Source organism: Micromonospora sp. NPDC048040, from assembly GCF_055587185.1.
Window position 1 is genome coordinate 1 of record NZ_JBVJGT010000035.1, and the last position, 56,205, is coordinate 56,205.

At 73.4% G+C, this 56,205-nt stretch carries 50 protein-coding genes (1 of these 50 only partly in view); 20 read left to right on the plus strand and 30 right to left on the minus strand.

Going from position 1 to position 56,205, the window contains the following annotated elements; translation table 11 throughout:
* Positions 1 to 466 (minus strand): RNA-guided endonuclease InsQ/TnpB family protein (locus ACZ6O2_RS25640; protein WP_466024604.1); only part of this gene is annotated, 466 nt, incomplete at its 3' end.
* 25 nt (positions 467 to 491) lie between these two features.
* Here ACZ6O2_RS25640 and tnpA point away from each other — a divergent pair.
* The 3 genes from tnpA (at position 492) to ACZ6O2_RS25655 (ending at position 4,513) form a co-directional block, all read left to right on the plus strand.
* Positions 492 to 908 carry an IS200/IS605 family transposase gene (tnpA, locus tag ACZ6O2_RS25645; protein WP_466024605.1) on the plus strand — a complete coding sequence of 139 codons (417 nt, stop codon included), beginning with the start codon at positions 492 to 494 and terminating at the stop codon, positions 906 to 908.
* Positions 909 to 1,097: 189 nt separating this feature from the next.
* On the plus strand, positions 1,098 to 2,786 hold the full coding sequence (locus ACZ6O2_RS25650; RefSeq protein ID WP_466024640.1) for an ABC transporter ATP-binding protein: 1,689 nt from the start codon (positions 1,098 to 1,100) through the stop codon (positions 2,784 to 2,786).
* A complete protein-coding gene (locus ACZ6O2_RS25655) occupies positions 2,783 to 4,513 on the plus strand; it encodes an ABC transporter ATP-binding protein (RefSeq protein ID WP_466024606.1) in 1,731 nt (576 codons plus the stop codon). Before ACZ6O2_RS25650 ends, ACZ6O2_RS25655 begins: the two co-directional genes overlap by 4 nt.
* A gap of 63 nt (positions 4,514 to 4,576) precedes the next feature.
* Here ACZ6O2_RS25655 and ACZ6O2_RS25660 read toward each other — a convergent pair whose 3' ends face one another.
* From ACZ6O2_RS25660 to ACZ6O2_RS25680, 5 genes are read right to left on the minus strand one after another with little or no spacing between them, the layout of a single operon-like run.
* Positions 4,577 to 5,506, minus strand: coding sequence for a carbohydrate ABC transporter permease (locus ACZ6O2_RS25660; protein ID WP_466024607.1), 930 nt, complete (start codon positions 5,504 to 5,506; stop codon positions 4,577 to 4,579).
* Complete coding sequence (locus ACZ6O2_RS25665; RefSeq protein WP_357699230.1) at positions 5,506 to 6,414, minus strand: carbohydrate ABC transporter permease; 909 nt, start codon at positions 6,412 to 6,414, stop codon at positions 5,506 to 5,508. The genes ACZ6O2_RS25660 and ACZ6O2_RS25665 overlap by 1 nt, the downstream gene beginning before the upstream one ends.
* Positions 6,415 to 6,434: 20 nt before the next feature.
* Complete coding sequence (ngcE, locus tag ACZ6O2_RS25670; RefSeq protein WP_466024608.1) at positions 6,435 to 7,871, minus strand: N-acetylglucosamine/diacetylchitobiose ABC transporter substrate-binding protein; 1,437 nt, start codon at positions 7,869 to 7,871, stop codon at positions 6,435 to 6,437.
* Between the two features lie 26 nt (positions 7,872 to 7,897).
* Positions 7,898 to 8,647: a sugar isomerase domain-containing protein gene (locus tag ACZ6O2_RS25675; RefSeq protein ID WP_466024609.1), complete on the minus strand. Its 750-nt coding sequence runs from the start codon at positions 8,645 to 8,647 to the stop codon at positions 7,898 to 7,900.
* Positions 8,644 to 9,606 carry a MurR/RpiR family transcriptional regulator gene (locus ACZ6O2_RS25680; RefSeq protein ID WP_350711336.1) on the minus strand — a complete coding sequence of 321 codons (963 nt, stop codon included), beginning with the start codon at positions 9,604 to 9,606 and terminating at the stop codon, positions 8,644 to 8,646. Before ACZ6O2_RS25680 ends, ACZ6O2_RS25675 begins: the two co-directional genes overlap by 4 nt.
* A gap of 191 nt (positions 9,607 to 9,797) precedes the next feature.
* Here ACZ6O2_RS25680 and ACZ6O2_RS25685 point away from each other — a divergent pair, with 191 nt between their 5' ends.
* Positions 9,798 to 10,787, plus strand: a complete 990-nt coding sequence (locus tag ACZ6O2_RS25685; protein ID WP_466024610.1) for an N-acetylglucosamine kinase — start codon at positions 9,798 to 9,800, stop codon at positions 10,785 to 10,787.
* Between the two features lie 429 nt (positions 10,788 to 11,216).
* Here the strand turns inward: ACZ6O2_RS25685 and ACZ6O2_RS25690 are convergent, their stop codons facing one another.
* From ACZ6O2_RS25690 to ngcE (ACZ6O2_RS25700), 3 genes are all read right to left on the minus strand, one after another.
* On the minus strand, positions 11,217 to 12,125 hold the full coding sequence (locus ACZ6O2_RS25690) for a carbohydrate ABC transporter permease (RefSeq protein WP_350711360.1): 909 nt from the start codon (positions 12,123 to 12,125) through the stop codon (positions 11,217 to 11,219).
* Entirely contained in the window at positions 12,122 to 13,030 is a 909-nt protein-coding gene (locus tag ACZ6O2_RS25695) for a carbohydrate ABC transporter permease (RefSeq protein ID WP_350711362.1), read from the minus strand. Before ACZ6O2_RS25695 ends, ACZ6O2_RS25690 begins: the two co-directional genes overlap by 4 nt.
* Positions 13,031 to 13,094: 64 nt before the next feature.
* Positions 13,095 to 14,510, minus strand: coding sequence for an N-acetylglucosamine/diacetylchitobiose ABC transporter substrate-binding protein (ngcE, locus tag ACZ6O2_RS25700; protein WP_466024611.1), 1,416 nt, complete (start codon positions 14,508 to 14,510; stop codon positions 13,095 to 13,097).
* A gap of 195 nt (positions 14,511 to 14,705) precedes the next feature.
* On the opposite strand from ngcE (ACZ6O2_RS25700), the gene ACZ6O2_RS25705 reads away from it, so the two are divergent.
* A complete protein-coding gene (locus ACZ6O2_RS25705; protein ID WP_466024612.1) occupies positions 14,706 to 16,169 on the plus strand; it encodes an acyltransferase family protein in 1,464 nt (487 codons plus the stop codon).
* Here the strand turns inward: ACZ6O2_RS25705 and ACZ6O2_RS25710 are convergent.
* Both ACZ6O2_RS25710 and ACZ6O2_RS25715 read right to left on the minus strand, forming a co-directional pair.
* Positions 16,141 to 17,631: a CoA-acylating methylmalonate-semialdehyde dehydrogenase gene (locus ACZ6O2_RS25710; RefSeq protein ID WP_466024641.1), complete on the minus strand. Its 1,491-nt coding sequence runs from the start codon at positions 17,629 to 17,631 to the stop codon at positions 16,141 to 16,143. The two genes, ACZ6O2_RS25705 and ACZ6O2_RS25710, sit on opposite strands and share 29 nt — an antisense overlap.
* Positions 17,632 to 17,678: 47 nt before the next feature.
* Positions 17,679 to 18,986 carry an aspartate aminotransferase family protein gene (locus ACZ6O2_RS25715; protein WP_466024613.1) on the minus strand — a complete coding sequence of 436 codons (1,308 nt, stop codon included), beginning with the start codon at positions 18,984 to 18,986 and terminating at the stop codon, positions 17,679 to 17,681.
* 269 nt (positions 18,987 to 19,255) lie between these two features.
* On the opposite strand from ACZ6O2_RS25715, the gene ACZ6O2_RS25720 reads away from it, so the two are divergent.
* Positions 19,256 to 20,233 (plus strand): hypothetical protein, encoded by a 978-nt coding sequence (locus ACZ6O2_RS25720; RefSeq protein WP_466024614.1) that lies wholly within the window; start codon positions 19,256 to 19,258, stop codon positions 20,231 to 20,233.
* Between the two features lie 109 nt (positions 20,234 to 20,342).
* Here ACZ6O2_RS25720 and murD read toward each other — a convergent pair whose 3' ends face one another.
* Positions 20,343 to 21,692 carry a UDP-N-acetylmuramoyl-L-alanine--D-glutamate ligase gene (gene murD / locus ACZ6O2_RS25725; protein ID WP_350711372.1) on the minus strand — a complete coding sequence of 450 codons (1,350 nt, stop codon included), beginning with the start codon at positions 21,690 to 21,692 and terminating at the stop codon, positions 20,343 to 20,345.
* A 90-nt stretch (positions 21,693 to 21,782) separates the two neighbouring features.
* Here murD and ACZ6O2_RS25730 point away from each other — a divergent pair, with 90 nt between their 5' ends.
* Positions 21,783 to 23,132 (plus strand): MurL-like N-terminal domain-containing, encoded by a 1,350-nt coding sequence (locus ACZ6O2_RS25730; protein ID WP_466024615.1) that lies wholly within the window; start codon positions 21,783 to 21,785, stop codon positions 23,130 to 23,132.
* 121 nt (positions 23,133 to 23,253) lie between these two features.
* On the opposite strand, the gene ACZ6O2_RS25735 is transcribed toward ACZ6O2_RS25730, so the two are convergent.
* The 3 genes from ACZ6O2_RS25735 to ACZ6O2_RS25745 all read right to left on the minus strand — a co-directional run bounded on the left by ACZ6O2_RS25735 (position 23,254) and on the right by ACZ6O2_RS25745 (position 26,607).
* Complete coding sequence (locus tag ACZ6O2_RS25735; protein WP_466024616.1) at positions 23,254 to 25,101, minus strand: PucR family transcriptional regulator; 1,848 nt, start codon at positions 25,099 to 25,101, stop codon at positions 23,254 to 23,256.
* 75 nt (positions 25,102 to 25,176) lie between these two features.
* Positions 25,177 to 25,986 carry a TrmH family RNA methyltransferase gene (locus ACZ6O2_RS25740; protein ID WP_466024617.1) on the minus strand — a complete coding sequence of 270 codons (810 nt, stop codon included), beginning with the start codon at positions 25,984 to 25,986 and terminating at the stop codon, positions 25,177 to 25,179.
* 57 nt (positions 25,987 to 26,043) lie between these two features.
* Positions 26,044 to 26,607, minus strand: coding sequence for a dihydrofolate reductase family protein (locus ACZ6O2_RS25745; protein ID WP_466024618.1), 564 nt, complete (start codon positions 26,605 to 26,607; stop codon positions 26,044 to 26,046).
* A gap of 149 nt (positions 26,608 to 26,756) precedes the next feature.
* Between ACZ6O2_RS25745 and ACZ6O2_RS25750 the strand changes: the two genes are divergently transcribed.
* From ACZ6O2_RS25750 to ACZ6O2_RS25760, 3 genes are all read left to right on the plus strand, one after another.
* Positions 26,757 to 27,377, plus strand: coding sequence for a dTMP kinase (locus ACZ6O2_RS25750; protein WP_466024642.1), 621 nt, complete (start codon positions 26,757 to 26,759; stop codon positions 27,375 to 27,377).
* 307 nt (positions 27,378 to 27,684) lie between these two features.
* Positions 27,685 to 28,260 carry an IS607 family transposase gene (locus ACZ6O2_RS25755; protein ID WP_466024619.1) on the plus strand — a complete coding sequence of 192 codons (576 nt, stop codon included), beginning with the start codon at positions 27,685 to 27,687 and terminating at the stop codon, positions 28,258 to 28,260.
* Positions 28,253 to 29,866, plus strand: coding sequence for an IS200/IS605 family accessory protein TnpB-related protein (locus ACZ6O2_RS25760; RefSeq protein ID WP_466024620.1), 1,614 nt, complete (start codon positions 28,253 to 28,255; stop codon positions 29,864 to 29,866). The genes ACZ6O2_RS25755 and ACZ6O2_RS25760 overlap by 8 nt, the downstream gene beginning before the upstream one ends.
* Positions 29,867 to 29,872: 6 nt before the next feature.
* Here ACZ6O2_RS25760 and ACZ6O2_RS25765 read toward each other — a convergent pair whose 3' ends face one another.
* The 4 genes from ACZ6O2_RS25765 to ACZ6O2_RS25780 all read right to left on the minus strand — a co-directional run bounded on the left by ACZ6O2_RS25765 (position 29,873) and on the right by ACZ6O2_RS25780 (position 34,799).
* Complete coding sequence (locus tag ACZ6O2_RS25765) at positions 29,873 to 32,086, minus strand: transglycosylase domain-containing protein (RefSeq protein ID WP_466024621.1); 2,214 nt, start codon at positions 32,084 to 32,086, stop codon at positions 29,873 to 29,875.
* A gap of 176 nt (positions 32,087 to 32,262) precedes the next feature.
* Positions 32,263 to 33,066: a hypothetical protein gene (locus tag ACZ6O2_RS25770; protein ID WP_466024622.1), complete on the minus strand. Its 804-nt coding sequence runs from the start codon at positions 33,064 to 33,066 to the stop codon at positions 32,263 to 32,265.
* A gap of 148 nt (positions 33,067 to 33,214) precedes the next feature.
* A complete protein-coding gene (locus tag ACZ6O2_RS25775; RefSeq protein ID WP_350711388.1) occupies positions 33,215 to 34,321 on the minus strand; it encodes an SPFH domain-containing protein in 1,107 nt (368 codons plus the stop codon).
* Between the two features lie 4 nt (positions 34,322 to 34,325).
* Positions 34,326 to 34,799, minus strand: a complete 474-nt coding sequence (locus tag ACZ6O2_RS25780; RefSeq protein ID WP_350711390.1) for an NfeD family protein — start codon at positions 34,797 to 34,799, stop codon at positions 34,326 to 34,328.
* A gap of 106 nt (positions 34,800 to 34,905) precedes the next feature.
* Here ACZ6O2_RS25780 and ACZ6O2_RS25785 point away from each other — a divergent pair, with 106 nt between their 5' ends.
* A complete protein-coding gene (locus ACZ6O2_RS25785) occupies positions 34,906 to 36,222 on the plus strand; it encodes a serine hydrolase domain-containing protein (RefSeq protein WP_466024623.1) in 1,317 nt (438 codons plus the stop codon).
* Positions 36,223 to 36,246: 24 nt separating this feature from the next.
* On the opposite strand, the gene ACZ6O2_RS25790 is transcribed toward ACZ6O2_RS25785, so the two are convergent.
* Complete coding sequence (locus tag ACZ6O2_RS25790) at positions 36,247 to 37,059, minus strand: DUF3097 domain-containing protein (RefSeq protein WP_466024624.1); 813 nt, start codon at positions 37,057 to 37,059, stop codon at positions 36,247 to 36,249.
* A 199-nt stretch (positions 37,060 to 37,258) separates the two neighbouring features.
* Here ACZ6O2_RS25790 and ACZ6O2_RS25795 point away from each other — a divergent pair, with 199 nt between their 5' ends.
* A complete protein-coding gene (locus ACZ6O2_RS25795; RefSeq protein ID WP_357459003.1) occupies positions 37,259 to 38,053 on the plus strand; it encodes a hypothetical protein in 795 nt (264 codons plus the stop codon).
* Between the two features lie 60 nt (positions 38,054 to 38,113).
* Here ACZ6O2_RS25795 and ACZ6O2_RS25800 read toward each other — a convergent pair whose 3' ends face one another.
* From ACZ6O2_RS25800 to ACZ6O2_RS25815, 4 genes are all read right to left on the minus strand, one after another.
* Positions 38,114 to 38,893: an HAD-IIA family hydrolase gene (locus ACZ6O2_RS25800; protein WP_350711397.1), complete on the minus strand. Its 780-nt coding sequence runs from the start codon at positions 38,891 to 38,893 to the stop codon at positions 38,114 to 38,116.
* Between the two features lie 118 nt (positions 38,894 to 39,011).
* Complete coding sequence (locus tag ACZ6O2_RS25805; RefSeq protein ID WP_466024625.1) at positions 39,012 to 40,070, minus strand: ferrochelatase; 1,059 nt, start codon at positions 40,068 to 40,070, stop codon at positions 39,012 to 39,014.
* A gap of 108 nt (positions 40,071 to 40,178) precedes the next feature.
* Positions 40,179 to 40,946, minus strand: a complete 768-nt coding sequence (fabI, locus tag ACZ6O2_RS25810; protein WP_350711400.1) for an enoyl-ACP reductase FabI — start codon at positions 40,944 to 40,946, stop codon at positions 40,179 to 40,181.
* 35 nt (positions 40,947 to 40,981) lie between these two features.
* Positions 40,982 to 41,686, minus strand: a complete 705-nt coding sequence (locus ACZ6O2_RS25815; RefSeq protein ID WP_350711402.1) for a beta-ketoacyl-ACP reductase — start codon at positions 41,684 to 41,686, stop codon at positions 40,982 to 40,984.
* A gap of 576 nt (positions 41,687 to 42,262) precedes the next feature.
* Between ACZ6O2_RS25815 and ACZ6O2_RS25820 the strand changes: the two genes are divergently transcribed.
* Positions 42,263 to 42,415 carry a hypothetical protein gene (locus ACZ6O2_RS25820; RefSeq protein ID WP_350711404.1) on the plus strand — a complete coding sequence of 51 codons (153 nt, stop codon included), beginning with the start codon at positions 42,263 to 42,265 and terminating at the stop codon, positions 42,413 to 42,415.
* Positions 42,416 to 42,532: 117 nt separating this feature from the next.
* Here the strand turns inward: ACZ6O2_RS25820 and ACZ6O2_RS25825 are convergent, their stop codons facing one another.
* From ACZ6O2_RS25825 to ACZ6O2_RS25835, 3 genes are read right to left on the minus strand one after another with little or no spacing between them, the layout of a single operon-like run.
* Positions 42,533 to 43,483 carry a VWA domain-containing protein gene (locus ACZ6O2_RS25825; protein WP_466024626.1) on the minus strand — a complete coding sequence of 317 codons (951 nt, stop codon included), beginning with the start codon at positions 43,481 to 43,483 and terminating at the stop codon, positions 42,533 to 42,535.
* Positions 43,480 to 44,484, minus strand: coding sequence for a DUF58 domain-containing protein (locus ACZ6O2_RS25830; protein ID WP_350711407.1), 1,005 nt, complete (start codon positions 44,482 to 44,484; stop codon positions 43,480 to 43,482). The genes ACZ6O2_RS25825 and ACZ6O2_RS25830 overlap by 4 nt, the downstream gene beginning before the upstream one ends.
* Positions 44,463 to 45,569, minus strand: a complete 1,107-nt coding sequence (locus ACZ6O2_RS25835) for an AAA family ATPase (protein ID WP_466024627.1) — start codon at positions 45,567 to 45,569, stop codon at positions 44,463 to 44,465. The genes ACZ6O2_RS25830 and ACZ6O2_RS25835 overlap by 22 nt, the downstream gene beginning before the upstream one ends.
* A gap of 279 nt (positions 45,570 to 45,848) precedes the next feature.
* On the opposite strand from ACZ6O2_RS25835, the gene ACZ6O2_RS25840 reads away from it, so the two are divergent.
* The 3 genes from ACZ6O2_RS25840 to ACZ6O2_RS25850 all read left to right on the plus strand — a co-directional run bounded on the left by ACZ6O2_RS25840 (position 45,849) and on the right by ACZ6O2_RS25850 (position 48,251).
* Positions 45,849 to 46,079: a hypothetical protein gene (locus ACZ6O2_RS25840; protein WP_350711409.1), complete on the plus strand. Its 231-nt coding sequence runs from the start codon at positions 45,849 to 45,851 to the stop codon at positions 46,077 to 46,079.
* Positions 46,080 to 46,101: 22 nt separating this feature from the next.
* Positions 46,102 to 46,641: a PH domain-containing protein gene (locus tag ACZ6O2_RS25845; RefSeq protein ID WP_466024628.1), complete on the plus strand. Its 540-nt coding sequence runs from the start codon at positions 46,102 to 46,104 to the stop codon at positions 46,639 to 46,641.
* Between the two features lie 71 nt (positions 46,642 to 46,712).
* Positions 46,713 to 48,251 carry a PH domain-containing protein gene (locus ACZ6O2_RS25850; RefSeq protein ID WP_466024643.1) on the plus strand — a complete coding sequence of 513 codons (1,539 nt, stop codon included), beginning with the start codon at positions 46,713 to 46,715 and terminating at the stop codon, positions 48,249 to 48,251.
* Between the two features lie 127 nt (positions 48,252 to 48,378).
* On the opposite strand, the gene ACZ6O2_RS25855 is transcribed toward ACZ6O2_RS25850, so the two are convergent.
* Complete coding sequence (locus ACZ6O2_RS25855) at positions 48,379 to 49,410, minus strand: phosphatase PAP2 family protein (protein WP_350711415.1); 1,032 nt, start codon at positions 49,408 to 49,410, stop codon at positions 48,379 to 48,381.
* Positions 49,411 to 49,650: 240 nt separating this feature from the next.
* Here ACZ6O2_RS25855 and ACZ6O2_RS25860 point away from each other — a divergent pair, with 240 nt between their 5' ends.
* Both ACZ6O2_RS25860 and ACZ6O2_RS25865 read left to right on the plus strand, forming a co-directional pair.
* A complete protein-coding gene (locus tag ACZ6O2_RS25860) occupies positions 49,651 to 50,055 on the plus strand; it encodes a thioesterase family protein (protein WP_393268030.1) in 405 nt (134 codons plus the stop codon).
* Entirely contained in the window at positions 50,052 to 50,882 is an 831-nt protein-coding gene (locus ACZ6O2_RS25865; RefSeq protein WP_466024629.1) for an MBL fold metallo-hydrolase, read from the plus strand. The genes ACZ6O2_RS25860 and ACZ6O2_RS25865 overlap by 4 nt, the downstream gene beginning before the upstream one ends.
* Positions 50,883 to 51,009: 127 nt before the next feature.
* Here the strand turns inward: ACZ6O2_RS25865 and ACZ6O2_RS25870 are convergent, their stop codons facing one another.
* Positions 51,010 to 51,945, minus strand: coding sequence for a PfkB family carbohydrate kinase (locus ACZ6O2_RS25870; RefSeq protein ID WP_466024630.1), 936 nt, complete (start codon positions 51,943 to 51,945; stop codon positions 51,010 to 51,012).
* Positions 51,946 to 52,008: 63 nt separating this feature from the next.
* Between ACZ6O2_RS25870 and ACZ6O2_RS25875 the strand changes: the two genes are divergently transcribed.
* Complete coding sequence (locus ACZ6O2_RS25875) at positions 52,009 to 52,383, plus strand: nuclear transport factor 2 family protein (protein WP_466024631.1); 375 nt, start codon at positions 52,009 to 52,011, stop codon at positions 52,381 to 52,383.
* A gap of 170 nt (positions 52,384 to 52,553) precedes the next feature.
* Here the strand turns inward: ACZ6O2_RS25875 and asnB are convergent, their stop codons facing one another.
* Positions 52,554 to 54,515, minus strand: coding sequence for an asparagine synthase (glutamine-hydrolyzing) (gene asnB / locus ACZ6O2_RS25880; protein ID WP_350711425.1), 1,962 nt, complete (start codon positions 54,513 to 54,515; stop codon positions 52,554 to 52,556).
* Between the two features lie 234 nt (positions 54,516 to 54,749).
* Here asnB and ACZ6O2_RS25885 point away from each other — a divergent pair, with 234 nt between their 5' ends.
* Positions 54,750 to 56,205, plus strand: partial view of an aminopeptidase P family protein gene (locus ACZ6O2_RS25885; protein ID WP_466024632.1) — the 5' portion only. 26 nt of this gene lie beyond the right edge of the window; only the first 1,456 of its 1,482 coding nucleotides appear in the window; it begins with the start codon at positions 54,750 to 54,752; the stop codon falls past the right edge of the window.

Below are 56,205 nucleotides of genomic sequence, written 5' to 3' on the forward strand. Positions count from 1 at the left end.
GGTCCGACGGCAGTGTCCGGGACCAGCGGACCGCGAGGTCGCCGATCTTCGGCAGTCGCAGCCGGCCGTTGTCGAGGACCTTGAACCGGCTGTTCCTGGTGAACCGGATGCTCTGCCGGTTGTCCTTGCGGGACCGGAACCTGGGCGGGGCGACCTTGCGGCCCTTGCGCTTGCCCGTGACCGAGGCGAAGAAGTTGCGGTACGCGGTGTTCAGGTCCGCCAGGGCTTGTTGCAGCACGACCGCCGACACCTCGCCCAGCCAGGCGCGGGCCGCGGTCTTCTTCGCCTCCGTGATGACCCGTTTGGACAACTCGCCGTCGCAGACGTACGACAGTCCGGCCTCGCGGGCTTCCTGCCGTGCGCGCAGCCCGTCGTTGAACACCACCCGCGCACACCCGAACGCCCGAGCCAGCTCAATCTGCTGGCCCGGCGTCGGATAGACGCGGAACTGGTAACGGAGCTGCACGAAAAGCACCGTACCATATTGGTTTATGGCAGAACCTGAAGGCATCCGCACTGGTAGACACTGTATTTTTGCGATGCATGTTCACTTGGTCTTCGTGACGAAATTCCGGCACAAGGTGTTCGGCGACCGGCACCTGTCCCGGATGGAACAGATCATGCGAGACGTGTGCCGCGACTTCGAGGCCGAGCTGGTCGAGTTCAACGGCGAGAACAACCACGTGCATCTGCTGGTCAACTACCCGCCCAAAGTGGCCGTGGCCCGGCTGGTCAACAGCCTCAAAGGCGTATCGTCGCGCCGCCTGCGGCAGGAGTTCCCCGACCTCGTACGCCACTACTACCGGGCCAACAAACTCTGGTCCGGCTCGTACTTCGCGGGCTCCGTCGCAGGGGCACCGCTGAGTGCCGTGAAGCAGTACATCGAGCAGCAGAACCGTCCGGCATAAGGCACTGCTCGGGCCTGACGGCCCTCCCAGCGCGGGCCTTCACCCCCGCCCTGAAGGGCGGAGCACTGGCCCGCATTCCGGTAGCGTGGGCGGGTGCCACCGCAGATCCCCCATCCCGACCCCGGGATTCCGGACACGAGGGGGCCGTTGCGGTACCTGTGGTGGCTGACCCGCTGCCAGCCGTGGCGGGTGCTGCGCGGCGCCCTGCTCGGCACGGCCTGGATGACCGGGCTGTCGGTCCGGCCCTACCTGATCTCCCGGGCCGTGGACGACGGGCTGCGTCCCGGCGACACCCGGGCCCTGACCCTGTGGGTGGCGGCGATCGTCGTCGCCGGCGTGGCGCTGGCCTACCTGGGCATCATGCGGCACCGCACGATGACCTTCATCCGGGAGGACGCGAAGGCCAGGTCGGCCGCCGTGGTGCTGCGCCACCTGTCCCGGGTCGGCGCGGTGCTGCCCCGCCGCAGCGCGGCGGGCGAGGTGGCCACGGTCGGCGGCGCCGACGTCGACCGGGCGGCGCAGGTGCTGACGATCACGGGACCCGGCGTCGGTGCGGTGGTCGCGTACGTGGTCGTCGCCGTCGTGCTCTGGTCGATCTCACCCCTGCTCGCGCTCTGCGTGCTGGTGGGCGTGCCGGCGGTCGGCCTGGTCGTCGCGCCCCTGCTGCGCCGCCTGGACCGGGTGGAGTCGACCTACCGGCAGCAGCAGGGCGAGCTGACCGCCCGCTCCGGCGACATCGTGGCCGGGCTGCGGGTGCTCGCCGGGGTGGGCGGCCGGGGCCTGTTCGCCCGCCGGTACGCCGCCCGGTCCCGGGACCTGCTCGCCGAGGGCTACCGGGTGGGGGCGGTGAACAGCTGGATCGACGCGGCCACGGTCGCCGTCCCCGGGCTGTTCCTCGCCGCGGTGGTGTGGCTGGCGGCCCGGATGGCGGTGACCGGCGAGATCAGCGTCGGGGAACTGGTCGCCGTCTACGGCTACGTCGCCACGCTCATCGTGCCGGTCTGGTTCCTGCTCGAGGGCAGCCACCTGCTGATCCGGGGCCGGGTCGCCGCCCGTCGGATCATCGCCCTGCTCGCCGTGACGCCGGACGGTGTCGGCGGCCCGCGCCCCCTGCCGTCCTCTCCGGGCGCGGCACCGGTTCCCGACGCCCGGCGGCCGGCGCGGGCCGCCGCCCCGGACGGCCCCGCCGACCTGCACGACCCGGCGAGCGGGTTGACCGTGCCCGCCGGCCGGTTCACCGCGGTCGCCGCCACCGACCCGGCCGACGCCGTCACGCTGGCCGACCGGCTCGGCCGGTACGTCGTCGGCGACGTGACCTGGGGCGGGGCACCGCTGACCGGTGTCGGACTCGACGAGGTGCGGGCCCGTATCCTGCTCGCCGACCACGACGCGTACCTGTTCGCCGGGACGCTGCGGGAGACGCTGCGCGGGGCCCGCCCGCACGCCGACGACGAGCGGATCGGCGCCGCCCTGCACGCCGCGTCGGCCGAGGACGTGGTCGACGCGCTGCCGCGCGGGCTCGACACCCCGCTGGACACCCGGGCCCGTTCCCTCTCCGGCGGGCAGCGGCAACGGGTGCGGCTGGCCCGGGCCCTGCTCGCCGACCCGGAGGTGCTGATCCTCGTCGAGCCGACCTCGGCGGTGGACGCGCACACCGAGGCCCGCATCGCCGCGCGGCTGCGGGAGGCCCGGGCCGGCCGTACCACCGTCGTGTTCACCACCTCGCCGCTGCTGCTCGCGCGGGCCGACCGGGTCGCACACCTGGACGCGGGGCGGGTCGTCGGCGCTGGCGGACACGCCGACCTGCTGGAGGCGGACCCGGGCTACCGGCGGCTGGTGGCGCGCGACGACGCCGACGCCGAGCCGGTGCCGCGGTGAACGGGCTGCCGGTCGCCGACCGGGCCGCCGTACGCCGGGCGACGCGGGAGCTGATCAGCCGGGACCGGCGCGCCGTCGCAGCCGTGCTGGCGCTGCACGTCGCGGCCACGGTCGCGGGGCTCGCCCCGCCGTGGCTGCTCGGCGCCGTCGTCGACCGGGTCTCCGGCGGGACGGGCGTCGGCACCGTCGACCGGCTCGCCCTGGCGATCGTGGCCTGCGTGCTGGTGCAGACGCTGCTGTCGCGCTTCGCGCAGTACGCCGGCCACCGCTTCGGCGAGCGGGCCGTGGCCCGGCTGCGCGAGGAGTTCGTCGACCGGACGCTGAACCTCCCCGTCGCCGTCGTCGAACGGGCCGGGGCCGGGGAGCTGGCCACCCGCAGCTCCGTCGACGTGGCCACCGTCGGCATCACGGTCCGGGACGTGGTGCCCACCATCGTCATCGCCTCGGTGCAGCTGACGCTGCTGTTCGGGGCGGTCTTCCTGCTGCACCCGGTGCTCGGGGTGGCCGCGCTGGCCGGGCTGCCGACGATCGTGGCGGTGACCCGCTGGTACCTGCGGCGGGCCAGCCCCGCCTACCTTGCCGAGGGGGCGGCCGCCGCCGAGCTGACCGAGACGCTGACCAGCACCGCCGAGGGCGCCCGTACGGTCGAGGCGTTCCGCCTCGCCGACGAGCGGGTCGGGCACGGCGACGCGCGCATCGCCCGGGTGTGGTCGGCCCGGCGGGCCACCCTCGCGCTGCGCTCCGTCTTCTTCCCCACGATCGAGGCCAGCTACCCGCTGCCCGTCGCGGCGGTGCTGCTGGCCGGTGGCTTCCTGCTCACCCGGGGCGAGGTGTCGCTCGGCGCGGTGGTCGCCGCGGCGCTCTACCTGCAACAGGCGATCGACCCGCTGGACCGGATCCTGCAGTGGACGGAGCAGGCGCAGCGCGGCTTCGCCTCGTTCGCCCGGGTGCTCGGCGTCGGCGAGGTGCCACCGGAGCCGCCCGGCCGGGCCGCCGCGCCGGCCGACGAACGGCTGGTCGTGCGCGGCGCCCGGTTCGGGTACGCGGACGGGCCCGACGTGCTGCACGGCATCGACCTGGCGGTGCGCCCCGGCGAGCGGCTGGCGATCGTCGGGCCTTCGGGGGCCGGAAAGTCCACCCTGGCCCGGCTGCTCGCCGGCATCGACCCGCCCCGGGAAGGGCACGTCACCGTCGGCGGCTGCCCTGTCACCGACCTGGACCCGGCCGAGCGGCGGCGACGCATCGCACTGGTCACCCAGGAGCACCACGTCTTCATCGGTACGCTGCGCGACAATCTCGCCTTCGCCGCCCCAGAGGCCACCGACGAGCGGATGCGCGCGGTGCTGGCCACCGTCGGCGCCGACTGGTACACCCGGCTGCCCGACGGCCTCGACACCCGCCTCGGCGACGGCGCGCACCCGCTCGGCGCGGCCGAGGCCCAGCAGCTCGCGCTGGCCCGGCTGGTGCTCGCCGACCCGCACACGCTGATCCTCGACGAGGCCACCGCCGCCCTCGACCCGACCACCGCACGCCGCACCGAGCAGGCCCTGGCCGCCCTGCTCACCGGGCGGACCGTGATCGCCATCGCACACCGGCTCAACACCGCGCACGACGCCGACCGGGTGGCGGTGCTGGAGGGCGGCCGGATCACCGAGCTCGGCAGCCACGACGAGCTGATCCGCGCCGACGGCCCGTACGCCGCCCTCTGGCGCTCCTGGCATCCCTGACGTCGGCCCCGTCGGGGCCGGGCGGTCGACGTCGGCGGGCACCGCGTCGACCGCCGGGTCAGGTCACTTCACGGCGCCGGAGGTGAGGCCGGACTGGATCTGCCGCTGGAAGATCGCGTAGACGACGATCATGGGGAGGATGGCGATGGTCAGGGCCGCGAAGAGCCCGGACCAGTCCGCCTCGTAACCGGCGTTGACCGAGATGTCCGCGATGCCCTGGGTGAGCACCCACTTGTCCTTGGCGTTGGAGAGCAGCACGAGCGGCAACTGGTACTGCGCCCACTGGCCGATGATGTTGAAGATCCCCACGCTGATCAGGCCCGGCTTGGCCATCGGCAGCATCACCTGGAAGAACAGCCGGGTGTGCGAGCAGCCGTCGATCATCCCCGCCTCGGCGACCGACGCCGGCAGCGTCTTGAAGAACGCGGCCAGGAAGAAGACCGTGAACGGCAGCGAGTAGGCGATGTAGACCAGCACCAGCCCGGTGTGGGTGTCCAGCAGCCCCAGGTTCTTCACCACGAAGAAGAGCGGCACCAGGGCCAGGAAGACCGGGAAGGCCAGCCCCGAGACGAACAGGTAGTAGATCGCCCGGTTGCCCCAGAACTTGTAGCGCGCCAGCACGTACGCAGCCATCGAACCGAACAGCATGGTGCCGAAGGTGCTGCACGTCACCACGATCACGCTGTTGAGGAAGTAGCGGCCGACGTTCGCCTTGTTCCACGCCCGGGCGTAGTTCTCGAACCGCAGCTCCGCCGGGAGCGTCCACGGGCTGCTGAAGATCTCCGTGGTGCTCTTGAACGAGGCGAGGAAGGTCCAGAGGATCGGCACGATCACGATCACCGCCCAGACCGCGAGCGCCACGTGCCCGAGGCCGGCGAACAGCCGGACCTCCGAGCGTCGGCCCCCGCGCCCGCGCCCACCCGCGGCGCCCGGCTTGACGGTCTTCGGCGGAAGCGCCGCCGGTGTCGGCGGAAGCGTCGTCTGCGGGTTCATCAGTACTCCACGCTTTCCCGCTTGGTCAGCCGCAGCGTCAACGCCGCGAACGTGATGGTGAGGAAGAACAGCGCCACGCCCATGGCCGAGGCGTAGCCGTACTTCGAGTAGACGAAGGCGTTGCGGTAGATCTCCATTGCCAGCACCGTGGTCGCGCCGTCCGGGCCACCACCGTCCACCGAGAGCACGGAGACGATGGCGAACGCGTCGAAGGCGGCGATGCCCAGGTAGACCCAGGCCACCTGGAGGGTGTCCCAGAGCAGCGGCAGGGTGACCCGGAAGAAGAGCGTCACCCGGCTCGCCCCGTCGATCTCGGCGGCCTCGTAGATCTCGCCGGGGATGGAGGCCATGCCCGCCGAGAAGAGCACCACGTAGAAGCCGACCGCCTGCCAGACCAGCACCGCGAGGATCGACCAGAGGGCCAGGTTCGGCCGGACCAGGAAGAGCACCGGGTCGAAGCCGAGCTTCATCAGCACGCCGTTGATCAGGCCGGACTCGTTGGGCCGGTAGACCGTCTGGAACAGCACCGCGATGATGGCCACCGCCAGGACCTGGGGGAAGAAGAACACCACCCGGTAGAACTTCGACCCCCAGACCCCCTGGCGCTGCCCGCCGCTGCTCTTGCCGCCCACGTTGAGCAGGAACGAGAAGAACAGCGCGATGGCGATGGTGATCAGCGGCAGGGCAAGCAGCAGTACGCCGTGGTGCTGGACCGCCTTCCAGAAGTTGTCGTCGTCGAACAACCTCCGGAAGTTGTCGAAGCCCACCCACTGCGGGGCGGAGAGCCCCCGCCAGTTGGTCATCGAGATCTGGAACGCCTGCGCGTACGGCGCGATGACGAAGACCACGTACAGCGTGACCGGGACGAAGAGGAACCCGATCACGAACGGATACTTGCCGTGCCGCATGACCCCTACGCTCCGTTCGATCAGCGCTTGAACTTGGTGACGGAGCTGTCCTTCTTGATCGCGTCGGCGCGCTTCTGGATCCGCTCCACGAAGGCGTCCGCCTTGATCCGGCCGAACATCAGCTCGTTGGTGGCCGTCCGCGCCTCCGTGTCGAGCTCCTTGTACCAACCGTCGAAGTACAGGTTGAACACGTCCTGGCCGGCGGCCTTGAGCGCGGCCTGCGAGCTGGCCACACCCGGCGGGAAGGCGTAGCCCGCCGAGCCGGCGGTCACCACCGTCGGGGCCTTGACCACCTCGGTGAAGCCCTTCGCGCCGGCCACCGAGAGCATCTGGCGCATGTACTCCAGGCCGCCCTTGGGGTTCTTGCTCCTGGCCGAGACGAAGTAGCCCTCACCGGCGGTCGCCCGCAGCGCCGTCGCCGGCAGCTTGTCCGAGGCGGACAGGCTCGGCACCGGCATCAGCTGGTACTCGAAGCCGTTCGGGGTGTCCTTCTTCTGCTCGCCCTCCAGCCAGTCGCCGCTGGGGTAGAAAGCCAGCTTGTACTGGTTCTGCCGCAGCTGCACGTCGGTGTGCTTGAGCCCCTCGAAGCTCTTGTCGACGTACTTGGCGCCGATCTCGGCCCACGCCTCGGCGGCCTGCTTGACCGCGTCCTGCTGCCAGGCGCCGTCCTCCAGGTTGTCGATGTTCTTCAGCACGTCCGTGCCGCCGATCTTCGCCGCGTGGGTGAGGATCACGTTCCACTGGTAGTAGGCCGCGTTCGCGCCGGCGTAGCCGTACGGCGTGATGCCCTTGGCCTTGATCTGGTCGAGCAGCGCGGTGAACTCGCCCCAGTTCTTCGCCGGCGCCCAGCCGTTGTCCTTGAACAGCTTGCCGGAGTACCAGATGCCGAAGACGGTGGAGACGTAGTACAGGACGTACGGCTTGCCGTTGAACGACCCGGCCTCGACGGTGCCCGGCACCACGGTGTCGCGGACCTTCTTGTTGGGGTCGTCGACCGACGGGGCGTCCCACAGCTCGGTGAGGTCCTGGAGCTGGCCGTCGGCGACCAGGGCGCCGAAGTCCATCAGCTTCTCGCCGGAGTTGTTCACGAACTCCGGCGGGTTGCCCGAGGCGAACCGCGGCTGGAGCACCGTGGACACGGCCTGGGTCGACTGGTGCTTGACCTCGGCCTTCGGGAACGCCTTCTTGTAGAGCGGCTGGTGCACGTCGGTGGCGTACTTCTCGCCGTAGCCGCCGTTGAAGATGACCACCTCGATCGGGGCGTCCTCGGGGACGCCGAGCGGGTTGGTGGCGCTCTTGGTGCCGCCGGCGACCTGCTCGTTCTTCTCGTCGCCACCGCTGGTCGCGCAGGCGCTCAGCAGGCCGGCCGCCGGGGTGGCGAGCAGGCCCACCGCGGCGGCCCGGCGCAGCACGGTCCGGCGGCTCAGGTCGGCCGGGTTGTCGGGGGTAATCGACATCGTCGTCTCTCCTTGTGGTGTTCGGGTCAGGCGGTCCGCCGGAGACGCCCGGCGTACCGCGACTCGAGGGCGTGGTTGTGCTCGTCCCCGCCGGGGACGTTGGCGGAGAGGTAGATAGGGGGTACCTCACCGGCCTGGTGGAACCGTCGTACGACCTCGGCGGTCAGCAGCTGCGCCAGCAGCGCCGCGGTGACCGAGGAGACCGCACAGACCGCGCCGCCGCCCTCGAGCGGCAGCAGTGCGTCGCCGTACGGCGCGCCGTTGTCCAGAACGACGTCGGCGAGATCGGCGAGCCGCCGGCCCGACGGGTGCCGTGGGGCGACCCGGGCGGTGTGCTCGATCGAGGTGACCGCGATCAGCGGGTGGCCGCGGTCGGTGACCAGCGCCGCCAGCTCGACCACGGAGCCGTTGATGCCGGACTGGGACGCCACCACGAACACGTCCTGCGGCTGCGGGGCCGCCAGTGCGTAGAGCTGGTGGGCGATGGCGGGGTCGCGCTCCAGTTTCGGATCGGCGAGCAGGTCGCGCGGGGCGTCGCCGTGCAGCACGAGGTCGTGGATGGCGAGCCGGTTGGTGGGCACGAGTCCACCCGCCCGGGCGACCAGTTCCCCGGCGAACGCCTCGGAGTGGCCGGCGCCGAACGCCTGGAGCACCCCGCCGGCGCGCAGGCTGGTGGTGATCAGGTCGGCGGCGGCGCCGATCCCGTCGGCGCTGGTGTCGACCAGCCGGTCGAGCACCGGACGGACCGCCTCGGCGTACCCCTGGGCGCTGATCATGCGGTGGCCCCCTTGGCGGCCTTGTGCCCGTCGACGGCCTGGGCGGTGCGCCGGAAGGCCGCGTGGGCGCGGTCGTGGGTGCGCTGGGCGACGGCGATGTAGAGCAGGTCGAGCACGACCAACTGCGGGTGCCGGGCCGACAGCGCGTCGGGGCGGAACGTGGTGGCCTGGCTGGCGGTGAGCAGCACGATGTCGGCCAGCTCGGCCAGCGGCGAGCGCGGGAAGCCGGTCAGCGCCACGGTGGTCGCGCCCCGGCTGCCTGCCTCGGCGAGCATCTCGATGGTCTCCCGGGTCTGGCCGGTGTGCGAGATGCCGAGTGCCACGTCGCCCTGGCGCAGCAGGGCCGCGCTGGCGAGGCCCTCGTGCACGTCGTTCCAGGCCCAGGCCGCCACGCCGATGCGGTGCAGGCTGAACTGCATCTCCTCGCCGACGAGGGCGCTGCCGCTGGCGCCGAAGATGTTCACCCGGGACGCCCCGGCGATGGCGACGGCGGCGCGTTCGACCTCGGCGAGGTCGAGCAGCGCGGCGGTGTCGTGCATGGCGCGGGTGTCGGCGGCCATGATCTGATCGAGCACCCGGGAGAGCGGGTCACTCGGCTGGATCTCGCGTCCGATGTCGACGGTCCAGCCCGCCGAGCGGGCCCGCCCGGTCTCGGCGGCGATGCCCAGCCGCAGGTCGGCGTAGCCGTCGAAACCCATCGCCCGGCAGAACCGGGTGATCGTGGCCGGGGAGGTGCCGCTGCGCTCGGCCAGCTCGACGATGGTCGCCCGGGCGGCCGCCTCCGGGTCGCTGAGCACGTGCTCGGCGACCCGGCGCAGCGCCCCGGTCAGCTCGCCCGCGCCGGCCCGGACGCGCGCCAGCACACCGTCGGAGGGGACCCCGAGCGCGGCCCGCCGGTCGACCGCGTCGGCGTCGACCACCGCGGTCCCCGCGGAGATGTCCACCTCGTGATCAACCATGGGACGCCTTTCCGAAAAGATTGTTTACCGTTAGTGGTAAAAGTTCTTACTGAAGGCCCCTCCGTGTCAAGGCCGTGGGCGAAGTTTTCAAACTGTTACCTGGCGCACAGCCCGCCACAGGCCCCGGCTCTTGCCCTCCGCCGCCAGGCCGACCAGCATGAACGCGGCGTTGATCAAGGAGGTGGGTGCCGATGTCCGACACCGTCGTGGTCGGTCTCGACGTCGGAGGTACGTCCACCCGGGCGGCCGCCCTGAGCCTGGACGGGCGCCGGCTCGGCACCGGCCGGGCCGGCGGTGGCAACCCCACCAGCCACGGCGCCGAGCGGGCCGCCGGCGAACTCCTGGCCGCCCTGCGGGAGGCGCTCGCCGACGTCGACCCCACCCGGGTCCGGGCCGGCACCATCGGCCTGGCCGGGGCCGGCCGGCTGCTCGCCGACCCCGCCGGCCGGGACGCCTTCGACCGGGCCTGGCGCGACGCCGGCCTGCGCTGCCCGTACGACGTGCACGGCGACGCGCTGGTCGCGTACGCCTCGGGCACCGCGAGCCCCGAGGGCAGCGTGGTCATCGCCGGCACCGGCGCGATCGCCGCACAGGTCCGCGAACTGCGGCTGGACCGGGTCGCCGACGGTCACGGCTGGCTGCTCGGCGACGCCGGCTCCGGCTTCTGGCTGGGCCGGGAGGCGGTCCGCCGACTGCTGTCCGACCTGGACCGGGGCCAGGCCCCGGGGCGGCTGGCGACGGCGGTGCTCACCGAGCTGCTCGGCTCCGCCGAGGTGGCGCCCCGGCCCCGGGACACCGGCGACGCGCTGGTCCAGGCGGTGACCCGACGGCCCCCGGTGGAGCTGGCCCGGCTCGCGCCCCTGGTGGTCGACGCCGCCGTCGACGGCGAGCCGGTCGCCCGCGGGCTGATCGACGAGGCCGCCGCCCACCTGGCGGAGAGCACCGCCCGGATCCGCCCGGCCGGCGACGCCTCCCCGATCGTGCTCGGCGGCGGGCTGCTGACCGGCGACACCCCGCTGGCCGCCGCGGTCCGGGCCGAGGTCGCCCGGCGGTGGCCGGACGCGGTGCTGTGCTCGGCGGGCGACGGCGCGGCCGCGGCCGCATGGCTCGCCGCCCGCGACCTGCCCGAGGTGACCGATCCCGGGGCCCTGCACGCCCGCCTGGTGCCACCGACCTCCTGACCGAACGCCGCCGACCCGACCCCGCCGCCGTCCGCGCCGGCGGCGATCGGCGGCCGGGTCGGCGGCGATCGGCGGCCGGGTCGGCGGCGATCGGCGGCCGGGTCGGCGGCGATCGGCGGCCGGGTCGCGAGGCGAGGTGACGTGAGGTGGGCAGCGGCGAGAGGGCGTGCGGCTTCCCCGGGCGATGCCCACCCTGCCGCCGGTCGCTGTCGAGCTGCCCCGGCTGTGAGACCACCCGTCGTCCGATGCCCACCGGTCGGGGGCGTCGGGGCCGCGGGCGGCCCGCACCGCACTGCGTGGTCCCACAGATGGGGCAACTCGACAGCGAGCGCGCCCCGACCGTCGCCCTCCCGCCCGTCGGTCAGGGGCGGTCGGGCGACGGAGCGAGCCGCGCCAGCCGCCCGACCAGACGATCAGTAACGGACGCGGCTACTTGAGCTGGCCGGCGGTCAGGCCCGACTGGATCTGCCTCTGGAAGAGGATGTACACGACCAGCACCGGCAGCGTGGCGATGGTCAGGCCCGCGAAGAGACCGCTGTAGTCACCCTGGTAGCCCTGGCTGACCGCCAGTGCGGCGAGCCCCTGCGCAAGCACCCACTTGGAGTCGTCGCCCTGCATCAGCACCTGGGGCAGGATGAACTGGTTCCAGTGGCTGAGGAAGTTGAAGATCGCGATGCTGATCAGACCCGGTCGCGCCATCGGCAGCATCACCCGGAAGAAGAGCCGGAAGTGACCGCACCCGTCGATGAGCGCCGCCTCCGCGACCGCCGTCGGCAGGGTCCGGAAGAAGGCGGTGAGGAAGAAGACGGTGAACGGCAACGAGTAGGCGGCGTACACCAGCATCAGCCCGGTCCAGGTGCCGAAGAGACCGGCGTTGCGCACCACGAAGAACAGCGGCACGAGGGCCAGGAAGACGGGGAACATCATCCCGCCGACGAACAGGTAGTAGAGGAACTGCCGGCCCCAGAACTCGTAACGGGCGAAGACGTATGCCGCGGTGGCGCCCATCAGCATGGTCAGGGTGAGCGATCCGGTCACCACGATCGCGCTGTTCAGGAAGTACTGGCCGATGTGGGCCTCGGTCCAGGCCCGCGCCCAGTTCTCGAACCGCAGCGCGCCGGGCAGCCCCCACGGGTCGGAGAGGATCTCCCCGTCGCTCTTGAACGAGCTGAGGAACATCCAGAGCAGCGGCAGCGCGGTCACCGCGCCCCAGAGCAGCAGGAACCAGTGCGAGAAGATGTTGGCGACGCCGAGATCGCGGCGGAGCTTGCGGTCCTGCGGCGCCGGCCGGTCCGCCACGGCCGTGCCGTCGGAGGCGGTCCTGTCGAGGGTTGTCACGAGTACTCGATCCGATCACGCCGGGCGGCCCGCAGCGCCAGCACCGCCACCGAGAGGGTCAGGAACAACAGCACCACGCCGATCGCCGAGGCATAACCGAACTTGCTCTCGCTACCGAACGCGGTTTCGTACATCCGCAGGCCGATGACGTCGGAGGAGAAGTTGGGGCCGCCGTTGGTCATCTGCTGGATCAGGATGAACCCGTCCAGGGCCGCGATCGCGAGGTAGATCCAGGCGACCTGCACGGTGTCCCAGAGCAGCGGAATGGTGATCTTGCGCAGGGTGGTCCACCGCGACGCCCCGTCGAGCATCACCGCCTCGTAGATGTCGCGCGGAATCGCCGACATCGCCGCGCCGAAGAGCACCACGTAGAAGCCGACGTTGCTCCAGATCATCACCGCCATCGCGCACCAGAAGGCGAACCGGGGATCACCCAGCCAGGCCGGCGTGGGTAGGCCGACGGCACCGAGGGCACCGTTGAGCAGGCCGCTGTTGGGGTGGTAGACCTCTTTCCACAGCAGGGCGATGATGACCACGGAGAGCACCTGCGGAAAGAAGTAGACCATCCGGTACACGGACGTGCCGCGTACGCCGGTCACCCCCGCCCGGCCCTTGCGACCGCCCATGCTGAGCATCGTGGCGAAGAAGAGGCCGAGCACGATGGTCACCACCGGCACCACCAAGAGCAGCCACGCGTTGTTCTTGAGGGCACTCCACACCCGATCGTCGTCCAGCAGCCTCTCGAAGTTGGCCAGGCCGACGGAGTTGGCCTCGGGCGAGTAGCCGAGCCAGTCGGTGGTCGAGATCTGGAAGGCCTGCAGGTACGGCGAGAGCACGAAGATGCCATAGAGCAGCAGCGGCGGCACCAGGAACGTGACGATCAGCGGGTACTTGCCATGTTTCACGAGAAAGGACCTACTCCCACAGCCGTGGGCCGGTGGGGACGGACCCGCCCCCACCGGCCGGATGTCACGCGGCCCGCTTGTACTTCTTGATCGAGCTGTCCTGGGCGATCGAGTCGGCGCCCTTCTGGCACAGGTCGAGGAACTCGGCCGGGCCGATCCGACCGCTGAAGAACTCGCCGCACGCGGCGTCGACGAGCTCACGCTCCAGCTTGCGGTAGAAGTTGTTGTAGACCCAGTTGAAGCCGTTGCTGCCGGAGGCCTCCAGCGCCTTGCTCACGGTGCTGAGGCCGAACGGCAGCTCGATGCCTTCGGTCGACCCGGCCACCACGGTCAGGCTGGAGACCTTCCTGGTGAAGTCCTGGGCGCCCTTCTTCGACAGCATGACCCGGAAGTACTCCAGGCCGCCGGCGAGGTTCTTCGCCTTGGCCGGAACCATGAACGGCTCGCCGGCGGTGCCGCGGATCGCCTCGAACGGCAGCTTGTCGCCGCTGCCCAGGCTGGGCGTCGGCTGGATCGTCATGTTGAAGCCCTCGGGGGTGACCTTCTTCTGCTCGCTCTCCAGCCAGGAGCCGCAGGAGATGAAGGCGGCCTTGCCCTGGCACCACGCCGTCTGCGACTGCACGTGGTCGAGGCCCGGCGAGCCGGCAAGGATGTAACCGTCCTTGACGATCTGGTGCCACGCGTCCGCCGCGGCCTTCATCGCGTCGGACTTCCACGCGTTGGGCTCCAGGTTGTCGATCGCCGTGGCGACGGACGACCCGCCGAACTTGATGGCCGTGGCGATCACCGGCCAGCTCATGTAACGGGGGTGCTTGCCCGCGTACGTCCACGGCGCGATGCCGGCCGCCTTGATCTTCTTGCACAGCGCGATGTGCTCGTCCCAGGTCTTGGCGTACTCCCAGCCCCGGTCGGCGAAGAGCTTGGTGGAGTGCCAGATGCCGTACGCGGTGTAGGTGTAGTTCATCACCATGAACTTGCCGTCGTACGAGCCGACCTCGACGGCGCCCGGCAGCAGCGTGTCCTTGACCGTCTTGCCGGGGACGTCGAGGCTCGGGGCGGCGAGCAGCTCGCCCAGGTCGGCGATGGCGTTCTGGGAGACCAGGCCGTTGAAGTCGATCTGGTCCTTGCCGGAGTTGTTGACCACGTCGGGCGGGGTGCCGTCGACGAAGCGCGGCTGGAGCGTCTTGCCGATCTCCTGCGTCGCCGAGTGGTTGATCTTCGCCTTCGGGTACTTCTCGGTGTACATGGCCTCGTGGGCCTTCGCGTACTCCTCGCCGAAGCCGCCGTTGAAGATCACCACCTCGAGGGGCGCGTCCTCCTTGACCCCGAGCGGGTTCTGCTCGCTCTTGGTGCCCTTGTAGGTGCCGGCGTCGCCCTTGTCGTCGCCACCGCCGGTGGCGCAGCCGGCGAGCAGGCCGGCGGCAGGGGTGGCCAGCAGGCCGGCGGCGGCGCTGCGCCGCAGGATGTCACGCCTGTTCATGGTCTCTCCTCGGATCGGGTCCGGGCGGGCGCCGGATGGGGGAAGGCGGCCGCCGCACGAGGCACAGGGGGAAGTTGTCTTCAGTTTGTTAGTTGTTGCTGAAGAATTTCTACGGCAGTAACCGGCGGACTTCAAGACCGCACACCGAACCGTTATCACCACCGTTCGGTTCGCGGCTGGCATACCCTCGGGGCCATGCGCCGTCTGCGGCAACTCGCCGCACGCACGCCGGCTGGTCGGGAACGCTACGTCGACCTGCTCCGGGCGCTCGCGATCGTCATGGTCGTGCTCGGCCACTGGGCGGTGGCCGCCATCGGTGAGGACCCTACCGGCCGACCGACGGCCCGCTCGGCGCTGCCGGACCTGCCCTGGGCGTACCCGCTGACCTGGGTGGCCCAGGTGATGCCGGTGTTCTTCCTGGTCGGCGGCTACGCCAACGCCGCCTCGCTGACGGCCCGCCGGGCGGCCGGCGGCGACGCCGTCTCCTGGCTGCTGGACCGGGGCGCGCGGCTGCTGCGCCCCACGACCGCGCTGCTGCTGGTGATCGCCGCCGGCTCCGCCGTCGCGTCGCTGGCCGGCGTCGAGGCGACGCTGGTGCGTACCGTCGCGTGGTTCGCCACCATCCCGCTGTGGTTCCTCGCGGCCTACCTCGTGGTGGTGCCGCTGACCCCGGCGATGTACGCCCTGCACCGGCGCTTCGGCCTGCTCGTCCCGCTCGCGCTGGCCGCGCTGGTCGCGGCGGGCGACCTGGGGCGCGCGCTGGGGCCGGCCGAGCTGGCGCTGCCGAACTACCTCTTCGGGTGGCTGGCCGTCCACCAGCTCGGCTTCGCCTGGCGCGACGCCCGCGCCGAGCCGCCCGGAGGACCCGACGCGCCCGCGCGGCGCGGCGTCCGGGCCCACCGGCTGCCGCTGTCGCGGCAGGCCGGCGCGACGGCGCTGCTGGGCGGGCTGGCCGCGACGGTGCTGCTGACCGTCGGGCCGTACCCGGTCGCCATGCTCAACGTGCCCGGCGAGCGGCTGGACAACGCCGCGCCGCCCAGCCTCGCGCTGCTGACCCTGACCACGGCCCAGCTCGGGCTGATCCTGCTGCTGCGCGATCCGGCGGAACGCTGGCTGCGCCGCTCGCGTCCCTGGCAGGCGGTGATCGCGGTGAACGCGGTCGTGCTCACCGTCTTCCTCTGGCACCTGACGGCCGCGATCCTGCTGGTCGGCGCGCTGTACGCGGCCGGGGAGCTGCCGACCCCGCCCGTGGGCTCGGCCGCCTGGCTGGCCTGGCGGGTGCCCTGGGTGCTGATGCTGGCCGTGGTGCTGGCCGCCCTGGTCGCCGTCTTCGGCCCCGTCGAGGCCCGTACCGGCCCGACCGGCCGTGCCCGGGACCGCCGTCGGGCCGACGGCGGCGGGGCGCCCGCCCAGGGTCCGGGGCCGACCGGCCGGCCGCACGACGCCGGTCAGCCGGCCGGTCCGGGGTGGCGGGGCACCGCCCGCGCCGCGGTCACCGCCGCCGGTTTCGCCGCCGTGGTGTACGCCCTGGTCGTCAACGCCGAGACACCGAAGTCGGCCCCCGAGTCACTGGGGGTGCCGGCCTCGGCGCTGGCGGCGTACCTGGCCGGGGCCGGCGCCCTGCGGCTGCTCAGGTCTGGGTGGGGAAGCCGAGGTTGACCCCGCCATGGCGCGGGTCCAGCCAGCGGCTGGTCACCACCTTGCCCCGGGTGAAGAACCGCACCCCGTCCTCGCCGTGCGCGTGCAGGTCGCCGAAGAGCGAGGACTTCCAGCCGCCGAAGGAGTAGTACGCCATCGGCACCGGGATCGGCACGTTGATGCCGACCATGCCGACCTCCACCTCGTGCTGGTAGCGCCGCGCCGCGCCGCCGTCGTTGGTGAAGATCGCCGTGCCGTTGCCGTACGGGTTGGCGTTGACCAGGTCCACCGCCTCGTCGTACGAGCCGACCCGCACGACGCTGAGCACCGGGCCGAAGATCTCGTCGGTGTAGATCGACATGTCCGGGGTGACCCGGTCGAACAGCGTCGGGCCCAGCCAGAACCCGTCGGCGTCGCCGTCGGGCTCGACGTCGCGGCCGTCCACCACCGGCACCGCGCCGGCGGCCACCCCGGCAGCGACGTACGAGCGGACCTTCTCGGCGTGCGCGGCGGTGACCAGGGGGCCCATGTCGCAGCCGCGCCGGCCGTCGCCGGTGCGCAACCGGGCCATCCGCTCGGCGATCCGGGCGACCAGGGCGTCGCCGACCGGCTCCACCACGACCAGCGCCGAGATCGCCATGCACCGCTCCCCCGCCGAGCCGAACCCGGCGTTGACCGCCGCGTCGGCGGCCAGGTCCAGGTCGGCGTCCGGCAGCACCACCATGTGGTTCTTCGCGCCGCCGAGGGCCTGCACCCGCATGCCGGCGGCGCTGCCGCGCTGGTGGACGTACCGGGCGACCGGGGTGGACCCGACGAACGACACCGCCTTCACGCCCGGGTGGTCCAGCAGCGCGTCGACGGCCTCGGCGTCCCCGTTGACCACGTTCAGCACCCCGTCGGGCAGGCCGGCCTCGGCGAACCACTCGGCCAGCAGCAGCGCCGCGCCCGGGTCCTTCTCGCTCGGCTTGAGCACCACCGCGTTGCCGCAGGCCACGGCCACCGGCACGAACCACAGCGGCACCATGACGGGGAAGTTGAACGGGGAGATCACGGCGACCACGCCGAGTGGCTGGCGCAGGCTGTACGAGTCGACCTCGGTGGAGACGTTCTCGCTGAACCCGCCGCGCAGCGCCGAGGGGATGCCGCAGGCGTACTCGATCACCTCCAGGCCGCGCTGCACCTCGCCGGCGGCGTCCGCGAGCACCTTGCCGTGCTCGGCGGTGATCACCTCCGCCAGCCGGTCGCGGCGGGCGTTGACCAGCTCGCGGAAGGCGAAGAGCACCGCCGTCCGCCGGGCCAGCGACGCGTCCCGCCAGGCCCGGGCCGCGCGCTCGGCGGCCTCCACCGCGACCGCGACGTCCGCCGCCGAGGCCAGCGCCACCTGACCGGTACGCCGGCCCGTGGCCGGGTCGAAGACGTCCCCGTGCCGGGCCGACGTGCCGCCGAACCGCTTGCCGTCGACGAAGTGCGACACGGTGGCCAGGTCCGTGGTGGTCGCCCTGTCCAAGCCGGGCCCGCCGATCGCCGCGGTCACGCCGCCACCGTCGCCGCGGCGCAGGAGCGGATGGCGTCGACCATGACGGCCAGGCCCTCGCGGGCCTCGTCCTCGGTCAGCGTCAGCGGCGGACCCATCCGCAGCACGTTGCCGTACAGGCCGCCCTTGCCGACCAGCAGCCCGCCCGCCCGGCACGCCTCGAGGACGCGGACGGTCAGCGCCGGGTCCGGCTCCGCGGTGCCCGGACGGACGAACTCGACGCCGAGCATCAGCCCCTTGCCGCGTACCTCGGCGACGCAGTCGAGACCGCCCACGGCGGCGCGCAGGCCGTCGGCGAGGATCGCGCCGGTGCGGGCCGCGTTGGCCTGCAGATCGTGGTCGAGCAGGTAGTCCAGCACCGCGTTGCCGGCGGCGGTGGAGACGGGGTTCCCGCCGAACGTGCAGAAGCTGATCGCCGGCACGGACTCCAGCACCTCGGCCCGGCCGACGACGCCGGCCAGGGCGAAGCCGTTGCCGATGCCCTTGGCGAAGGTGAGCAGGTCCGGGGTGACGCCGTGCGCCTGGTAGCCCCAGAAGTGCTCGCCGGTGCGCCCCCAACCGGTCTGCACCTCGTCGGAGACGAACAGGATGCCGTGCTCGTCGAGCACCTTCTTCCAGGCGGCGAAGAGCCCGTCCGGCGGGTGCACGAAGCCGCCGACACCCTGGATCGGCTCGGCGATCAGGCAGGCCACGTCACCGGCGGTCTGGGTGGCGAGCACCTCGCGCAGGTCCTCCACCGCCGCGTCGACGCGCTGCGTCTCGTCGAGCCGGGCGAGCAGGCCGCGCAGCCGCTCCCCCGAGTGCAGCCAGGCCACCTGGAGCGGGTTGAGCGCGCTGGCCGACCAGCCGCGGTTGCCGGTCACGCCCATCGTCGCGTACGACCGGCCGTGGTAGCTGTTGCGCACCGCGAGGATCTGCGCCGAGCGGCGGTGGTTGGTGGCGAACAGCAGCGCCGCCTCGTTCGCCTCGGTGCCGGAGTTGGCGAAGAACACCCGCGCGTCCGGGATGCCGGAGAGCCGCGCGACCTTCTCGGCCAGCTCGACCTGCTGCCGGATGAGGTAGAGCGTGGAGCTGTGCACGATGCCGGTGCGGATCTGCCGCTCGACCGCCTCCCGGATCTCCGGGATGTCGTAACCGACCATCGAGGTGAGCACGCCGCCGAAGAAGTCCAGGTAGGTGCGTCCCCGAGCGTCGGTGACCCGGCGGCCCGAGCCGGAGACCAGCTCGATCGGCTCGTCGTAGTAGAGCGGCATCCAGGACGGGAGCACGGCCCGGTGCCGGGCCAGCAGATCGTCGGCGGTCATCGTCGCACCCTCTCAGCGGCGTTGGCGGTAACCCGCACGCTCTCATCACCGGGCGGCAGGGACAACTGTCACTGTGTAGCGCAGCGGCGGTCCCCGCCTGACAGCGCGTCAACCCCGGTGCTGCGGTTTCCGGGGCCGGGACGGACCGGCGCCCGGTTTTCGGTGGCCGATGCGGGCTGACACGACTCATTCCGCATCCCGTGAGCCGGGTCCACGATGACGCGCCGTCCTTACCGGCTCCGGCACCCGGCCGCCGGTACGATCCGGCGGTGCGGATCGGGGAGGTGGCGCTGCCCACCGGTGCGGCGGGCACCGGCGCCGGGGAGATCACGGCCGGCGTACGGGCCTGGGTGGACTCGGCGCCGCTACGCGCCCTGGTCGGGCACTTCGGCGGCGACTGGCCGGGCGGGGACCTGGCGGCCGTGCTGGCCGGCCTCGACGAGTTCTCCGCCCGGCACTGGGACTTCCGGGGCGGCCGGGAGCGCCCCGACGCCCGGGAACCCGCCTTCGACCCGGCCACCGCCGGCCTGGTGCTCGGCGCCGCCGCCGCGCTCGGCCTGGTCCACCCGGTGCCGCCGGCCCGGTCCGAGTACGCCCACCTGGTGGTGCTGGGCGGGCTGTCGAACGCCTGCCAGCGCCGGGTCGCGTACGCGGCGCACCTGCTGCGCGCCGGCACCCGCGTGGCCGGCGAGGTGGCCGTGCTCGGCAGCTTCCGCCCCCTGTCCGAGGTGGAGCGCGCGGGGCTGGCGGCGGCCGGCGTCCCGCCCTGCGACACCGAGGTGGAGGCCCTGGACGCGGCGGTGCGACGCGAGTTCGGGATGGCCGCCCCGGCCGAGGAGGACGGTCACGACGGCGGCCATCCGCACCACTCCTGGTCGTCGCGGACCTACCGGCCCGCCGGCGGGCCGCCGGTCCGGGTGCTCGCCGCCCCGTCCAGCGATCCCGCGCGGCGGCGGGCGCACACCGCCGACACCCAGCGGTTCTGGGCGGAGCACGTCCACCTGCGCACCGGCGACCCGGTGCTCATGGTGACCGCGCCGATCTACGTGCCGTTCCAGCACTGCGACGCGCTGCGCACCCTCGCCGTGCCGTACGGCTGCGGGATCGAGACCGTCGGCGTCGACCCGGCCCTGCCCGACCTGGCCGGGTTGCCCGAGCCCACCCTCACCCCGGGCCGCTACCTCCAGGAGATCCGCTCGGCGATCCGGTCGATGCGCGCCCTGCACGCCGCCCTCGTCGCGACCTGACCAGCCGCCGGCCGCCGGGTGCCGGGAATACCAGGCGCCGGGTGCCGGGTGCCGGGTGCCGGGAATACCAGGCGCCGGGTGCCGGGACGTGCGCTCCGCGCCTCGGCGGTCAGCCGGCGGCGGTGTCCCGGACGGCCTGGGCGAAGACCTCGGAGCGGTGCTCGAAGTTGCGGAACCGCCCGTAGCTGGGCGCGGCCGGGGAGAGCAGCACCACCCCGTCGGCCGGGGTCAGCCCGCGGGCCAGCCGGACCGCGTCCACGAGGTCGTCGACCACCTCGGCGCGTACCTTCGGCAGCCCGGCGAGCGCCTCGACGATCCGGGCGCCGCTGTCCGGAATGCCGATCACGGTGATCTCGCGCTCCGCGAGGTGCTCGCGCAGCGGCGTGTAGTCCAGCCCCCGGTCGGTGCCACCGACGATCACCGTCAACGGCCGCCCCTCGTACGCGTCGATCGCGTGCATCGCCGCGTACGGGCTGGTGGCGAGGGTGTCGTCGACGAAGGTGAGGCCGGACGGGTCGACGATCTCGGTGAGCCGGTGGGCCAGCCCCTGGAACCCCGCCACCGCCACCGCCAGGGCGTCCTTGCGGGCCACCACGTCGACGCCGAGCGCGTCGAGCACCGCGAGGGCGACGCAGAGGTTGCCCTCGTTGTGCCGGCCGACCAGCGGCAGCACCGCACGCGGGAACAGCGGCCGGTCGCCGAGGTGGAACCAGGGCGTGCCGTCGGAGCCGCCGGCCACGTGGGCGGTGTCGGGCAGACCGGCGCGCACGGCCGCCCGGTCGCCCAGCTCGAGGGCCAGTCGCGGGTCGGCGCCGTTGACCACCACGGTACGCGGCCCGTGCGCGAGGAGGTTGAGCTTGTCCCGGTAGTACTCGGCCTCGCCGCCGTGCGCGTCGAGATGCTCGGGGAAGAGAGCGGTGACGACCGCCACCCGCGGCGAGTCGGTCAGGTCGCTGCACTGGTAGCTGGAGAGCTCCAGCACGTACAGCTCCGCCTCCGGCAGGTCCAACGTCGGCACGCCGATGTTCCCGCCGAAGACGTTCGGCCGGTCCACGGCGGCGAGCAGGTGGCTGATCAGGCTGGAGGTGGTGCTCTTGCCCTTGCTGCCGGTGACGCCGACCGTGCGCTCGGCGTGGTCGGCCATCCACAGGGCCGTGCCCTGGGTGACGGTCACGCCACGCCGACGCAGCTCCACCAGCCACGGGTGGGTCTGCGGCACGCCGGGCGAACGGACCACCACCTCGGCGGCGGCCAGCCGGGCGAAGCCGTCCTCGCCGGTGACCAGCGGCGCCGCCTCGGCCAGCGCCCCCTCCCAGGGCAGACTGAGGAAGTTGGCGCTGTCGTCGACGGCGACCAAATCGGCCGGGCCGTGCGCGGCGATCGCGGTCACGGCGGCCCGGCCCTCCCGACCGGCGCCCCAGACGGCGACGGTACGTCCGCGCAGGTCAGACAGGCGCACAGGCTCTCCTCAGGGGGTGTCGGCGGGCGAGGCAGGGTCGGGTCCGGCGCAGCCGGACACGGCCGGACGAACCAGGGCCTAGTATGGCGTGTGCCCAACGAGCAGCTCCGGCGGATGGACGCCTTCACCTTCCCGTCCTACTCGATCGATCTCTCCACCGGGGAGGTCCTGTTCGACTACGCCCTCACCGGCCCCGACGGCGAGCAGCGGTTCACCGAGGTGATCACCCTTCCGCTGCCCGACGCGCCGCCGTCGGACGAGACCGTGGCGGCCCTCGGCCGGGTCCTGGAGCTGCTGCACGTGGCCGCCGGGGTCAGCTACTACAAGGCCGCCGCGCCGCCCCGCGTGGTGCTGCCGGCGCCGCTGGGCGCGGCCGCCACCGAGCTGGTCACCGCCATCTACACCAAGGGCCTCGCGGAGTACGCGTACCGCAACCAGCTGCCGCACGTGCTGGAGCTGCGCCCGGAGGTGCCGGCCGGCACGGTCTCCCCGGCCCGGGTGTACGACGACTCCGACCGGCGTCCGCTCTCGGCGGTGGGCGGCGGAAAGGACTCGATCGTCAGCCTGGAGGCGCTGCGTCGGGCCGGGTTCGACCCGGTGCCGTTCTCGGTCAACCCCAACCACGTGATCGTCTCGGTGAACGAGGCGTCCGGGCTCACCCCGCTCGCCGCCCGGCGGCGCATCGACCCGGTGCTGTTCGAGCTGAACGCCGCCGGGGCGCTCAACGGCCACATCCCGGTCACCGCGATCAACTCGCTGATCGCGGTCGCCACCGCGGTGCTGCACGGGCTGGGCCCCGTGGTGATGTCCAACGAGCGGTCGGCCTCGGACCCGAACCTGGTCTGGAACGGCCACGAGATCAACCACCAGTGGTCCAAGGGCGTGGAGGCCGAAGGGCTGCTGCGGGCGGCGCTGGCCGAGCACGCCGGGCTGACCGAGCCGTACTTCTCGCTGCTGCGCTCGCTGTCCGAGCTGCACATCGCCCGGCTGTTCGCCGAGATCGACCGCTACGACGACGTGGTGACCAGTTGCAACGCCGCGTTCAAGCTGCGCGACGCCAGCGAACGCTGGTGCCGCGACTGCCCGAAGTGCCGGTTCGTCTTCCTGGCCATGGCGCCGTTCATGTCGCGCGAGCGGATCACCCACATCTTCGGCGGCGACCTGCTCGCCGACCCCGCGCAGGTGCCCGGCTACCGGGAGCTGCTGGGCGTGGACGGGCACAAGCCGTTCGAGTGCGTCGGCGAGGTGGAGGAGTCGGTGGTGGCGTTGAGCCTGCTCGCCGAGCAGGACGAGTGGCGCGACGCCCCGGTCGTCCGCGCCCTCGTCGACGCGGTCCCGACCACGGCCTGGTCGGCCGCCGCCAACTCCGACGTCTTCACCCCGGGCGGCCCGAACCACGTCCCCCCGCCGTACGCCAAGGCCCTCACCGCCCTCACCTGACCCCGTCCTCCCCAGCCCCCCGCCCTCCCCGGGCCACGCCCCGTTGATCATGAAGTTGTTGCCGCGACAACCGAGCGGGGTGCAACAACCTCATGATCAACGGCGTGGTCGGCGACGACCGTCAGGGGGTGCGGATGGCGTCCAGGGCCAGCAGGGCGACGTGGAGGGAGAGGCAGGCCTCTACCGAGTCGAGGTCGACGTCGAGCACGCGGCCGATCCGGGCCAACCGCTCGTAGAACGCCGGCCGGGACAGGTGCGCCGCGGCGGCCGCCGCCGACTTGTTCCGGCCCTGCTCCAGATACGCCCGCAGGGTGCCGAGCAGGTGCTCCCGGGGGTGCTGCGCGTCGTACGTCAGCAGCGCGCCCAGTTCCCGCTCGACGAAGGTCTGCACCCGGGGCTCGTCGCGCAGCAGGTGCAGCAGCCCGGCCAACCCGACGTGCGGCAACCGGAAGATCGGCAGGTCCCGCCGGTCCCGCCGGGCGGCGTCGGCGACCTGCCGGGCCTCGATCAGCGACCGGCGCGCCTCCCGCAGGCTGCCCACCCCGGAGCCGGCCGCGATCAGCACCGCGCCGCCCGACGACGGCCGGGCCGCGCCGTTGCCCGGGACGTCCCGGGGCGGGCCGTCGAGGCGTCCGGAGGCGGCGACACCGACCCGATCGGCCGGCGCGGCGGTGTCGGAGCGGCCCCGGCGCAACGCGGCGGCGAACGCGGCCAGCGCCCGCTCCTCGGCGGCCGGGTCGGGCAGGGCGAGCAGCACGCCGACGGCATGGTCGTCGACGGCGCTGGTCAGCCCGGTCAGCCTCGCCTCGTGCAGCGCCTGGCCGACGGCCTCGGCAAGGTCGCGCAGCCGCGCCGGACCCGACTCCGGGTCGCCCGCGCCCGGGTCGCCCGGGTGTCCGGCCTCGCCGGCCGGGCCGCCCTCCCCCGCCGGGTCGTCGGCCCGGTGCCGGACCACCACGCCGACGAGGTGCCGCCGCTCCAGCACCACGCCGAGCGCCCGGGCCCGCAGGGCCACCTCGTCGACCGGGCGGGAGTGGTCGAGCAGGGCGGTGAGCAGCGTCCGGTGGATCTGCCGTTCCAGTCCCTCGGCGTCGCGCCGGATCAGCCGGCCCAACGCCAGCGTCGAGGCGGCGCGTTCGACCAGGATGGTCAGCCGGGTGGGCGGTCCGGCCGGCGGGGCACCGGCGACGCCCACCCCGACCTCGGCCGCCGGGTCGAGCACCCGCCGGCCGGCGGCCAGGTCGCCCCCGCCCGGCCACCGCAGCAGCAGCCGCCCCCAGTCGTGCCCCCGGGCGCCGACGGTGGTCACCAGCCAGCCACTGTCCGCGTCGTACGCGGTCCGCCCCGACGGCCGGATCCGGCGGGAGTGCTGCTCCCAGCCGTCCAGCAGCAGCTCGGCGCTCTCCCCCGCCGGGTCGTACGCGAGCACCTGCCGGGAGAGGTTCTCCAGCACCACGGGGCAACCGGACAGTTCGGCGGCCTGCCGGACCACCTCACCGGGGCCGGCGCCCTCCACCGACAGCTCGGTGAAGCGCTGGTGGATCTCCTCGGTCGCCCGCAGCTCGGTGAGCTGGGCGTCGACGATCAGCGCGTGCACCGCCTCGGTGATCCGCACGAACGGGGTGGCCCGCCGCAGCTCCACCAGCGGCAGCCCGCGCCGCTCGGCGACGGCCGCCATCACCCGGGGCACCCCGCTGACGTACCGGCGACCCAGCTCGACGACCAGGCCGGAGACCCCCACGTCGGCCAGGTCGCCGACGAAGGCGCGCAGCCCGGCGTCGTCGGCGGGCAGCCCGATGCCGGTGGTGAGCACCAGCTCGCCGCCGCCGAGCAGGGTGGCGATGTCGGGCACCTCCGCCACGTGCACCCAGCGCACCGGGCGGTCGAGGCCGGCGTCCCCGGCGACCAGGCGAGGAGCGCCGTGGCGGACGGGGTCCAACGCGAGGACCTCACGGACGGTAGGGAACACGGGCGACACGCTACCGTCGGTGACGCCGATTCTCGACAGTCCGCCCGGGGCAGGTGACGGGGCGGCTCGCCGCCCTCACCACGGGTCGTCGCGGCCCAGCTCCCAGCAGGCCACGGCGGTGGCGGCGGCGACGTTGAGCGAGTCGACGCCGCGGCGCATCGGGATCACCACCCGCGCGTCGCTGGCGTCCATCGCCGCCCGGGTCAACCCCGCCCCCTCGGCGCCGAGCAGCAGGGCCGAACGGGCCCGCTGCGCCGCGTCGAGCCGCTGGATCGGCACCGCGTCCGGCGCGGGGGTCATCGCCAGCACCGTGAAGCCGGCCGCGCGGACGTCGGCGAGCGCGTCGGGCCAGGGATCCAGCTTCGCGTACGGGATCGCGAAGACCTCCCCCATGCTGACCCGGACGCTGCGCCGGTAGAGCGGATCGGCGCAGGTCGGGGAGAGCAGCACGGCATCCACACCGAGCGCGGCGACCGCCCGGAAAATGGCCCCCAGGTTCGTGTGGTTGTTGACGTCCTCGAGGATCACCACCCGGCGGGCGGCGGCGAGCACCTCGGCGGCGGCCGGCAGGAGCTTGCGCCGGAACGACGCCAGCACCCCCCGGTGCACGTGGAAGCCGGTGGCCCGTTGCAGCACGTCCGGGGTGGCCGCGTAGACGGGGGCGTCGCCGATGTCCAGGTCGGCGAGCTGGTCGACCCGCTTGGCGTCCACCAGGTACGACCGCGCCGGGTAGCCGGCCCGCAGCGCCCGGCGCAGCACCAGCTCACCCTCGGCGATGAACAGGCCGTGAGGTGGCTCCCAGCGGGTGCGCAGCTCGACGTCGGTCAGCGCGCGGTAGTCGGCGATCCGCTCGTCGTCGGGGTCGGTGATCTGGTGGATGGGCACCGCACGATTCTGCCGGACGCGCCGACGACGACCGACGGAAGGAGCAGCAGGCCGGCCTCAGCCGGCCCGGTGGTACCGCAGCAGCACGGACCGGCCGTCGAAGGTCCGCGACTCCACGAGACGGAGGTTCAGCCGCCCGGTGACCGAGAAGACCGGCTTGCCGCCGCCGAGCACCACCGGGTGCACGAAGATCTGGTACTCGTCGATCAGGCCGAGTTCGGTCAGCGCCGCGGCGGCGTCGGCACCGCCGTTGAGCAGCAGGTCGCCGCCCGGCTGCTCCTTGAGCGCGGTGACCTCCTTGCCGAGGTCGCCGCCGCCGACCACCTGGACGCCGTGGTCGGCCTCGGTGAGCGTACGCGAGACCACCACCTTCGGCGTCCGCCGCCAGATGGGCACGAAGGCGAGGTCGTGCGGGTGGTCGGAGATCGACTCCGCCTGCGGCCAATAGGCGGCCATGAACTCCCAGACCTTGCGGCCGTAGAGGAAGGCGCCGGACCGGTCGCACTGCTCCAGCGAGTACGCGGACAGCTCCGGACCCATCTCCGGCCAGTCGAACTCGCCGTTCGGCCCTTCGATGAACCCGTCGAGCGACTGGTGCACCCCATAGACGATCTTCCGCACGGCTGTTCCTCCTGGTGTCGGACGCCCGTCGTGGGCGTTCTCGCCAGGTGGTCGGAGCGGCGTCGCCGGATCCGACAGCTCCGGCCGAATTTTTCCAGGATTCCTTCGTCGGGTTGCCCGCCGCCGCTAACGTGCCGCTCGTGCGCCCGATGATCATCGCCCTGGTCGGCATCGACGGGGCCGGGAAGACCACTCAGGCGAAGGCGCTGGCCGGCCGGCTCCGCGCGGCGGGAGTGCCGGCCACCTACTTCGAGAACGCCGGCGGCCAGCCGCTGTGGAACCGGCTCGCTAACGCCCTGGGCCGCCGGGACGGCCCGCACCTGTTCGGCCGCACCGGCTATGCGGCGCTGGAGGCGACCGTACGCTGGCTCGCGATCGCCCGGGCGGTGCTGGTGTCCCGGCTGACGGGCCGGACGGCGGTGATGGACCGGTGGTCCTGGTGCCAGTACGTGGTGATGCGGGTCCGCCGCGACCGGGGCGGGCGGCTGGTCCGCCTGGCGTACGGGATCTTTCCGCCGCCGAGCCTGGTCTGCTTCCTGGCGGTCTCGCCCGAGCGGGCGCAGCAGCGGGTGCTGGCCCGGGGCATCGACACCGAGGAGCTGCCCTATCTGCGCGCCCTGGACGCCGGCTACCGGGAGCTGCCGGAGTTCGGCACCTTCACCGTCGTCGACGCGGACGGCGGGCCGGCCGAGGTCCGCGCCGCCGTCGACCGGGTGGTGCGCACGGTCCTCGACCCGGCGGTGCGGACGACCGTCGCCCGCTCCGACTGACCCCGTCGAGGCAGACTGACCGCCCCGTCCCCGGTCGACTGGTGGGCGACTCGTGGGCGGCACCAGGACCGGCTCGGTCATCGACATCATGGCCGGCCGACGTCCCGGTCGTGGCCCTGTCGATCTGCCCCCACAGATGGGGCAGAAGGCAACGGCGAAGCGTCATCGGAGCCGGCCGACGCGCCGAAGCCGTGCGCCCGCCGGGGTGGTCCTATGGGGTGGGGCAGTTCGACAGGGGTCGGAACTGCTTTCGGGTGAGTGTGCATAAGCGTGCATGAGGTTACAACAGTGGTGTTATGGTCTTCGCGTGAATCTGACTGAGTGGGCGCGTGCGCAGGGGATTAGTCCTCACACGGCGTATCGCTGGTTTCGTAACGGGACGCTTCCCGTGCCTGCTCAGCGTGTCGGGCCGCGCACGATTCTGGTGAACGTCGAGGCCAACTCCACTGCGGAAGTTGTCGGTGGGTTGGGCTTGTATGCCCGTGTGTCCTCCCCTGATCAGAGGTCTGATCTGGAGCGGCAGGTTGCCCGGTTGTCGGTGTGGGCTGTGAAGGCTGGTCACCGTGTCGTGCGTGTGGAGGCGGAGGTCGGTTCCGGGATGGACGGCAGCCGCAGTAAGGCCTGTCGGCTCCTCGCCGATCCGGATGTGACGACGGTGGTGGTGGAGCACAAGGACCGCCTTGGGCGGATGAATGTGGAGTTGGTGGAGGCTGCTTTGTCCGCGCATGGTCGTCGGCTGGTCGTCCTGGATGACGGTGAGGTTGCCGACGATCTGGTGCGGGACATGGTGGAGGTGTTGACCTCGTTCTGCGCTCGCCTGTACGGCCGCCGGTCGGCTCGTGATCGGGCGCGCAAGGCGTTGGAGGCCGCGCAGCATGGCTGATCTGCGGCGGATCGATGCTCCGTTCGTCGCGTCCGGTCCGTCCGGTGTCGCGATTCGCGACCGGCTCAAGGGCCTCACCGGCGAGGATGAGAAGGTTCTGCGGCTGGTCGGCGGCCATCTCGGCACGCTTGCCGGGAAGGATCTCAAGGCCCGATGCGGGACCGGCCTCGACCACGACACCGACGCCTGGGCCGAGCGGAAACGTGCCCTGACGGCTGAGTCGTCCTCCCGCTGGGCCGGGGCGATCACGAAAGCCACGCACGACCAGTGGGCGCTGTCGCGCCGCGCCCAGCTCGCCCACATCCAAGGTCTCGAAGCCGGTATCAAGACGATCGCGCACCGACTGTCGCTGCCGCTCGGCGAGAAGGGCAGCAAACGGGCACCGGGCGGTTACCGCAGCGCACAGGAATGGTTCACCAAGTCCCGGCGCCTGCATGTGCTCCAGGACCGGCTCGAGCGTGAGCGCGACGACCGCGCCACGGGTCGGGTCCGTGTCGTGCGGGGCGGGAAGCGGCTGCTGCGTAACCGTCAGCACCTCGACGCCGCGCAGCTCACCGAAGCCGAGTGGCGGCAGCGGTGGGAGGCCGAACGGCGGTTCCTCCAGGCCGACGGCGAGTCAGGGAAGCGGTACGGCAACGAGACGATCCGCGTCACCCCCGGCGGCGAGGTCTCCATCAAACTCCCCGCCCCGCTGGCACACCTGACCAACGCGAAGCACGGCCGGTACGTGCTCGCCGCGAAGGTGTCATTCCCACACCGTGGCGATACCTGGCGCGACCGCATCACCGCCAACCGGGCGGTGGCGTACCGCATCCACGAAGACGTGGACCGGCGCCGCTGGTACCTGACCGCCTCGTGGACGATCCCTACAGCCCGGACCATGCCACTGACCGCCGCCAGGGTGAACGGGATCATCGGCGTGGACACCAACGCCGACCACCTCGCCGCCTGGCGACTCGACGAGCACGGCAATCCCGTGGGTGAGCCGCGCCGCTTCACCTACGACCTGTCAGGTAACGCGGACCATCGTGACGCACAGGTGCGACACGCCCTGATCCGGCTTCTGCACTGGGCCAAGCGGCACGGGCTGAACATCGCGATCGAAGACCTCGACTTCACAGCGCAGAAAACGCGGGAGAAACACGGCCGCCGCAAACGGTTCCGCAACCTCATCTCCGGCATGCCCGTGGCCAAGCTACGGTCCCGACTCGTCAGCATGGCAGCCGAGTTCGGCATCACCATCGTCGCTGTCGATCCCGCCTACACCTCCAAATGGGGCGCCCAGCACTGGCAGCGCCCCCTGACCAGCACCAACCGCAAACCCACCCGTCACGACGCCGCCAGCGTCGCGATAGGACGACGCGCCCTCGGACACCCGATCCGGCGACGGACGACACCGCCCCGCAACGACCAGAGCGATCATCGCGGGCATCGGACCGCCCAGACCGGACCAGGCACCCGAGGACGTGAGGGAACCCGCCCCCACATTCCCGGACCACGGACACGATCCGATGGCGCCGGACGCGGAGCGAACGCGGGAGACCAGCGCGCCCAACACCGTCCGGGGCACGCGACTGAGCCTGTGCAACCCATGCTCAGTCTCTAGGAACGGTCAGCCGCGACCCTGGAGCCAGCGCCGCAGGTCGGAGAGGCGCTGCTCGTCGGAGGGCCGCCGCTCGTCGGTGGGCTGCCGTTCCTCGGCCGGGCGGCGCTCCACCGGGCGGCGCGGGTCGCCGACCAGTTCGCGGCTGGGGGCCGCGAAGGCCTTCTCCGGCTGCCCGTCGACGGCGGTGACGATGACCCGGGCGACCGCGTCGATCACCTTGGCCTGCACCGCGGCGCCCACCGAGTCGGTCGGGTCGTCCGGGTTGGCGGCGATGCCGGCGACCGCCACCTGCGGGGTGAAGCCGACGAACGTCTCCGTCGCGTTCCGCTCCGAGCTTCCGGTCTTGCCGGCGACCGGGCGGCCGTCGAGGATCCGGTTCACCGAGGTGGCCGTGCCGCCGTTGCAATGCCCGAACGCGGACTGCTGGCCCACCGGGCAGCGCGCCGCGTCGGTGGCGGCCCGGGCCACGTCGGCGTCGAGCACCCGGCGGCAGGACGGGGCGCCGACCGGCACCCGCTCGCCGTCGGGGGTGGTCACCGAGACCACCGGCAGCGGCGTGCAGTACGTCCCCTCGGCGGCCACGGTGGCGTACGCGTTGGCCAGGTCGAGCGGCGTGGTGGCGGCCACGCCGAGGGTGAACGAGCCCCAGTTGGCGGCGTCCTCCTCGGCGAAGGCGGCGTCGGCGTCGGCCCGGAAGGTGATGCCGAGGCGCTGCGCCATCTCCACCACCTTCTCCTGCCCGACCTGCTCGGCCAGCCAGACGAAGTACGTGTTCACCGAGCGGCCGAAGCCGTCCCACATCATGCGGTACCCGTCCATCCACTCGGGGTTGGCGTTGGCCGGGCACCACCGGCCCTCGCAGCTCCCCTCGCCCTCGGCCGCGTACCGGGTGGGCAGCCGGCTGGGCGCGTCGAAGCCGGTCGCGAGGGGCTTGCCGGCCTCCAGCGCGGCGAGCATGGTGAACAGCTTGAACGTCGAGCCGGCCTGGTATCCGTCGACGCTGTCGCCGCCGGAGATCAGGGGGTTGACGGTGTTCGGGTGGTTGGGCTGCCCGTCCGGGTTCGCGTCGAGGCTGTAGTGCCGGTTGACCGCCATGGCGAGGACCCGGCCGGTGCCCGGCTCGACGGCGGCGATGGGCAGGGCACGCTTGTTGCCGTACCCGTAGACACTGGTGGCCTGCTTCTGCGCGGTGGCCTGGACCTGCGGGTCCAGCGAGGTCACCACGGTGTAGCCGCCCCGGCGCAGCGCCTGCTCGCGCTCCTCGACGCTCTCGCCGAACGCCGGCTGGGCAAGCCACCACTGCCGCAGGTAGTCGCAGAAGAAGCCCCAGTCGTCGTGGCCCTCGGCGACGGCGGTGCAGCCGTTGGGCTGCGCGGTGGGCTTGAGCGCCAGCTTCTCGGCCTTGGCCCGCGCCGCCTGGTCGGCGGTGATCGCGCCGGTCTCGACCATCGCGTCCAGCACGTAGCCGCGGCGCTCCAGCGCGGCGTCCGCGTCGCCGTCGATCGGGCTGTACGCCTCCGGCGACTGCACCAGTCCGGCGAGCAGGGCCGCCTCGCCGAGGGTCAGGTCCGCCGGGGCCTTGGCGAAGTAGCGCTGGCTGGCCGCCGCGATGCCGTACGCCCCGGAGCCGAAGTACGCGATGTTCAGGTAGCGGTTGAGGATCTCGTCCTTGCTCAGGCGCTGCTCCAGCGCCGTGGCGTACCGGATCTCCTGGATCTTGCGCCCGATGGTCTGCTCGGTGGCCGCGGCGCGCTCCTCGGCCGTGCGGCCCGGGTCGGTCTTGAGCACGTTGCGGACGTACTGCATGGTCAGCGTCGAGCCGCCCTGCGCGGTGCCGCCGCCGGACACGTTCGCCACCAGCGCCCGGAGCAGGCCGCGCAGGTCGGCGCCGCTGTGGTCGTAGAACCGCCGGTCCTCGGCCGCGACGATCGCCTGCCGCATCACCGGGGCGATCTCGTCCAGCGCGACGTCGGTGCGGTTGACGTCGTAGAACGTGGTGATGAGTGTCTTGCCGTCGTTGGCGTAGAGGTAGGAGCGTTGTGGTGTGGCCGGGGTGCGCAGCGCCTCGGGCAGCGCGGCGTACGAACCCAGGGCCGCCTTGGCGCCCAACCCGAGCAGCAGGTTGCCCGGCAGCGCGGCGACCGCCAGGACGAGGCCGGCGAGCACGCCGGCGAGCAGCACGGTGAACAGCCGCGACAGCGGCGAGCGGGGTGGGGCCATGGTCCCCAGGATTGCCGTGAAAGCCGCCAACCGACCACCCCCGCGGGCCTCCTGTCAGCAACTTCACCGCCCGCTGCCAGCGACTTCCCATCCCAGCGGCCCCGGCGTCCCCCGCCGCCCCATGCGTCCCGCCGGCCGGAGCCGCGGCGGGACGACCAGGGCGGCCGGCGAGGGGATCAGCCGGTGGCCAGCGGGCCGTTCGGGCCCGGGCCGCTCGGCGCGGCGGTGGCGAGGCTGGCGCTGGCGGCGTCGCGCGCGATGTCCCGGGGCACCAGGCGCCCGGATCGGTAGCCGATGCCGATGCCGGCGATCAGCACGAAGATCGCACCGAAGGTCTGCAACGAGCCGATCAACGCGCCGCCGAGGCCCAGCAGCGGGGCGGCGATCATCAGCATCGTGCCGTCGCCGATGCTGAACGCCCCGGACCGGGCCACCGACCAGCCGGTCAGCAGCCAGCCCAGGGTGTAGCAGGTGGCGCCGACGAGCACGAGCCCGCGGGCGGTGGTGCCGAAGACCGGGGTCTGCTCCGCCAGGCCCGCGAAGGGCAGCATGAGCACCGTGCCGGCGATGGACACCAGCAGGCCGGCGACGGCGACCCGGCGGCTGCGCGTCGCGGCCAGCAGCCCGGTCAGCGCCAGCAGGGCGAGCAGCCCGAGCCAGACCGACGCCACCCAGCCCACCAGGTAGAGCGGCCGGCCGTCGGCCGGGTACGGGTCGTTGCCCACCCCGCCGTCGCTGGCCATCGCCACGACGCCGTAGAGCACGGCGTACGCGGGGAGCAGCCACACCGCGGCCCGGGCGAACCGGCGCAGCGACCAGGCCCAGCTGGCGTTGGTGGCCGGCCCGGCCGGCGTCGGCTCCCCGACGAACGGCAGCACCCCGAACCCCCCGCCGGTACGCCGGCTGCCGAGCGGCCCGGTGGGGTCGTGCGCGCCCGGGACCGGGGCCGAGGACCACACCCGCTTCGCCGGATCCTTCATGCGTCACCTCGCTCGTCCGCGAGCGGTGCGGGACGCGCCGGGGCGCCCCGATGCCTGGTCACCACCCGTCCTAGAACCGATGGTGGCAGGCGCCGGAGCGCCCCATGAGCACTTCTCACATTTCTCCGGGCTCGTCGGCCCGCGCCGCTCAGCCCCGTTCGCGCTGGTCGGCCGGGTCGTTCAGCAGGCTCGCCGGCGAGACCGGCTCCGGCGCCGGCAGCCCCTGCGGCTTGCCGCCGGTGGCCTGTGCCTCGGCGACGCGTACCTCGTCGTGGATCTGCTGGGCGGCGGCCGCCGCGGCCTGCGCCGCCTCGGCCGCCTCGCGCTCCACCTCGCTCGCGCTGCCGGCCGCCTCCGGCGCCGGCTCGTCGCCGACCATCCGGCTCAGCCCGCCGAGCGCGCCGCCCATCCCCTCGAGGGCCTTGGTCAGCTCGGCCGGGACGATCCAGACCTTGTTCGCGGTGCCGTTGGCGATCTGCGGCAGGGCCTGGAGGTACTGGTAGGCGAGCACCTTCTGGCTCGGGTTGGCCTGGTGGATCGCGTCGAACACCGTCCGGATCGCCTTGGCCTGGCCCTCGGCCTGGAGGATCCGGGCCTGCCGGTCACCGTCGGCGCGCAGCACCGCGGCCTGCTTCTCGCCCTCGGCCGTGAGGATCTGCGACTGCTTGTGCCCCTCGGCGTTCAGGATCGCCGCCCGGCGGTCCCGCTCGGCGCGCATCTGCTTCTCCATCGAGTCCCGGATGCTCGGCGGCGGCTCGATGGCCTTGATCTCCACCCGGGTGACCTTGATGCCCCACCGGCCGGTGGTCTCGTCCAGCACGCCGGAGAGGTGCCGGTTGATCTCCTCGCGGCTGGTCAGCGCCCGCTCCAGGTCCAGCGAGCCGATGACGTTGCGCAGCGTCGTGACGGTGAGCTGCTCGATGGCCTGGAGGAAGTTCGAGATCTCGTACGTGGCGCGGACCGAGTCGACGACCTTGAAGTAGAGCACCGTGTCGATCGAGACCACCAGGTTGTCGGAGGTGATCACCGGCTGCGGCGGGAAGCTGACCACCTGCTCGCGCATGTCGACCTTGGTGCGGACCGCGTCGATGAACGGGACCAGGAGGTTCAGCCCCGGGTTCAGGGTGCGCTTGTACCGACCCAGCCGCTCGACCACGTCCTGGCGCTGCTGCGGCACGATCCGCACCGCCTTGGCCAGGGTGACCACCCCGATCAGCGCCACGGCCATCAAGAGGACCGGGATCACGAGTTCCATGTACTCACCTTTTCGCTTCGGGTAGCTCGTCGGAGGGGGAAACGTCGTCCCGCCAGACCAGGGCGGTGGCGCCCCGGACCTGGATCACCTGCACCCGCTCACCGGGGGCGAAGACCTGGCTGGCGTCGTAGGACCGGGCCTGCCACAGCTCGCCGTCGATCTTGACCATGCCCTGCCCGGCGTCGATCCGCTCCAGCACCAGCGCCGTGCTGCCCTCGATCGCCTCCACGCCGAAGGGCTGCTCGCCGCTCTCCAGGGCGGAGCGCCGGTGCCTGCGCAGCGTCGGGCGTACGCCCAGCACCGTCAGCGCCGACACCCCGGCGAAGACGATCGCCTGCACGCCCACCGGCGCGCCGAGCGCCGCGGCCCCGGCGGCGGCGAAGGCCCCGGCCGCGAACATGATCAGGAAGAGCGTCGTCGTGAAGATCTCGGCGACCGCCAGCACCACACCCAGCACGATCCACAGCACGGCGTCCACCACACGATCGTGACACGACAATGCACGCGCGGCCCACCCCCGAAGATCAGTAAGCTCGGCGGCACGCCAGCGGCCCGCCCCACCGGGCCCGGAGGGAGGAGCGTCCGTGTCCCTGCTGCCCGACACCGCCCGCCACGTCGACACTCTCGTCGCCGAGGCGCAGTCCGCCGGCCGGACGCCGTCCCTGGTGATCGGCGTGGTACGCGACGGCGCGCTGGCGCACCTCGCCACCGCCGGCGAGCACCCGCGCCCGGACGGCGACCTGCAGTACCGGCTCGGGTCGATCAGCAAGACCATGACCGCGACCCTGGTCATGCAGGAGCGCGACGCCGGCCGGCTGGCCCTGGACGACCCGCTGGAGAAGCACCTGCCCGGCACCGCCGTCGGCACGCTCACGCTGCGGCAGTTGCTCGGCCACGCCAGCGGGCTGCAGCGCGAGCCGGAGGGGCCGTGGTGGGAACGCGCCGAGGGCGTCGACCTGGAGACCCTGGTGGCCGGGGTCACCGCCGCGAAGATCGCCTACCCCGCGCACCGGTTCTACCACTACTCCAACCTGGCGTACGGGCTGCTCGGCGGGGTGCTGGAGCGGATCACCGGCACGCCGTGGGCCGAGCTGCTCCGCCAGCGTGTCCTGGCGCCGCTCGGCATGCGCCGGACGACGTACGCGGCGACGGAGCCGTTCGCCCGCGGCTACGTGGTGCACCCGTGGCACGACACGCTGCGGGAGGAGCCGCGTACCGACACGGGGGCGATGGCCCCGGCCGGGCAGCTCTGGTCGACCGCCGAGGACCTGGCCCGGTGGGCGGCCTTCCTGGCCGACCCGGCGCCCGAGGTGCTGGCGGCGGAGACGCTGACCGAGATGTGCGCCCCCGTGGTGATCAGCGACCTCGACTCGTGGACCGGCGGGCACGGCCTGGGGCTGGAGCTCTACCGGGAGGGCGAGCGGGTGTACGTGGGGCACGGCGGCTCGATGCCCGGCTACGTGGCCGCCCTGACCGTGCACCGCCCGTCCCGCACGGCCGTGATCGGCTTCGCCAACTCGTACGGCTTCCGCAGCGGCGGGATCGGCGGGCTCGCGCAGCGGATCCTCACCGCCGTGCTGGACGCCGAGCCGGCGCTGCCGCGGCCCTGGCGGCCGAATGCCGCCGCCCCGCCCGCCGGGACCGCCGAGCTCGCCGGCCGCTGGTGGTGGATGGGGGTGCCCGTCGACCTGACCTGGGACGCCGCCACGGGCGGCCTGGTGGCGCACGTGCGCGGGGAGCGGATCAGCTGTTTCGCCCCGGAGGGACCGGACCGCTGGCGGGGCCGCTCCGGCCCGGAGAACGGCGAGATCCTCGCCGTGCTGCGCGACGAGGCGGGGCGGGCGGTGGCGCTGGACATCGCCACCTTCGTCTTCACCCGCACCCCCGACCAGGAGCCCTGACCACAGCCCCGGCCGCAACCACGCTCAGGCGGGCTCGGTGACGAAGTCGATCAGGCGTTCCATCGCGTTGATCAGCGGGGTCTCCACGTCGGCGAAGCTGTCCACCCGGGACAGGATGTGCCGCCACATGTCGGCCGGCTCGGCGACCCCGAGCGCGGCGCAGACCCCCTCCTTCCACGGCTGCCCCGGCGGCACCACGGGCCACGCCCGGATGCCCAGCGCCGCCGGCTTGACCGCCTGCCACACGTCGACGTACGGGTGGCCGGTGACCAGCACGTGCGGGGAGGTCACCTTCGCCACGATCCGGCTCTCCTTGGAGCCGGGGACCAGGTGGTCGACCAGCACACCGAGGCGGCGACCCGGGCCGGGGGCGAACGCGCGCATCTCGGCGTCGAGGGCGTCGATGCCGTCCAGCGGCTCCACCACCACACCCTCGATCCGCAGGTCGTCGCCCCAGATCCGCTCGACCAGGGCCGCGTCGTGGATGCCCTCCACCCAGATCCGGCTGGCCTTGGCGACCTGGGCGCGGACCCCGTCCACGGCGATCGAGCCGGAGGCGGTGCGCCGGCGGGCCGCCGGGACGGGGGCGCGCGTCGGCCGGCGCAGCGTCACCGGCTCCCCGTCGAGCAGGAACGCCGCCGGCAGCAGCGGGAAGTTGCGCCGCCGGCCGTGCCGGTCCTCGAGCACCACCGCGCCGGCCTCGAAGCCGACCACCGCGCCGCAGAAGCCGGAGTCGGCGTCCTCGACCACGAGGTCCGGTTCGGCGTCCACCTCGGGGGTGACCTTCCGTCGCCGCCAGTCCCCCGCCAGCACGTCGTCCGCATACCGCCGCCCCATGGAGATCACGCTAATCGCCCGCCCCCGCGTCCGCACCCGACACGCCGCGACGCCCCCGGCACGCCGACGGTGCCGTCGTGGCGCCCGCACACGCCGCGCGGTTCGGCGTTCCGTCCACACCACCGCATGATCGGCATGGCGGGGGACGGGCGGAGCGGCAGTCGAGACAGGGGCGGCGATGACCACGTACCCTTTCGGCATGTCCACCCCCGCAGCGGGCGCGGCCACTCTCGCGCCGCGCCGGTCCAGCCGGTTCGTTGCCTGGGTGCGCGCGTGGCGCGCCGGGCTGGTGCCCTTCGACGAGGTCGCCGAGGCCATCGCAGGCGACGAGGAGCACCTGGTCGCGGACGCGCCCGGCACCTGGACCGACGTCCCGCTGCCGCAGGCGCTGCCCACCCTGGCGAAGCTCTCGCCGGACGAGATCCGCCTGGTGCTGCCCGCACCGGGCGATCCGCGCGGGCTGCCCGGCCCGGGCGACTTCGCCGGCGCGGCGCTGCTGGCCGGCGAGGCGGTCGTCGCGGGCAGCCTCGGCCTGATCCCGCACGTGCGCACGCACACGTCCGGCTCCGGCGACACCTTCGAGACGGTGCTCTGGCGGGTCTACCCGCTGCCGGCCGACGCCCCGGCCGCGTCGCTCGCGCTGCCCGGCGCGGCCGAGGCCGAGGCGGAGCTGGCGGCGGCCCTGCACCACACCACCGCCGCGCTGACCCGGCTGGACGTCGCCCAGTGGCGACCCGAGCTGGCCGGGGCACTGGAGGAGCTGCGCCGGCCCAACGGCGCCACCGACCTGCCGCCCGGGTTCGACCCGCGGGCCCGGCGGCTCTTCGCCCGGGCCGCCGTGCTCGACCGGGTGCTCGCCCTGGCCGGGCACGCCGCGCCGGGCGGCGCGATCAACAACTACGAGGCCCAGCAGCGCGACGCCGCGCTGCGCCCGCTGACCACCGCCTGCCGGCAGGCCCTGGTGGCCGCCTGCAACGCCCCGCTGCGCCCCTGACGCCGGGCGGGCGTACCGCTGCGGGCGGGTGGCCGGCCTCGGGCGCGCGGCGGCCGCGCGTCAGACCTCGTCGACCAGGTCGGCCACCGAGTTGACGATCCGCGACGGGCGGTACGGGTAGCGCTCCGCCTCGGCGCGGCTGCTGATCCCGGTCAGCACCAGGATCGTCTCCAGGCCGGCCTCCAGCCCACAGAGGATGTCGGTGTCCATCCGGTCGCCGATCATGGCGGTCGTCTCGGAGTGCGCGTTGATCGTGTTCAGCGCCGAGCGCATCATCATCGGGTTGGGCTTGCCGACGAAGTACGGCTCCACCCCCGTCGCCTTCGAGATCATCGCGGCGACCGAACCGGCGGCCGGCAGCGCGCCCTCCACCGACGGCCCGGTCACGTCGGGGTTCGTGCAGATGAACCGGGCCCCGTCGTTGATCAGCCGGACGGCCTTGGTGATCGCCTCGAAGCTGTAGGTGCGGGTCTCCCCCAGCACCACGTAGTCCGGCGCGTAGTCGGTCAGCACGTAGCCCACCGCGTGCAGCGCCGTGGTCAGCCCGGCCTCCCCGATCACGTACGCGGTGCCGTCCGGTCGCTGGTCGGCCAGGAACTGGGCGGTGGCCAGCGCGGACGACCAGATGGCGTGCTCGGGCACGTCGAGGCCCATCCGGCTCAGCCGGGCCTGCAGGTCCCGCGGCGTGTAGATCGAGTTGTTCGTGAGCACCAGGAACGGCTTGCCCGAGGCGCGCAGCCGGGAGACGAACTCCGGCGCGCCGGGCACGGGCTGGCCCTCGTGCACCAGCACGCCGTCCATGTCGGTCAGCCAGCTCTCCACCGGCTTACGGTCCTGCATCGTCACTCGTTCCAGGGGTGTCGGGGCCGCCGGCGGAGCCGGCGCGGCGGTCAGGAGTCGGGATTCCGGGGTGGTCGGCGGCCGTCACGAGTCGGGCCGCCGAGGCCGGGGGCGGCGGTCAGGAGCCGGGCCGCCCCGGGGTCGGGGCGACGGGACGGCGGGCGGGGACGCAGCACACCGTCGGGCAGGTGTCCCACATCGGCAGGTCACCGAGTCGGCGGCGCAGGGTCACCTCGTCCGGCTCGGTCCGCTCCCGGACCAGCTCGCGGACCATCGCCACGAACCGCGGGTCCGTGCCCGGGGTGGCGGCCCGGACGAAGTCCAGGCCGAGCTGCCTGGCCGTCTGGCGCGCCTCGGTGTCGAGGTCCCACACCACCTCCAGGTGGTCGGAGACGAACCCGATCGGGCTGACCACCACGCCGGTGGTGCCGGCCTCGGCCAGCGTGCCGAGGTGGTCGTTCACGTCCGGCTCCAGCCACGGCACGTGCGGCGGGCCGGAACGGCTCTGCCAGACCAGGTCCCAGGGCAGGTCCGGGGCGGCCGCCGCATGCACCAGCCGGGCCACCTCGGCGAGCTGCGCCTCGTACCGGCCGCCGTGGGGGCCGGCGGTGGCGGCCATCGAGTTCGGGATCGAGTGGGCGGTGAACACCAGCCGGGTGCTGTCCCGCTTCGCCGGGTCGAGCTGCGCCAGCGCCGCCCGTACCGCGTCGACGTGCGGCTCGACGAACCCGGGATGGTCCCAGAACTGACGGATCTTGTCGATCAGCGGGGCGTCCGGGCCGACCGCCGCCCGGGCGGCGGCGATGTCGTCCTGGTACTGGCGGCAGGAGGAGTAGCCGCCGAGGGCGCTGGTGACGAACGCCAGGGCGTGCCGGACGCCGTCGTCACGCATCCGCGCCACGGTGTCGGCGAGCATCGGATCCCAGTTCCGGTTGCCCCAGTAGACGGGCAGGTCGACGCCGTGGGCGGCGAAGTCCTCCCGGATCGCCGCGAGCAGCTCGCGGCACTGCTGGTTGATCGGGGAGACGCCGCCGAAGTGCTGGTAGTGCTCGGCGACCTCCGCCAGCCGTTCCGGCGGCACGCCCCGCCCCCGGGTCACGTTCTGCAGGAACGGCATCACGTCCTCGGGCCGCTCCGGCCCGCCGAAGGACACCAGGACCACCGCGTCGTACGCCATGGGGCCATTCTTCCCGGTCGGCGGTCCCCGCCGGGCAAGGGCCCCTCGCCCTGCCCGGTCAGGAGGCCCCTGCCTCACCGGAGGTGACGGCAGGGGCCTCCTGACGCCTCAGGCGCCGATGGCGTGGTAGCCGCCGTCGACGTGGACGATCTCGCCGGTGGTGGCCGGGAACCAGTCGGACAGCAGCGCCAGGCAGGCCCGGGCGGCCGGCTCCTGGTCGGTGAGGCTCCAGCCCAGCGGCGCACGCTCGGTCCAGGCGTCCTCGAACTGCTCGAAGCCCGGGATCGACTTGGCGGCGATGGTGCGCAGCGGCCCGGCGGCGACCAGGTTGCTGCGGATGCCCTGCTTGCCCAGGTGCAGCGCCAGGTAGCGGGAGGCCGACTCCAGCCCGGCCTTGGCCACGCCCATCCAGTCGTAGACGGGCCACGCCTTGGTCGCGTCGAAGGTCAGGCCGACTACCGCGCCGCCGGCGGACATCAGCGGCAGCGCGGCCATGGCCAGCGACTTGTAGGAGTACGTGGAGACCTGCAGCGCGGTCGCCACGTCCTCCCAGGGCGCGTCGAGGAAGCCGCCGCCGAGGCAGCTCTGCGGGGCGAAGCCGATCGAGTGCACCACCCCGTCCAGCCCGTCGACGTGCTCGCGCACCCGGTCGGCGAGCCCCGCGAGGTGCTCGGCGTTGGCCACGTCCAACTCGATCACCGGCGCCGGCTCGGGCAGCCGCTTGGCGATCCGCTCGACCAGGGACAGCCGGCCGTAGCCGGTGAGCACGACCTGCGCCCCGTTCTCCTGGGCGAGCTTCGCCACCGAGAAGGCGATCGAGGCGTCGGTGATGACGCCGGTGACGAGCAGCCGCTTACCGGCGAGCAGTCCGGACATACAGGGATTCCTCCGTAGTTCTTCAGTGACCGCTGTCAGTGACCCATGCCGAGGCCGCCGTCGACGGGGATGACGGCGCCGGAGATGTAGCCCGCGGCGTCCCCGGCCAGCCAGGTGACCGCGCCCGCGACCTCGTCCGGCTGAGCGAAGCGGCCGGCGGGGATGACCTTGCGGTACTCGGTCTTGCGGTCCTCGGGCAGCGCGGCGGTCATGTCGGTCTCGACGTAGCCGGGCGCGACCACGTTGGCGGTGATGTTGCGGCTGCCCAGCTCGCGGGTGATGGAGCGGGCCACGCCGACCAGCCCGGCCTTGCTCGCCGCGTAGTTGACCTGGCCGGGGCCGCCGTAGAGGCCGACCACCGAGGAGATGAAGATCATCCGGCCCCACTTCGCGCGGAGCATCTTGGTCGAGGCGCGCTTGGCGCACCGGAACGCGCCGGTCAGGTTGGTGTCCAGCACGCGGGTGAACTGCTCCTCCGACATGCGCATCAGCAGCGTGTCGTCGGTGATGCCGGCGTTGGCGACCAGCACCTCGACCGGCCCCAGCTCGGCCTCGATGGCGGTGAAGGCCGCGTCGACCGAGTCGGAGTCGGTGACGTCACAGCGCACCCCGAACAGCCCCTCGGGGGCGTCGCCGCTGCGGTGGGTCACCGCCACCCGGTCGCCCTGCTTGGCGAAGGCCTGCGCGATCGCCAGGCCGATCCCCCGGTTGCCGCCGGTCACCAGGACGGTACGGGCCACGGGTCCCCCCTCTGTTCAGTGATCTCCCGGTCGGTCGGAGCCTAGGCGTTACCGGCAGGTAAGCGCTAACGGCGGGCACGTCAGGCCGGGTCACGACGCACGGATCGCCCGTCCCCAGCCGCGTCGCGCCGCTCGCCGTCGTCGAGCGGGTCGCGCTCGTGCGCCAGCCGGGTGCCGCCGGGAGCGGGTTCGCGCGGTGGAGCCCTGTGGGCGGACCGCCGGCAGACACTCGCCGCCCCCGCGTGAGGGCGGCGACGGCCGGCGTCCCGAGCCGGACGGGCGGTCGACCGGAGCCGATGGGCCGAGTGCGGCAGCGGACGCCGGCCGGTGTACGATCATCAGCGTTTGCGGGCCGTCGCGGCCCGCGTTCCGGGCCCCGCCGACCGCAGGAGGTGATCGCTGTGCGAGATAGCGATCCTCCGAGTCGTGGCCGGGCCGTCCGTCAGCCCCGCTGAGCCACGACTCAGCAGGTGAGCTGACCCAGCTTCGCTCCCCGCACCCGCCCGGTCTCCGGCCCCACGCCGGATGACCGCGCCGTGCCGCCCGCCGGGAGCCGCCCCCGGTCACGACTTCTGTGTGCGCGTCCTGATCCACCCCTGTGGTCCGCTCCCCGCTCGCGGACCGTCCAGTCGCCACCCGGAGCCGTCCATGAGCCGCTACGTCGCCCCGCTGGGCTTCACCCTCGCCGCCGTCTGGGTGGCCGTCATCTTCGTCCTCGCCGGCCACTGACACCCGCCGCCGGCCGGGGGTCGTCCGCCCCGGCGGTCGGCACCGGCCACCCGACGCCCGCCGTCCTCGTCCGCGCCGGCGGCGGGCGTCGACCGCCCGCCGCCGGCGTCCCGGGTGTCAGAGCATGCGGGAGGACCAGAGCAGGCTGAGCGCGCCGGCGCACAGCGCCAGCAGCAGGGCCACGCCCGCGTACCACTGGGTGACCTCGCGGGGCTCCGTCCGGAACCCGATCGAGCTGCCCATGTCCTGGTAGACCTGCTTCAACTCGCTGACCGAGGCCGCCTCGTAGAAGTAGCCCTCCGTGGCCTCGGCCAGGTCGGCCAGGGCCAGCCGGTCCACCGGCACCCGCTGCAACTGCCCGCCGATGTCCACCTGCCCCGAGTCGGTGCCGAAGGCGATCGTGGAGACCGGCACGTTGGCCGCCTGCGCCGCCGAGGCCGCCTCCTCCACCGACCGCCCCGAGGTGCGGTAGCCGTCGGAGAGCAGCACGATGCGGGCCGGCGGGATCTCCGCCGCGCCGTCGGCCGGCACCGACCGGATCGCCTCCAGGCAGGTGAAGACCGCCTCCCCGGTCGCCGTCGCCTCGGCCAGCACCAGCCCGTCGATCGCGCTGGTCACCGCCTCCCGGTCCTTGGTCGGCGGCACCAGCACGTTCGCCGCCTTGGCGAACGAGACCAGCCCCAGGTTGTAGCTCTCCGGCAGCTCGCCGACGAACTGCTTGGCCGCCTCCTGCGCCGCCTCCAGCCGGTTCGGCGCCACGTCGTCGGCCTGCATGGACAGCGACACGTCGATGGCCAGCATCACGGTGGCCCGCTCCAGCGGCTCCCGGGTGTCGACCGCCGGCCGGGCCAACGCGGTCGCCAGCACCAGCAGGCAGAGCAGGAACGCGGTCGCCGACACGTGCCGACGCCAGCCCAGCCCCTTCGGCGCCAGGGTGCGCAGCAGGTCCACGTTGGTGAACCGCATCGCGTACGCCCGGCGGTTGCGCTGCCGCCAGACGTAGAGCGCGGCCAGGGCCAGCACCGGCAGCACGGCGAGCAGCCACCACGGTTGCAGAAAACGAATCATCGTGTCGTCCCCCTGGTGCGGGCGTGCCGCTGCGCGGCCACGAAGCGCACCATGTCGAGCAGCCAGTCTCGGTCCGTACGCAGCCGCAGGTGGGCCGCGCCCGCGCCGCGCAGCGCGGCGGAGATCTCCGCCCGCTGGGCGGTCGCCGCCTCGGCGTAGCGGTGCCGCAGCAGCGGGTCGGCGGTCTGCACCTCGTGCAGCCCGCCGGTCTCCGGGTCGACCACCGGCAGCACCCCGACGTCGGGCAGCTCCAGCTCCCGGGGGTCGACCACCTCGATCGCCAGCAGGTCGTGCCGTACGCGCAGCTTGCGCAGCGGCCGGGCCCAGCGGTCGGTCGGGGCGAGGAAGTCGGAGATGACCACCGCCACCCCGCGCCGCCGGGGCGGCCGGTTGAGCATGTCGACCAGCGTGCCCAGGTCGCTGCGCCCCGGACGGATCTCGGTGCCGGCGATCGCCCGCAGCAACGCCTGGGCCTCCTTGCGGCCGGAGCGGGCGGGCACCCGGGTGAACACGTCCGGACCGGGTACCGGCGGCGCGCTCCGCCACCGGCGCGCCGGGGCGCTCGTGCCGCCACCGCTGCCGATCACGGCGCCGATCCGGTTGCCGCCGCGCACGGTCAGGTGGGTCAGCGCCGCCGCGGCCGCCACCACGACGTCGCGCTTGAGCCACCGGCCGGTGCCGAAGTCCAGGCTGGCCGAGAGGTCAACCGCCAGCCACGTCTCCAGTTCGCGGTCGGCCACCGTACGCCGCACGTGCGGCATCGTCGTGCGGGCGGTGACCGGCCAGTCCATCCGGCGTACGTCGTCGCCGGGGCGGTACTCGCGGGACTCCCCCGCCTCACTGCCCGGGCCCGGCAGCAGACCGGCGTAGTCGCCCTGGAGCAGGCCGTCGAGTTTGCGGGTGACCAGCAGTTGCAGCCGCGACAGGACGGCTTCGGTGCGGTCCGAGGGGGTGTCGGCGGGCCGCCGGACGGGTGAGGTCACGGCCGCTGCCCGGGCCAACCGGCGCCCGGCGGCGCGGCGGTCGGCGTCGGTGTGGCCTGCTGACGGGGCGCGACCGAGGGCAGCGGGATGGTGGACATCACCCGGTGCACGACGTGGTCGGCGGGCACGTCGTCGGCGAGCGCGTCGTAGCTGAGCACCAGTCGGTGACGCAGGATGTCCGGCGCGATGTCCTGCACGTCCTGCGGCAGGGCGTAGTCCCGGCCCCGCAGCAGCGCCAGCGCGCGGGTCGCCCGGACCAGGCCGAGCGAGGCGCGCGGGCTGGCGCCGTACTGGATGAGCTGGGCGACGTCCGGCATCCCGTGCTCCGCCGGGGCACGCGTGGCCAGCACCAGCCGGACCGCGTAGTCGACCAGGGCGTTGTGCACGAAGACCTGGTCCGCCTTGTGCTGGAGGGCGACCAGGTCGGCGGTGGTGAACACCGGCGCCGGCTCCGGCGGGGCGACCCCCATCCGGTAGACGATCTCCCGCTCCTCGGCGTCGGTCGGGTAGCCGACGAGGATCTTCATCAGGAAGCGGTCCCGCTGCGCCTCGGGCAGCGGATAGACCCCCTCCTGCTCGATCGGGTTCTGCGTCGCCATCACCAGGAACGGGTCGGGCACCCGGTGCGTCTCGCCGCCGATCGAGACCTGCCGCTCGCTCATCACCTCCAGCAGCGCCGACTGCACCTTGGCCGGCGCCCGGTTGATCTCGTCGGCGAGCAGGAAGTTGACGAAGACCGGGCCCAGCTCGACGTCGAACTTCTCGCTCGACTGCCGGTAGATGCGGGTGCCCATGATGTCGGCCGGCACCAGGTCCGGGGTGAACTGCACCCGGGCGAAGGAGCCGCCGACGACCCTGGCGAGCGTCTCCACGGCGAGCGTCTTGGCCACCCCCGGGACACCCTCCAGCAGGCAGTGGCCCCGGGCGAGCAGCGCGACGAACATCCGCTCCACCATCCGGTCCTGCCCGACGATCACCCGCTTGATCTCGAACAGCGCCCGCTCCAGCAGGGTCGCGTCCTCGGCCGGCGTGGTCACCGGCGCGGGTGTCTGCGGGCCCGTCCCGTTGGGCGTCGGGGCGTCGGGCGTGGTCGGCTGGGCCACCGGTCCTCCACAGCATGATCGGTTGTCGTGCGGCGTGGTGCGTATCAAGACTCGCATGCCCGGCTGAGTGCCGAGGTGGGGAGAACCCGATTATCGCCGCGCCGTCCCGAGTCGCCGGATCGCCGGCCCGCCCACGCCGTCCCACGTCGCGGAATCGCCGTTCACGGGTGGACACGGACGGCCCCGGCGTGTGTACGATTCACCCCGTCGCCGGGCGGCTCCCCCCGTGGCCGCCCGGCGCTCAATCTTCGGCCCTCCCGCCGCCCTAGACTGGGCGGGATGAGCGAGCCCCTTCCCGCCGACGAGCCGCTGATCTGCTCGTCCCGCGGCTGTCGTGCCCCCGCCCGGTGGGCGCTGCGGTGGAACAACCCCCGGCTGCACGACACCGACCGGCGCAAGACCTGGCTGGCCTGCGCCGAGCACCGCTCCTCCCTCGGCGACTTTCTGGACGCCCGCGGGTTCCTGCGGGAGGTCGTACCGGTGGTCGGATCGCCTACGCTCGAAGGGTGAGCGCGCACAACGGATTCCCCCGGTGAGCGGTGACGAATTCGCCGGCCCGCCGCCGGCACCGCCCCGCCCTCCGGCGGGCCCCCTGGAGCCGTGGCCGGACACCGTCCGCTGGCAGCCGATCTCACCCGACCTGATCTGGGTGGAGCTGCTCCGGCTCGCGACGGTGCTGGTCGTCGTCCTGCTCGGGCTGGGCGTCGGCTGGGCGCTCAGCGGGGCCTGGCCGTTCGGCGCGGCGGGCGGCGCGGTGCTGCTGCTGGGCGCCCTGCGGGTCGTGACCATCGTCCGCGCCGTACGGGCCTGGGGGTACGCCGAGCGGGAGGACGACCTGCTGGTCCGGCACGGCCTGCTGGTGCGGCGGCTCTCCATCGTGCCGTACTCGCGGATGCAGTTCGTGGACGTCAGCGCCGGACCGCTGGAGCGGGCGTTCAACCTGGCCACCGTCCAGTTGCACACGGCCGCGGCGGCAAGCGACGCCCGCGTGCCGGGGCTGCGCCCCGCGGAGGCGTCCCGGCTGCGCGACCGGCTCACCGCGCTCGGCGAGGACCGGGCGGAGGGGCTGTGAGCGACCCGGCCGGCCGCGCGACGGACCGGACCGAGCCGACCCGGGTGGAGCCCGGCCTCCGGCCGGCGGCGATGCCACCCGCCGCGCAGGGCCCTGCCACGGCACCCGGACCGGCGCCGGACGCCCCGCCCCCGCCCGCCGGCCCCGCGCCGGACATCCCGCACGGACTCGCGGGCCCGCCGGCGGGGCCGGGCACGGTGCCGGCGCCGGACGCCCCACCGCCCGGCCCGCCGGCGCCTCCCCCGGTCGCCGGACCGGTGCCGGGTGGTACGGCGCCGGAGCACGCCGAGCCCCGGCAGCGGCTGCACCCGCTCAGCCCCGCGCTGCACGGGGCCAAGTCGCTGGTCGTGGTGATCGCCGGCCTGTCCTGGTCGACCCTCTCCCGGGTCGGCTTCGGCTGGTTCGCCCTGATGGCGGTCGTGCTGGCCCTGGGCGCCACCGTGCTCGCGGTCGTCAGCTGGTACCACACCGGCTACCACGTGGTCGGCCGTGAACTTCGGGTGCACGAGGGGCTCCTCTGGCGGCGCACCCGGGCGATCCCGCTGGAGCGGCTCCAGGCCGTCGAGGTGGTCCGCCCGCTGCTCGCCCAGCTCACCGGCCTGGCCGAGCTGCGGCTGGAGGTGGTCGGCGGCGGCAAAACCGAGGCGCCGCTGGCATACCTGAGCGTCGCCGACGCGACCGCGCTGCGTTCGCGGCTGCTCGCCCTCGCCGGGCGGGCGGCCGCCGGCCAGACCGCGCCGGCGCCGGCCGGGGCGACGGCGGCGACCGGGGCGGGCCCGGTCGAGGCGCCCGCGCCGCCCGGCCGGCCGCTGCACACCGTCGCGAACAAGGACCTGCTGGTCAGCCAGCTGCTGACCCCGCAGGCCTTCATGATCCCGTTCGGCGTGGCGTTCGTGCTGGGGCAGTTCCTCTCCGAGGACTCGTGGTCGTTCATCGCGGTGGCGAGCACCCTCACCGCCATGGCCGGCGTACTGCTGCAACCGGTGCGCCGGGTGCTCGACGACTGGAGCTTCCGGCTCGCCCGGGACGAGGGCACGCTGCGGATCCGCAACGGGCTGCTGGAGACCCGCGCCCAGACGGTCCCGCTGGACCGGGTGCAGACCGTCGGGGCGACCTGGCCGCTGCTGTGGCGGGTCAAGGGGTGGCTGCGGCTGCGCCTGGAGGTGGCCGGCTACTCCGCCGGCGAGAGCGACGACCGCAACCGGCCGGACCGCCTGCTCCCCGTGGGCGACCTGCCGACCGGCGAGGCGATCGTGGCCGAGGTGCTGCCCGGGGTGCGCCTGACCACGCTGCCGTTGACCCCGCCGCCGGAGCGGGCCCGCTGGCTCAACCCGCTGAGCCGGGGCGTGCTCGGCGCCGGCCTCGACGCCCGGGTCTTCGCGGTCCGGTCCGGCCTGCTCACGCGGCAGGTGGCGCTCGTGCCGTACGCCCGGATCCAGAGCGTGCGGGTGGTGCAGGGGCCGGCGCAGCGGCGGCTGCGGCTGGCTACGGTGCACGCCGACACGGCCGGCGGCGCCGGCGCGGCCGCGCGGGACCGGGACCTGGCCGAGGCGTGGGCCCTGGCGGCGGAGCTGACGGCCCGGGCGCGCGCCGCCCGGCACGCCGGCTGACCGCTTCCCGCGTCGGCGCTCAGCCGCCCGGCCGACCGCTGCACCGGCCGCCACGCGGGTCCGTGGTCACCCGACCGGCCGACCGCGCACGGATCGCGGGCCGCCCCGCCGCCCGCCGGGTCGACGCTCAGCGCGTCGCCGGCACCGCCGGCGGCTCGGCGGACGCGGGCGGGTCGGTCGGCTCGGGGTCGCCCTCCGCCACGGCCCGGCGGGCCCGGCGGGCCGCCCACCAGCGCTCCGCCAGGCCGACCACCAGGAAGGTCATCCCGACGTACGCCCAGCCGACCAGCACGTCGATGACGTAGTGCTCGCCGCTGTAGACCAGGGTGAAGGTCATCGCCAGCGGGTACGCCAACAGCAGCGGCCACCAGCGACGACGGGTCTGCCGGAGGAAGAACAGCACCACGAACAGGGCGAACGCGGTGTGCAGCGACGGCATGGCGGCCACCGGGTTGGAGGCGATCTGCCCGGCGTTGAGCAGATTGCCGGCGCCGTGCATGCCGAACGCCTTCCAGCCCCGGGTGGAGATCCGGGCGACCTCCTCCAGCAGCCCGTTCTGCGCCGCCCACCAGGGCGGGGCCGCCGGGTAGAGGAAGTAGGTGACGAGGCCGGTGGCGCACAGGAAACCCCAGCGACGCATGAACGCCGCCCAGCGCCCCCGGTCGCGCAGCCAGAGCACCGCCGCGGCGGCCAGCGCCACCACGAAGTGGGAGAAGTAGACCCAGCTGACCAGGACATCCCACCAGTGCACCTCGGGCCGGTAGAGGTGCTGCTGGAGCCAGACCGTCGGCACCTCGCCACCGGTCGCCCAGCCGAACATGACCCGGTCGGCGACGATCAGCTCGTACGCGTGCGGGGTCGCACCGTTGTCGGCGAAGCCGCGGGAGAGGTTGTAGACCGCGAGCAGCAGCACCACCGGCACCCAGTCCCGGGCGAAACGCAGGTGGCTGCGCCACGGCCGGCTGCTGTTCCAGGCGACCGTCGCCGCCCAGATCCAGAGGAACGCGTACGCCGGGTCGGTCGGCAGGCCGATGCCGAGCCAGCCGGCGACGAAGGCGACCCCCCAGACGGTCATCGCGACCACGCGACGACGCCCGCCGTCGGGCGAGGCGGGCGGGCCGGTCCGGGCGGGGGGCTGGGGGTCGGTCGCGACAGACATCGCGGTCAAGGTTAACGGCGCGGACGGCATCGACCGACGCCGACCACCCGCCGCGCCGCCCGGGGCGCGGCGGGTGGTCGGCCGGTGGTGGACGGCGCGCGAACCTCGGACCGGCGCTCCCCCCGGAACCGGTGAACGCTATCGAGGCGAGTGCCAGGCCGGCCGTCACCGCGAGTCGACGCAGCGTCGGCGCGGCACGGACGCCCGCCGGCCCCGGCCCGCCTCGTCTAGGCTTTGGCCATGCAGGAGCAGCCGGAGCCCGCCCTGACGCCGGGCCTGACCGCCCGGGTGGAGCTGACCGTCGCCGACACGGACACCGCCCAGGCGGTGGGCTCCGGGGACGTGCCGGTGCTGGGCACGCCCCGGGTGCTCGCCCTCGCCGAGGCGGCCACGGTGGCGGCCACCGCCCCCCGGATGCCCAGCGGGTCGACGACGGTCGGCACCCGCGTGGAGCTCGACCACCGCGCGGCCACCCCGGTGGGGCGGACGGTGGTGGCGCAGGCCCGGCTGGCCGCGGTCGAGGGGCGACGGCTGCACTTCGAGGTGAGCGTGCGCGACGGCGACGAGACGGTCGCCGAGGGCCGGGTGGAGCGGGTGCTGGTCGACCGGCAGCGCTTCGTGGAACGCGCGGCCCGGTCGTCGTGACCGGCCGCTTCGTGCAGGTCGCCGAAGGGGTGCACGTGCTGCGCGAGCCGCTGCTGCACGTCAACGTCACGCTCGTCGTCGGCGACGGGGCCGCGCTGCTGGTCGACACGCTCTCCACCGCCGGGCAGGCCGCCGAGCTGGCCGCCGCCGCCCGGACGGTCACCACCCACCCGTGGACCGTGGTCAACACCCACCACCACTTCGACCACTGTTTCGGCAACGCCACCCTCGCCGCCGACCCACCCCGCCCGGTGTACGCGCACGAGGTGGCCGCCGAGGCGATGCGCGAGGAGGCGGACCGGCTGCGCCGGGAGGCGTACGCGGAGATGCGCGACGAGCACCCCGCGCTGGCCGAGGAACTGGCCGGCACCGCGCTGCTGGCGCCGACGCACACCGTCCACGACGAGACCGTCCTCGACGTGGGCGGCCGGCGGGTCGTGCTGCGCCACCCCGGTCGCGGGCACACCGCCGGTGACCTGGTGGTCCACGTACCGGACGCCGACGTGCTGGTCGCCGGGGACCTGGTGGAGCAGAGCGGGCCGCCCGCCTTCGAGGAGTCCTACCCGTTGCAGTGGCCGGACACGGTGGCCGAGCTGCTCCGGATGACCACCCCGGCCACCGTCGTCGTGCCGGGGCACGGCGACCCGGTGGACGCCGCGTTCGTCCGCACGCAGCACGAGCAGCTCGTCGAGCTGGCCTGGCTCATCCGCGCCGGGCACACCGGCGGCGCCCCGCCCGAGCGCGTCGCCGCCGAGGCGCCCTTCGGCGCCCGGCCCGCCCTGCACGCCGCCCGCCGCGGCTACGCCGAACTCGACGGCACCGCCTGACCCCTCCCCCGCACCGCACCCGCACCCGCACCCGCAGATCTTGCAGTTGTCGCCCCGGCAGAAGCGGCATATCCCCCCAGATCGCGGGCACAAAGTGCAAGATCGCGGAGAGAAGGGGTGAGGGGGGTCAGCGGGCGAACCGGTCGAGGACCTCGGCGCGGGTGGGCATGGCGGTCGCGCCGCCGGGCGACTCGCAGACCAGACCGGCGACCCGCAGCGCGAAGGCCACCCGATCATGCCAGCCCGCCGGAACGGTGGGCTCGCCGTCGACCAGCAGGTCCGCGACGAGCGCGCCCATCACCGCGTCACCGGCGCCGGTGGCGTCCACCGCCTCGACCTTCGGCGCGGGTACGCGTACCGGATCGGCGCCGGCCGCGGCGACCACCGCGCCGGCGGCGCCCAGGGTGACCACGGCGGTCCCGGCGCCCAACTCCCGCAGGTACGCCGCCACCCCCTCCTCAGGCTCGCCGGGATAGAGCAGCTTGGCGTCGGCGGCGCTCAGCTTGACCAGGTGGGCGCCGGCGGCGAACTCGGCCACCACCTCGCGCAGCCCGGCCAGCGCCGCCGGCCCGTCGAGCAGCCGGTGGCGGACGTTGGGGTCGAAGACCCGCAGGCTGCCGGCCAGCGCCCAGGCCCGGCGCGCCGCGGCCAGCACCGGCGGCTGGAGCAGCACGACCGAGCCGCAGTAGAGGACGTCGGCGCCCGCGACCAGGTCGGCGTCCAGGTCGTCGGGGCCGAGCAGGCCGTAGGAGGGCGGCTGCCCGTAGAACCGGAAGTCGGGCTCCGGGCCGGCGAAGGTGGCCACCGCCAACGCGGTCGGGGCGGGGACCGTGACCGCGCCGGCCAGCCCGACGCCGACGCCGCTCAGGAAGTCGCGGATCCGCCCGGCCAGGACGTCGTCGCCGAGCGACCCGACGAACTGCACCGCGCCGCCGAGCCGGGCGACGGCGACCGCCACGTTCAGCGGCCCACCGCCGACGGCCTGCCGGTAGACCGGCTCCCCGTCGCACTCGGTGTCGAGCAGGTCGACCAGTGCCTCGCCGAGCACCACCGCGTATCCCATCTCCGGCCTCCGTCCGTGCCCGCGCCGCCGCATTTCGTCGCACCAGGCTGGCACAGTAGCGCCATGACGAGCGCCGAAGTCACCGTATTGGCCTACTGGGCGGCGCTGGAGGCGAGGGACTGGGACACCTTCGGCGCGCTGCTCGCCGACGACGTGGTCTACCACCTGCCGCAGACCCGGGAGCGGATCGTCGGCCGGGAATCGTTCGTGCGGTTCAACCGGGAGTACCCCGACGGCTGGCACCTCGCGGTGACCCGGGCAGTCGCCTCCGGCCGACACGCCGCCACCTGGATCACCTGCGCCTACGAGGGCGCGGAGCTTCCCGCCACGAGCTTCTTCGACTTCGACGACGCCGGTCTCGTCCGCGAGGTCACGGAGTTCTGGCCGGAGGCCTACGAGCCGCCGCCCGGCCGCGAGCACCTCGCCGAGCGTTACTGACACCCGGAGAAGGGCTGTCGCGCGTCATCCCGCCGCCTGGTGGGTCGGCGCACGCCGGAAGTGAGCAAGGGGTTTGCGTCGTCCGGGAACGCTTCCGGCGACGCAAACCCTTGCTCCACACGGGCGGGAGCGGACTGCGGCGCGGACCGGGGCCGCCCGAGGCGCCCGGGTCAGCGGACCATGGAGCCGACCACGGGCTTGGTGAGCAGGGCGGACTGGTTGCGCTGGATGCCCGGGTCGAGGGTCTTGGCGACGAAGATCGCGTGCCAGATGCAGAAGATCAGCACCGTCCACACCTTGCGGGAGTGGTCGGCCTCCTCCCGCTTGTGCTCCTCGAGCAGCCGCATCGCGTACGACAGGTCGATCAGCTCGCCCGCGCCGGAGTTGGACAGCACCCAGCGGGCCCACTCGTACATCTCGCCGCGCAGCCAGACTCGGGTGGGGGTCGGGAAGCCGAGCTTCTTGCGGTTGACGATGGCCGGCGGCACCACGCCCTGGAGGGCCTGACGCATCGCGTACTTGGTGGCGTCGGAACGCGGCGGCAGCTTGAGGTCGACCGGGATCCGCGACGCCACGTCGAAGACCTCCCGGTCCAGGAACGGCACCCGCACCTCCAGCGAGTGGGCCATCGAGATCCGGTCGGCCTTGACGAGGATGTCGCCGCGCAGCCAGGTGTAGAGGTCGACGTACTGCATCTTGGTCACGTCGTCGAGTTCGGTGCACTCCGCGTAGATCGGCGCGGTGACGTCGGTGTAGCGGACGGAGGGGTCGTAGCGGCGCAGCAGGTGCTGCTTCTCCTCCTCGGTGAACATCCGGGCGTTGCCGTAGTAGCGCTCCTCGATCGGGGTGGTGCCGCGCTCCAGGAAGCTCTTGCCCTTGACGCCCTGCGGGATCGCCTTGGAGACGGCCCGCAGCCCCTTCTGCACCCCGCCGGGCAGCCCGTTGACCGAACTCAGCGACAGCGGCTCGCGGTAGATGGTGTACCCGCCGAAGAACTCGTCGGCGCCCTCGCCGGAGAGCACCACGGTGACGTGCTCGGCGGCCTTCTTGGCCACGAAGTAGAGGGGCACCAGCGCCGGGTCGGCCACCGGGTCGTCCAGGTGCCAGACGATCTTCGGCAGCGCATCGATCATGTCCTGCGGCCCGATCTTCGTCGGGATGGTGGTCACGTCGAGGTGCCGGGCCGAGTCCTGGGCGACGTCGATCTCCGAGTAGCCCGGGACGTCGTAGCCGACGGTGAAGGTGAGGATGTTCGGGTTGAACTCGCGGGCCAGGGCCACCACGGCGGTCGAGTCGATGCCGCTGGAGAGGAACGAGCCGACCGGCACGTCGGAGCGCATGTGCATCCGGACGCTCTCCCGCAGCGTCTCCCGGATCTCGTGGTAGAGCCGCTGCTCGTCGGCGACCGGGGTGGGCCGGAACACCGGCCTGTACCACCGCCGCACGTCGATCCGCCCGCCCGGGGTCCAGGTGAGGTACTCGCCCGAGCCGATCCGGTTGATCCCCTTGTGCAGGGTGCCGGGCTCGGGCACGTACTGCAGCGTCAGGTAGTGGCTGAGGTTCGCGGTGTCGATGCCGGCGTCGCCCTGGTAGCTGGAGTGGGCGAAGGGCAGCAGCGCCTTCTTCTCCGAGGCGAGGTAGAGGCCGTCGGCGGTCTCCAGGTAGTGCATCGGCTTGATGCCGAAGTAGTCCCGGCCGCCGAACGCGCGCCGCTCCTGCCGGTCCCAGATGACGAAGGCGAACATGCCCCGCAGCCGGGTGAGCACCTGCTCGCCCCAGTAGTGGTAGCCGGCGACGATCACCTCGCCGTCACCGGCGGTGGCGAACTGGGCGCCGAAGTTCCGGATCAGCTCCTCGCGCAGCTCGATGTAGTTGTAGATCTCGCCGTTGAACGTGAGCAGGTAGCGCCCGCCCGCGTAGGGCAGCGGCTCGTGGCTGGAGGCCACGTCGATGATCGCCAGCCGCTTGTGCGCGAACACCCCGTCCGCGTACCGGCCGGAGGCGTCGCCGACCACCTCGACACCGGTCTCGTCCGGTCCGCGGTGGTGCAGGCATTCCAACGCCCCGGCGATGTTGTCGCGGTGGGCGGCGGCGTCGCCGCGCGCGCTGAAGAAGGCCAGGAGTCCGCACATGGTGGTCATCTTTCCACGCGTCCCGGGCGGGCGTCGCGGCACCGCAGGCTCTCCCGCCCTCCAGGCGGGCACCCGGCGGCGGGCGGGCGGGCCGACACGCAGGCCCGGCTGCCCACGGGCGTGGGGCCTACCGGGACGGCCCGGCTGCCCACGGGTGTGGGGCCTACCGGGACGGCCGGGCCGACAGGGCGCGGGGTACCGTCAGGACCAGCAACGACGCGGAGGGAGCGGAGCATGACCGAGGAACGCACCGACAACAAGCCGGCGGACGGCACCGAGTCGCACGACCCGGAGTTCCCGGAGGCGTTCCTGACGTTCATGCGGCAGGGCTGGCACGACACCACGCTGCCGGTCGGCCCGCGGCCGGAGGTGCCGAACTACGCCAAGCGCCGTGCCGCGCTCTCGGCGGCGTTCCCGGGCGAGACCCTGGTGATCCCGACCGGTGGCGAGAAGGTACGCGCCAACGACACCACCTACCCGTTCCGGCCGGGCAGCGACTTCGCCTACCTGACGGGCGACCACGATCCGGACAGCGTGCTCGTGCTGCGGCCGAACGGATCCGGCCACGACGCCACGTTGTACATGCGTCCCCGGTCGTCCCGGCAGAACGACGAGTTCTTCCGCAGCCGGCACGGCGAGCTGTGGGTCGGTCGGCGGCACACGCTGACGGAGAAGTCGACCGAGCTGGGCCTGCCGACCGCCGACCTGACCGAGCTGGACGCGGCGCTGGCCGACCTGGCGCCGGGGCGTACCCGCGTGCTGCGCGGCTTCGACGCGCGGGTGGACGCGGCCGTGCGCCCGTACGACGGTCCCCGCTCGGAGGGCCAGCCGGCGCGCGACTGGGAGCTGGCGGTCACGATCGCGGAGCACAAGCTGGTCAAGGACGAGTGGGAGATCGCCCAGCTCCAGGACGCGATCGACGCCACCGTGCGGGGCTTCGAGGACGTGGCCCGGGTGCTGCCGGCGGACCGGGGCGTCTCCGAGCGCCTGCTGGAGGGGGTGTTCGCCCTGCGCGCCCGGCACGACGGCAACGACGTCGGCTACGGCTCGATCGTCGGCGCGGGCGAGCACGCGACGATCCTGCACTGGGTGCACAACAACGGCGCCACCCGCCCGGGTGAGCTGCTGCTGATGGACATGGGCGTGGAGAACCGCAACCTCTACACCGCCGACGTGACGCGGGTGCTGCCGGTCAACGGCCGGTTCACGCCGTTGCAGCGCCAGGTCTACGACGTCGTGCACACCGCGCAGCAGGCCGGCATCGACGTGATCAAGCCGGGGGTCAGGTTCCGCGACGTGCACCTGACCTGCATGCGGGCCCTCACCGAGGGCCTGGCCGACCTGGGCCTGCTCCCGGTGAGCGTGGACGAGGCGATGGACGAGAAGTCGACGATCTACCGGCGCTGGACGCTGCACGGTTTCGGCCACATGCTCGGCATCGACGTGCACGACTGCTCCGACGCCCGCAAGGAGAAGTACCGGGACGGCGTCCTGGGCGAGGGCTACGTGCTCACCGTCGAGCCGGGGCTCTACTTCCAGCCGGAGGACGAGCTGGTCCCCGAGGAGTTGCGCGGCATCGGCGTGCGGATCGAGGACGACATCCTGGTCACCGCCACGGGCGCGGTCAACCTCTCCGCCGGGCTGCCGCGCGGGGCCGACGAGGTGGAGACCTGGCTGGCCGAGCAGCGCG

Excerpts from the sequence above, each read along its gene's own strand:
- ACZ6O2_RS25705 (WP_466024612.1), top strand. The coding sequence starts at position 14,706 with ATGCGCCGTCTGCGGCAACTCGCCGCACGCACGCCGGCTGGTCGGGAA.
- ACZ6O2_RS25860 (WP_393268030.1), top strand. The coding sequence starts at position 49,651 with ATGCAGGAGCAGCCGGAGCCCGCCCTGACGCCGGGCCTGACCGCCCGG.
- ACZ6O2_RS25675 (WP_466024609.1), bottom strand. The coding sequence starts at position 8,647 with ATGATCAGCGCCCAGGGGTACGCCGAGGCGGTCCGTCCGGTGCTCGAC.
- ACZ6O2_RS25840 (WP_350711409.1), top strand. The coding sequence starts at position 45,849 with ATGAGCGAGCCCCTTCCCGCCGACGAGCCGCTGATCTGCTCGTCCCGC.
- ACZ6O2_RS25770 (WP_466024622.1), bottom strand. The coding sequence starts at position 33,066 with ATGAAGGATCCGGCGAAGCGGGTGTGGTCCTCGGCCCCGGTCCCGGGC.
- asnB (WP_350711425.1), bottom strand. The coding sequence starts at position 54,515 with ATGTGCGGACTCCTGGCCTTCTTCAGCGCGCGCGGCGACGCCGCCGCC.
- ACZ6O2_RS25790 (WP_466024624.1), bottom strand. The coding sequence starts at position 37,059 with ATGGGGCGGCGGTATGCGGACGACGTGCTGGCGGGGGACTGGCGGCGA.
- ACZ6O2_RS25850 (WP_466024643.1), top strand. The coding sequence starts at position 46,713 with ATGCCACCCGCCGCGCAGGGCCCTGCCACGGCACCCGGACCGGCGCCG.
- fabI (WP_350711400.1), bottom strand. The coding sequence starts at position 40,946 with ATGTCCGGACTGCTCGCCGGTAAGCGGCTGCTCGTCACCGGCGTCATC.
- tnpA (WP_466024605.1), top strand. The coding sequence starts at position 492 with ATGGCAGAACCTGAAGGCATCCGCACTGGTAGACACTGTATTTTTGCG.
- ACZ6O2_RS25805 (WP_466024625.1), bottom strand. The coding sequence starts at position 40,070 with ATGGCGTACGACGCGGTGGTCCTGGTGTCCTTCGGCGGGCCGGAGCGG.
- ACZ6O2_RS25750 (WP_466024642.1), top strand. The coding sequence starts at position 26,757 with ATGATCATCGCCCTGGTCGGCATCGACGGGGCCGGGAAGACCACTCAG.
- ACZ6O2_RS25875 (WP_466024631.1), top strand. The coding sequence starts at position 52,009 with ATGACGAGCGCCGAAGTCACCGTATTGGCCTACTGGGCGGCGCTGGAG.
- ACZ6O2_RS25870 (WP_466024630.1), bottom strand. The coding sequence starts at position 51,945 with ATGGGATACGCGGTGGTGCTCGGCGAGGCACTGGTCGACCTGCTCGAC.
- ACZ6O2_RS25765 (WP_466024621.1), bottom strand. The coding sequence starts at position 32,086 with ATGGCCCCACCCCGCTCGCCGCTGTCGCGGCTGTTCACCGTGCTGCTC.
- ACZ6O2_RS25760 (WP_466024620.1), top strand. The coding sequence starts at position 28,253 with ATGGCTGATCTGCGGCGGATCGATGCTCCGTTCGTCGCGTCCGGTCCG.
- ACZ6O2_RS25665 (WP_357699230.1), bottom strand. The coding sequence starts at position 6,414 with ATGCGGCACGGCAAGTATCCGTTCGTGATCGGGTTCCTCTTCGTCCCG.
- ACZ6O2_RS25685 (WP_466024610.1), top strand. The coding sequence starts at position 9,798 with ATGTCCGACACCGTCGTGGTCGGTCTCGACGTCGGAGGTACGTCCACC.
- ACZ6O2_RS25855 (WP_350711415.1), bottom strand. The coding sequence starts at position 49,410 with ATGTCTGTCGCGACCGACCCCCAGCCCCCCGCCCGGACCGGCCCGCCC.
- ngcE (WP_466024608.1), bottom strand. The coding sequence starts at position 7,871 with ATGTCGATTACCCCCGACAACCCGGCCGACCTGAGCCGCCGGACCGTG.
- ACZ6O2_RS25800 (WP_350711397.1), bottom strand. The coding sequence starts at position 38,893 with ATGCAGGACCGTAAGCCGGTGGAGAGCTGGCTGACCGACATGGACGGC.
- ACZ6O2_RS25660 (WP_466024607.1), bottom strand. The coding sequence starts at position 5,506 with ATGAACCCGCAGACGACGCTTCCGCCGACACCGGCGGCGCTTCCGCCG.
- ACZ6O2_RS25775 (WP_350711388.1), bottom strand. The coding sequence starts at position 34,321 with ATGGAACTCGTGATCCCGGTCCTCTTGATGGCCGTGGCGCTGATCGGG.
- ACZ6O2_RS25825 (WP_466024626.1), bottom strand. The coding sequence starts at position 43,483 with ATGATTCGTTTTCTGCAACCGTGGTGGCTGCTCGCCGTGCTGCCGGTG.
- ACZ6O2_RS25680 (WP_350711336.1), bottom strand. The coding sequence starts at position 9,606 with ATGGTTGATCACGAGGTGGACATCTCCGCGGGGACCGCGGTGGTCGAC.
- ACZ6O2_RS25795 (WP_357459003.1), top strand. The coding sequence starts at position 37,259 with ATGTCCACCCCCGCAGCGGGCGCGGCCACTCTCGCGCCGCGCCGGTCC.
- ACZ6O2_RS25715 (WP_466024613.1), bottom strand. The coding sequence starts at position 18,986 with ATGACCGCCGACGATCTGCTGGCCCGGCACCGGGCCGTGCTCCCGTCC.
- ngcE (WP_466024611.1), bottom strand. The coding sequence starts at position 14,510 with ATGAACAGGCGTGACATCCTGCGGCGCAGCGCCGCCGCCGGCCTGCTG.